The sequence below is a fragment of the Corallococcus sp. M7 genome (assembly GCF_054512695.1).
The window spans coordinates 4,209,192-4,266,862 of record NZ_CM137252.1; the positions used below are offsets into that span (position 1 = coordinate 4,209,192).

44 protein-coding genes and 1 pseudogene (2 of these 45 cut by a window edge) are annotated in these 57,671 nt (G+C 70.2%); 31 read left to right on the top strand and 14 right to left on the bottom strand.

The features are described 5' to 3' along the window. Positions 1-125 carry the 5' portion of an acetoacetyl-CoA reductase gene (phbB, locus tag ACX114_RS17190; RefSeq protein WP_459299177.1) on the bottom strand. The gene continues 601 nt to the left of window position 1, outside the view, so only the first 125 of its 726 coding nucleotides appear in the window; the start codon lies at positions 123-125; its stop codon lies off the left edge, out of view. Positions 126-347: 222 nt separating this feature from the next. On the opposite strand from phbB, the gene ACX114_RS17195 reads away from it, so the two are divergent. Both ACX114_RS17195 and ACX114_RS17200 read left to right on the top strand, forming a co-directional pair. Next, a complete protein-coding gene (locus ACX114_RS17195) occupies positions 348-1,490 on the top strand; it encodes a patatin-like phospholipase family protein (protein WP_459299178.1) in 1,143 nt (380 codons plus the stop codon). A gap of 36 nt (positions 1,491-1,526) precedes the next feature. Further along, positions 1,527-1,853, top strand: coding sequence for a hypothetical protein (locus tag ACX114_RS17200; RefSeq protein WP_459299179.1), 327 nt, complete (start codon positions 1,527-1,529; stop codon positions 1,851-1,853). A gap of 71 nt (positions 1,854-1,924) precedes the next feature. Here ACX114_RS17200 and ACX114_RS17205 read toward each other — a convergent pair whose 3' ends face one another. After that, positions 1,925-3,376 (bottom strand): hypothetical protein, encoded by a 1,452-nt coding sequence (locus ACX114_RS17205; protein ID WP_459299180.1) that lies wholly within the window; start codon positions 3,374-3,376, stop codon positions 1,925-1,927. A 179-nt stretch (positions 3,377-3,555) separates the two neighbouring features. On the opposite strand from ACX114_RS17205, the gene ACX114_RS17210 reads away from it, so the two are divergent. Continuing rightward, positions 3,556-3,861 carry a hypothetical protein gene (locus tag ACX114_RS17210; protein ID WP_171413765.1) on the top strand — a complete coding sequence of 102 codons (306 nt, stop codon included), beginning with the start codon at positions 3,556-3,558 and terminating at the stop codon, positions 3,859-3,861. A 122-nt stretch (positions 3,862-3,983) separates the two neighbouring features. Further along, positions 3,984-4,397, top strand: coding sequence for a hypothetical protein (locus ACX114_RS17215; protein WP_459299181.1), 414 nt, complete (start codon positions 3,984-3,986; stop codon positions 4,395-4,397). A gap of 67 nt (positions 4,398-4,464) precedes the next feature. Here the strand turns inward: ACX114_RS17215 and ACX114_RS17220 are convergent, their stop codons facing one another. The 3 genes from ACX114_RS17220 to ACX114_RS17230 all read right to left on the bottom strand — a co-directional run bounded on the left by ACX114_RS17220 (position 4,465) and on the right by ACX114_RS17230 (position 13,373). Next, the gene (locus ACX114_RS17220; protein ID WP_459299182.1) at positions 4,465-5,076 is read right to left on the bottom strand and encodes a glycoside hydrolase family 19 protein; all 612 of its coding nucleotides are present in this window, start codon (positions 5,074-5,076) and stop codon (positions 4,465-4,467) included. A 72-nt stretch (positions 5,077-5,148) separates the two neighbouring features. After that, the gene (locus tag ACX114_RS17225) at positions 5,149-9,885 is read right to left on the bottom strand and encodes an nSTAND1 domain-containing NTPase (RefSeq protein ID WP_459299183.1); all 4,737 of its coding nucleotides are present in this window, start codon (positions 9,883-9,885) and stop codon (positions 5,149-5,151) included. Beyond that, positions 9,882-13,373, bottom strand: coding sequence for an MFS transporter (locus tag ACX114_RS17230; protein WP_459299184.1), 3,492 nt, complete (start codon positions 13,371-13,373; stop codon positions 9,882-9,884). Before ACX114_RS17230 ends, ACX114_RS17225 begins: the two co-directional genes overlap by 4 nt. A 130-nt stretch (positions 13,374-13,503) precedes the next feature. Between ACX114_RS17230 and ACX114_RS17235 the strand changes: the two genes are divergently transcribed. Genes ACX114_RS17235 through ACX114_RS17255 form a run of 5 tightly spaced genes read left to right on the top strand, consistent with a single transcriptional unit; the run spans position 13,504 to position 19,561 of the window. Beyond that, positions 13,504-14,700, top strand: a complete 1,197-nt coding sequence (locus ACX114_RS17235; protein WP_459299185.1) for a porin — start codon at positions 13,504-13,506, stop codon at positions 14,698-14,700. Positions 14,701-14,716: 16 nt separating this feature from the next. Further along, positions 14,717-15,475, top strand: coding sequence for a hypothetical protein (locus tag ACX114_RS17240; RefSeq protein ID WP_459299186.1), 759 nt, complete (start codon positions 14,717-14,719; stop codon positions 15,473-15,475). Continuing rightward, positions 15,472-17,535: an MFS transporter gene (locus tag ACX114_RS17245; RefSeq protein ID WP_459299187.1), complete on the top strand. Its 2,064-nt coding sequence runs from the start codon at positions 15,472-15,474 to the stop codon at positions 17,533-17,535. Before ACX114_RS17240 ends, ACX114_RS17245 begins: the two co-directional genes overlap by 4 nt. Then, positions 17,532-18,584: a D-alanine--D-alanine ligase family protein gene (locus ACX114_RS17250; protein ID WP_459299188.1), complete on the top strand. Its 1,053-nt coding sequence runs from the start codon at positions 17,532-17,534 to the stop codon at positions 18,582-18,584. The genes ACX114_RS17245 and ACX114_RS17250 overlap by 4 nt, the downstream gene beginning before the upstream one ends. Further along, positions 18,581-19,561 carry an ABC transporter substrate-binding protein gene (locus tag ACX114_RS17255; RefSeq protein ID WP_459299189.1) on the top strand — a complete coding sequence of 327 codons (981 nt, stop codon included), beginning with the start codon at positions 18,581-18,583 and terminating at the stop codon, positions 19,559-19,561. The genes ACX114_RS17250 and ACX114_RS17255 overlap by 4 nt, the downstream gene beginning before the upstream one ends. Here ACX114_RS17255 and ACX114_RS17260 read toward each other — a convergent pair. Further along, entirely contained in the window at positions 19,533-20,360 is an 828-nt protein-coding gene (locus ACX114_RS17260) for a hypothetical protein (RefSeq protein ID WP_459299190.1), read from the bottom strand. The two genes, ACX114_RS17255 and ACX114_RS17260, sit on opposite strands and share 29 nt — an antisense overlap. Positions 20,361-20,490: 130 nt before the next feature. Continuing rightward, positions 20,491-21,738 (bottom strand): hypothetical protein, encoded by a 1,248-nt coding sequence (locus ACX114_RS17265; RefSeq protein ID WP_459299191.1) that lies wholly within the window; start codon positions 21,736-21,738, stop codon positions 20,491-20,493. A gap of 172 nt (positions 21,739-21,910) precedes the next feature. Between ACX114_RS17265 and ACX114_RS17270 the strand changes: the two genes are divergently transcribed. From ACX114_RS17270 to ACX114_RS17295, 6 genes and pseudogenes are all read left to right on the top strand, one after another. Next, complete coding sequence (locus ACX114_RS17270; RefSeq protein WP_459299192.1) at positions 21,911-22,810, top strand: hypothetical protein; 900 nt, start codon at positions 21,911-21,913, stop codon at positions 22,808-22,810. 218 nt (positions 22,811-23,028) lie between these two features. Next, positions 23,029-24,390, top strand: a complete 1,362-nt coding sequence (locus ACX114_RS17275; protein ID WP_459299193.1) for a diaminopimelate decarboxylase family protein — start codon at positions 23,029-23,031, stop codon at positions 24,388-24,390. After that, positions 24,387-26,345 (top strand): hypothetical protein, encoded by a 1,959-nt coding sequence (locus tag ACX114_RS17280; protein ID WP_459299194.1) that lies wholly within the window; start codon positions 24,387-24,389, stop codon positions 26,343-26,345. The genes ACX114_RS17275 and ACX114_RS17280 overlap by 4 nt, the downstream gene beginning before the upstream one ends. Positions 26,346-26,353: 8 nt before the next feature. Beyond that, positions 26,354-26,878, top strand: a complete 525-nt coding sequence (locus tag ACX114_RS17285) for a thioesterase domain-containing protein (protein ID WP_459299195.1) — start codon at positions 26,354-26,356, stop codon at positions 26,876-26,878. A 125-nt stretch (positions 26,879-27,003) separates the two neighbouring features. Next, positions 27,004-27,081 (top strand): annotated as a pseudogene (locus ACX114_RS17290) (hypothetical protein); the annotation flags it as partial. Between the two features lie 194 nt (positions 27,082-27,275). Continuing rightward, positions 27,276-27,998, top strand: coding sequence for a thioesterase domain-containing protein (locus ACX114_RS17295; protein ID WP_459299196.1), 723 nt, complete (start codon positions 27,276-27,278; stop codon positions 27,996-27,998). Between the two features lie 140 nt (positions 27,999-28,138). Here ACX114_RS17295 and ACX114_RS17300 read toward each other — a convergent pair whose 3' ends face one another. Then, positions 28,139-29,743 (bottom strand): hypothetical protein, encoded by a 1,605-nt coding sequence (locus ACX114_RS17300; protein WP_459299197.1) that lies wholly within the window; start codon positions 29,741-29,743, stop codon positions 28,139-28,141. Between the two features lie 44 nt (positions 29,744-29,787). Next, positions 29,788-30,186, bottom strand: coding sequence for a DUF488 domain-containing protein (locus ACX114_RS17305; protein WP_459299198.1), 399 nt, complete (start codon positions 30,184-30,186; stop codon positions 29,788-29,790). A gap of 243 nt (positions 30,187-30,429) precedes the next feature. Between ACX114_RS17305 and ACX114_RS17310 the strand changes: the two genes are divergently transcribed. Together ACX114_RS17310 and ACX114_RS17315 are read left to right on the top strand one after the other, a co-directional pair. Next, the gene (locus ACX114_RS17310) at positions 30,430-30,594 is read left to right on the top strand and encodes a hypothetical protein (RefSeq protein ID WP_459299199.1); all 165 of its coding nucleotides are present in this window, start codon (positions 30,430-30,432) and stop codon (positions 30,592-30,594) included. 379 nt (positions 30,595-30,973) lie between these two features. Beyond that, complete coding sequence (locus ACX114_RS17315) at positions 30,974-34,162, top strand: NEW3 domain-containing protein (protein ID WP_459299200.1); 3,189 nt, start codon at positions 30,974-30,976, stop codon at positions 34,160-34,162. A 12-nt stretch (positions 34,163-34,174) separates the two neighbouring features. Here the strand turns inward: ACX114_RS17315 and ACX114_RS17320 are convergent, their stop codons facing one another. Further along, positions 34,175-34,570 (bottom strand): winged helix-turn-helix transcriptional regulator, encoded by a 396-nt coding sequence (locus ACX114_RS17320; protein WP_459299201.1) that lies wholly within the window; start codon positions 34,568-34,570, stop codon positions 34,175-34,177. Between the two features lie 97 nt (positions 34,571-34,667). Between ACX114_RS17320 and ACX114_RS17325 the strand changes: the two genes are divergently transcribed. From ACX114_RS17325 to ACX114_RS17350, 6 genes are all read left to right on the top strand, one after another. Next, positions 34,668-35,489 carry an alpha/beta fold hydrolase gene (locus tag ACX114_RS17325; protein ID WP_459299202.1) on the top strand — a complete coding sequence of 274 codons (822 nt, stop codon included), beginning with the start codon at positions 34,668-34,670 and terminating at the stop codon, positions 35,487-35,489. Positions 35,490-35,576: 87 nt separating this feature from the next. After that, positions 35,577-37,022: a carotenoid oxygenase family protein gene (locus ACX114_RS17330; protein WP_459299203.1), complete on the top strand. Its 1,446-nt coding sequence runs from the start codon at positions 35,577-35,579 to the stop codon at positions 37,020-37,022. 20 nt (positions 37,023-37,042) lie between these two features. Further along, positions 37,043-38,881 carry a glycoside hydrolase family 15 protein gene (locus ACX114_RS17335; protein ID WP_459299204.1) on the top strand — a complete coding sequence of 613 codons (1,839 nt, stop codon included), beginning with the start codon at positions 37,043-37,045 and terminating at the stop codon, positions 38,879-38,881. Between the two features lie 170 nt (positions 38,882-39,051). Next, positions 39,052-39,849: a hypothetical protein gene (locus ACX114_RS17340; RefSeq protein WP_459299205.1), complete on the top strand. Its 798-nt coding sequence runs from the start codon at positions 39,052-39,054 to the stop codon at positions 39,847-39,849. Positions 39,850-40,001: 152 nt separating this feature from the next. Continuing rightward, positions 40,002-43,814: a XopAJ/AvrRxo1 family type III secretion system effector zeta toxin gene (gene xopAJ, locus ACX114_RS17345; protein WP_459299206.1), complete on the top strand. Its 3,813-nt coding sequence runs from the start codon at positions 40,002-40,004 to the stop codon at positions 43,812-43,814. A 92-nt stretch (positions 43,815-43,906) separates the two neighbouring features. Beyond that, positions 43,907-44,200, top strand: a complete 294-nt coding sequence (locus ACX114_RS17350) for a hypothetical protein (RefSeq protein WP_171811545.1) — start codon at positions 43,907-43,909, stop codon at positions 44,198-44,200. Between the two features lie 31 nt (positions 44,201-44,231). On the opposite strand, the gene ACX114_RS17355 is transcribed toward ACX114_RS17350, so the two are convergent. Further along, positions 44,232-44,804 (bottom strand): DUF488 domain-containing protein, encoded by a 573-nt coding sequence (locus ACX114_RS17355; RefSeq protein ID WP_459299207.1) that lies wholly within the window; start codon positions 44,802-44,804, stop codon positions 44,232-44,234. A gap of 151 nt (positions 44,805-44,955) precedes the next feature. Between ACX114_RS17355 and hemN the strand changes: the two genes are divergently transcribed. From hemN to cydC, 5 genes are all read left to right on the top strand, one after another. Continuing rightward, positions 44,956-46,326 (top strand): oxygen-independent coproporphyrinogen III oxidase, encoded by a 1,371-nt coding sequence (hemN, locus tag ACX114_RS17360; protein WP_459299208.1) that lies wholly within the window; start codon positions 44,956-44,958, stop codon positions 46,324-46,326. Between the two features lie 144 nt (positions 46,327-46,470). After that, positions 46,471-47,922 (top strand): cytochrome ubiquinol oxidase subunit I, encoded by a 1,452-nt coding sequence (locus ACX114_RS17365; protein WP_459299209.1) that lies wholly within the window; start codon positions 46,471-46,473, stop codon positions 47,920-47,922. Between the two features lie 36 nt (positions 47,923-47,958). Continuing rightward, the gene (gene cydB / locus ACX114_RS17370; RefSeq protein WP_459299210.1) at positions 47,959-48,966 is read left to right on the top strand and encodes a cytochrome d ubiquinol oxidase subunit II; all 1,008 of its coding nucleotides are present in this window, start codon (positions 47,959-47,961) and stop codon (positions 48,964-48,966) included. Positions 48,967-48,973: 7 nt separating this feature from the next. Then, positions 48,974-50,659, top strand: a complete 1,686-nt coding sequence (cydD, locus tag ACX114_RS17375) for a thiol reductant ABC exporter subunit CydD (RefSeq protein ID WP_459299211.1) — start codon at positions 48,974-48,976, stop codon at positions 50,657-50,659. 685 nt (positions 50,660-51,344) lie between these two features. Next, entirely contained in the window at positions 51,345-52,991 is a 1,647-nt protein-coding gene (cydC, locus tag ACX114_RS17380) for a thiol reductant ABC exporter subunit CydC (protein WP_459299212.1), read from the top strand. Between the two features lie 261 nt (positions 52,992-53,252). On the opposite strand, the gene ACX114_RS17385 is transcribed toward cydC, so the two are convergent. Both ACX114_RS17385 and ACX114_RS17390 read right to left on the bottom strand, forming a co-directional pair. Beyond that, positions 53,253-54,308 (bottom strand): tetratricopeptide repeat protein, encoded by a 1,056-nt coding sequence (locus ACX114_RS17385; RefSeq protein WP_459299213.1) that lies wholly within the window; start codon positions 54,306-54,308, stop codon positions 53,253-53,255. 74 nt (positions 54,309-54,382) lie between these two features. Continuing rightward, the gene (locus ACX114_RS17390) at positions 54,383-55,318 is read right to left on the bottom strand and encodes an AraC family transcriptional regulator (protein ID WP_459299214.1); all 936 of its coding nucleotides are present in this window, start codon (positions 55,316-55,318) and stop codon (positions 54,383-54,385) included. Between the two features lie 147 nt (positions 55,319-55,465). Here ACX114_RS17390 and ACX114_RS17395 point away from each other — a divergent pair, with 147 nt between their 5' ends. The 3 genes from ACX114_RS17395 (at position 55,466) to ACX114_RS17405 (ending at position 56,836) form a co-directional block, all read left to right on the top strand. After that, positions 55,466-55,882, top strand: a complete 417-nt coding sequence (locus ACX114_RS17395; protein WP_459299215.1) for a DUF4267 domain-containing protein — start codon at positions 55,466-55,468, stop codon at positions 55,880-55,882. 136 nt (positions 55,883-56,018) lie between these two features. After that, positions 56,019-56,366 (top strand): ArsR/SmtB family transcription factor, encoded by a 348-nt coding sequence (locus ACX114_RS17400; RefSeq protein ID WP_459299216.1) that lies wholly within the window; start codon positions 56,019-56,021, stop codon positions 56,364-56,366. Further along, on the top strand, positions 56,363-56,836 hold the full coding sequence (locus tag ACX114_RS17405; protein WP_459299217.1) for an SRPBCC family protein: 474 nt from the start codon (positions 56,363-56,365) through the stop codon (positions 56,834-56,836). Before ACX114_RS17400 ends, ACX114_RS17405 begins: the two co-directional genes overlap by 4 nt. Before the next feature lie 82 nt (positions 56,837-56,918). On the opposite strand, the gene ACX114_RS17410 is transcribed toward ACX114_RS17405, so the two are convergent. Further along, positions 56,919-57,671: the 3' portion of a DUF1552 domain-containing protein gene (locus ACX114_RS17410; protein ID WP_459299218.1), read on the bottom strand. Its footprint extends 645 nt past the window's final position; 753 of the gene's 1,398 nt are visible here — the last part of the coding sequence; the start codon falls outside the window, past its right edge — the gene reads right to left on this strand; its stop codon occupies positions 56,919-56,921.

Consider the following 57,671-nt stretch of genomic DNA (forward strand, 5'->3'; position numbering starts at 1 on the left):
TGCGCCGCCTGTTCATTCGCATAGTAGGTGACCGCCACGCGGTACCCCTGCTGCCGCAGGGCGTCGGCGCTCGCCGCGCCAATGCCTCGCGTTCCTCCTGTCACCACTGCCACGCGTCCACTCATGTCTGTCTCCGGGGGTTGAAAGTTGCGCCTCAATGACGCGGACGACCGCCGGGTGTGAAAGCCGTGAGCTTGAAGGCCTGAGTGGATTCACAAACGCCTGGGCGTGGACGTCCCTGGAGCGCTGCCTCGGGGAGCGGGGGACTGGGAAGGGTGGATTGGGATCCATCAGCCCTCCGCTCCTCCGGGGCGGCACTCCACCGCAGCACCCGCGAGAGGACATCCATGACACAGCCGCAAGCACCCCAGGAGCGCCCGCAGGTCATCGTCGTCTTTCAAGGCGGCGGGGCCCTGGGCGCCTACCACGTGGGGGCCTATCAGGCCCTGGAGGAGGCCGGCCTGCATCCGGACTGGGTCTCCGGCATCTCCATTGGCGCCTTCACCGCCGCGCTGGTCGCGGGCAACCGCCCGGAGCAGCGGCTCGAGCGGCTGGAGGCGTTCTGGCGCGAGGTGTCCTGGCCGGGCAGTGAGTGGGGCTCGCTCTTCAAGGGCCGCCTGCGCCAGCTCTTCAACCTGGGCAGCCACATGACGAGCCTGCTCTTCGGCCAGCCCGGCTTCTACGCGCCCCGCGCGGTGTCCCCGCTGCTCGCGCCGCCGGGCTCGCCGGAGGCGCTGAGCTTCTACTCCACCCGTCCCATGCGCTCGACGCTGCGGCGGCTGGTGGACTTCGAATACATCAACTCGCGCGCGACGCGGCTGAGCCTGGGGGCCACCCGCGTGAGCGACGGCCACCTGGTGTTCTTCGACAACACGAAAAGCGCCCTGGGGCCGGACCATGTGCTCGCCAGCGGCGCGCTGCCGCCCGCCTTCCCGCCCAGCCTCATCGACGGGGAGCTGTACTGGGACGGCGGCTGCGTCACCAACACGCCGCTCAACGCCATCCTGGACGACCCGCCCCAGCGGCACTCGCTCGTCTTCATGATTGATTTGTTCGAGGCGCGCGCGCCGCTGCCGCAGAACCTGGACGAGGCGAGCTGGCGCATGAAGTCCATCCAGTTCGCGGGCCGCACGTCGCAGCAGGTGGACCAGTTCGCGACCGTGTGGAACCTGCGCCGGACCGCGACGCAGGTGACGCGGCATGTGTCCGCGTCCTCGCCGCTCGCGTTCAGCGACGAGCCCCTGGCGAAGCCCGCGCCCCGGCTGGACATCGTCCACCTGACGTACCAGCGCGGTGAGCATCAGATCTCCAGCAGCGACGCGGAGTTCTCCCGCGCCTCCATCGCGGAGCGCCGGGCGGACGGCTACCGGGACATGAAGCGCGCCCTGGCGACCTCGCCGTGGACGCAGTCCGTGGCGAACGGGCCCCAGGCGTTCGGTGACGAGGACCTGTCGCCGGCCGAAGGGGGCGCCGTCGTCCACCGCCTCTAGCAGGGGCCACCTGTCACAACCCGAAGGAGCAATGCCATGACTGAAGCGAAGAGAGTCGATCCGTATGCCCACCTGATGGACCTGGGGCGGGGCGCCCTGCACCAGGCCATCGCCGCCCAGCGCTCCGCGCTCGAGTACTCCCGCCAGTTCGTGGAGGGGGACGCCGCCGCGCGGCCGCTGCGCTCGCAGCACGAGGCGTGGGTGCGCAAGGCGCTGGAGACCCTGGCGCCGTTCTACGCGCTGGAGCAGGTGGCGCGTGAGCAGTTGCTGAAGGCGCAGGCCAGTCTCTTCGAGCTGGCCGACGACACCCTGCGCAACCTCACCCTGCACGGGGTGGAGCGCGGCGGGCACCGCTCCGCCTGAGCATCGGGCGTCGCGGAATCCGAACCCCGGGAGGCCCATGCGCCGCCCGGGGTTCTTGTTGTTTCCAACCGTCAGCGCGGGGCCAGGGGCAGCCGCACGGCCGGGTCGCCCAGGAGCACGTAGCCGCCCAGGTCCTGACGGAGCATCCACAGGTGCGAGCGGCGCAGCGGATCCACCGTGGAGGGCTTCCCGGCGCTTCGGGCCGCCTCCTCCTGGTCATACAACGTGGTCAGCTCCAGGTTGGCCTGGTGGCCTCCGCGCAACAGCCAGCTCAGGCCCAGGCCCACGCGCCGGCCCCGTGCCAGCTGCTGGAGCGGCTCCATGAAGCGGGACACCTTGCCCTGGCGCTGGTCGCGGTCCTGGAAGCCATACGTCCACGCCAGGTCCACGTGGCCGATGACCGCCAGCGGTCCCTGGGGGTTGGCCAGCGCGGACTGCGGCAGCGCGGCGACGAAGGGACGCTCGCCGGGGCGGGGCAGCGCCGCGGTGAGCGACTCCAGCCTCCCGCTGAACTGGCCTCCCGCCTGCAACTGCTTCAGCCAGTGATGGAAGGCGCTGCGCGACGGCGTGCCCGCGCCGAAGCAGGCGAAGAGGAACCAGATGCCGCCGGGCAGGAAGGGCCGCTGGGCCAGCGCCGCGCCATCCAGGTGCTGGCCTTCGCCCAGGTTGAGCGCCCCCTGGAGCGCGAGCTTCGCGTCGGTGCTGCGCCAGCCCGCGCGAGGACTGCCCAGGCCGTGGCTCATGGAGAAGAGCAGGGTGGGCTCCTGGAGCGCGGCCTGCTCCAGGAGCGCGTTGGCGCCGGGCTCTCCCGGCACGCCCAGCTCCAGCACGTCCCGCGAGGGGAAGCGGCCCAGCTCCCGCGCCTGCCGGGCGGACGCGATGGCCGGGGCCACCAGGGACTGGTAGCCCGTCCTCGTCGCGGCGGTGCCGTCGTGCACGGTGAAGAAGAGCGAGCGGGGCTGGCGCTGCGCGGAAGGGGCGTTCTCCCAGCGCAGCACCTTGTCCACGTAGGCTGCGTAGTCCTCGTCGCGCCGGAAGGCCAGGCGCCCCACGTAGGCGTCGTGGGCCGCGGCCTGCTGAAGCTCGAAGGGCACCTGGTGGAAGTCCCCCAGGAAGAGCAGGTAGCGGGGCCGGTCCTCCACGGGCACGGCTTCGTCGTCCAGCACGACGCGCACCCAGCGGGTGAAGTCCTCCAGGTTCCGCCCCTCGGCCGCCAGCTCCGGGCTCACCCGGTAGACGCGCACCGGGTGGCCGTCCTGCTGCTCCTGCCGGTGCCGGCGCAGGGGCTCCAGCAGCGCGAGCAGCCGGTCGCCTTCGGGCCCCTCCAGCGCGACCAGCCCCCAGCGCTGCGCGGGCAGGGAGTTGGGGTCTTCGCCGTCGTCCCACAGGTGGCTCTCCTCGTGCCCCCGCGCAGCGTCGTCGCGCGGCACCTGGGTGGCGGCGTCGGCGGGCAATCCTTCCGGGGCCACTGGCTCGTGTGAATCGGCGTGGGACAACAACAGCTCGACGTTCTGCGTGCTCATCTTCGGGGGCTCCTGGCGTGCGCGCCCGGGAAGTCGTGCGCGTGACGGCAGGACGCGCCGGATGGCGGCCGTGTGAGCCAGGGATGTCTGGCGTTGGCATTCACACACAAATGGCGTGCGGCGTCCTCTGGACGCAGTGCCCGGCATGTCGCCGTCAACCCAATCCCAGGAGCACGCCCATGCAGTCCGCCGCACAGCTGTCCGCTTACATCATCGCCTTCGCGGGTGCCGCCCGCACCGCGCAGCGCCTCATGTCGTCCGGCATGGATCCGATGACGATCGCCGAGTACTACTTCGAGGTGAACCTCACGAGCGACTTCGAGATCAAGAGCGAGACGGACGTTGCCCTCAACGTCTGGCGCATGAGCATCAAGGAGAAGCTCACGCTCGACTACAAGGAGCACATGGGTCTCACCGTGAAGTGCACCATCAAGCCGGCGGCGGTGCTCGCGGCCCAGGGTGGCGGCACCGGCGGCGGCGCCTGACGCCCGCCGTCTGGCCAGGCGAAACACGCTGAAGCAAGACACACCCGTCGCCGCCGGTGCTCTGTCCTGGAGCACCGGCGGTGGCGGCCTGCCATCCACCCTTCTTTCCCCAATCCCATCCCATGGCAAAGCCCAATCCCACGCCGGACCACGCGCAAGTCCTCATCCACGACCTCATCCTGGCCGTCCAGTCCTCGCTCGACATCGCGGAGGAGACGGCCCGCAAGCACTACTCCTTCTCCGTGGCGGAGCTGGAGGTCTCCGCCAGCTTCGAGTTCGAGATGACGGAGCAGGACAGCGACATCCCCGAGGACAAGCCGCAGCCCAAGCGCTGGTTCTCCATCTTCGGCGGCGGCACCAAGAAGGAGCACACCCGCCTGCACGACCTCAACGAGAAGGACTCCAGCAAGCTCACGGTGCGCATGCTGTTCCGCCCCGGAGGCAAGCACCTGGCGGGCGGCACCACCGAGTCCTCCGACAGCGCCCCCGCGGAGGAGGAAGCGACGACCGAGCCCGCTCCGGCCAAGCGCAAGTAGATGCCCTGACGACCCAGGAGCCCGCGGCCTTCCGAAGGCCGCGGGCTCTTTGTGTTTCAGGGGTGCGTCACTTCTTGTCCAGCATGCGCAGCGCGCGCTGGTAGTAGGTGTCGCGCGAGGCCTTGCCGTTGTAGCCGCCGTTGATGCGCCGGGTGATGGCGTCGAACTCGCCCTTGTCGGCGTGCTTGTTGAGGTTGCGGCTGTTCCAGAACCAGGCGGCGGTGCGGAAGCCCACGTCCAGGTCGGCCGCGCGGGCGGGGTTCTCCTCCAGGTCCAATTCCAGCGCCTTGCCCGCGGCGCGGTAGTTGGTGCGGCCGGTGATCTGGATGGGCCCGCGGCCCTTGTAGCGCGCGCCGTCGCCCGGCTTGACGTTGCCCAGGTCCTTGCGCCGCTCGTAGGCGCGGCCGGACGACAGCTCCTCGAAGTAACGGAACTCGGCGCTCTCGTGCGCCAGTTGCGCCAGGAACGCGGCCTGGCGGCGCGGGGTGTTGATGCCCGCCTCGGACATGGCGTCGTTCAGGTGGGGCAGCACCTCTTGCGCGCGCGCCTTGGGCAGCCGGGGCAGGAACGAGCGCATCTGCTCCAGCGTCAGCGGTTGGAAGGTCTCGCCTTTCGGTTCGGCGGACGCGTCGGACTGCGAGGACTTGGGGGACTTGGAACCAAAGCCAAAGAGGGCCATCGGACGGACTCCCGGGTTGTGGGTGCCTGGAAGACGCCGGGTGTCTCGGGATTGTGAGAGCCTTTGGAGGGCTCAGGGCTCGTCCGGGAGCGGTGCGCGTCCATGCCGCTGCTCGCACGCGGCGTTGGCCTCCAGGGCCTTCGCGGGCAGGTCGCCCAACAGGCCGCGCCGCTCGCCGGGTGTCAGGCACGCGGAGCTCGTCGCCTGGAGCTTCTCCTGGAGCCGCTCGATGGGGAGCGGCTCGCGCGGACGCCACACCCGGGCGCTGCCGTCCGTGGAGCCGGTGACGAGCCGGGGCTCCTCCGCGCGGGGGCTGAACACGGCCGAGGTCACCTCGCCCTCGTGCGCGGAGAGGACGAGGTACGGCTCGCCGGGTGCGTCCGTGAGCCAGACGCGGGCACGGCCATCCGCGCACGCGGTGACGACGCGGCTTCCATCCGGGCTCCAGGCGGCCCAGGGCACCGGCGCGTCGTGGCGCAGGAGCGCGCGCACGCCTCGCACCCGGCCGTGCTCCACGGTCCACAGGCGCGCCGTGCCGTCCTGCGAGGATGTGAGCACCTGGGTGGAGTCCTTCGGGTGGAACGCCGCGGAGAGGACCCAGTCGTCGTGGCTGTAGAGCGTGGCGGTGAGGCGCCCCTCCGCGCTCCAGATGCGGGCGGTGCCGTCTTGAGACGCGGTGATGAGGCGCTGGCCGTCGGGGCTGAAGGCCACGGAGCGGACCTGGTCGCCGTGGCCCTCCAGCGCGACGGGCGGCCGCGTCCCATCCACGCTCACGATGCGGGTGGCTCGCGCGCTGGAGGCGAGCGCCACGCGCTGGCCGTCCGGGCTGAAGGCGGCTCCGAAGAAGGGCTCGCGCTGGGACGCCAGCACGCGCCGGCCCGCGGTGCTTCCGTCCGTGGGCCACAGGCGCGCGGTGCCGTCCAGCGAGGCCGTCAGCAACCACCGGCCATCCGGGCTGAAGGCCACGGAGCGCACGTCCTGGGTGTGGCCTCGGAAGATGTGCGTGGCCCGGCCGTCCTCCGACCAGAGGCGCACCGCTCCGTCCTGCGACGCGGTGGCCACCTGCGTGCCGTCCGGGCTGAAGGCCACGGACCAGAGGAACCCCGCGGACGTCTGGAGCGGGAGCGAGTCCTGGGGCGCGTCCAGGCGCCAGACGCGCGCGGTGGTGTCGACGGAGGCGGTGACGACCTGCTTGCCGTCCGGACCGAAGCCGCCCCACAGCAGGGTGGACCGGTGGCCGAGCAGCAGCCGGGGCGGGGTGTCCTCCCGCGCGGACCACAGCCGCGCCGTGGTGTCCGAGGAGACGGTGAGGATCCACTCGCCCAGCGGCCCCCCGAACGTGGCCAGGCGCACGGCGCCCTGGTGGCCGCGCAGCACGCGAGGCTCGCCCCGTCCGTCGGCCCGGAAGAGGCGCGCGGTGGTGTCCACGGACGCGGTCACGACCCAATGCCCGTCCGGGCTGAAGCTCGCGGTGGTCAGCTCGCCCTGGTGTCCCCTGAGCGCCACGGGGGCGGTGGCGCCGTTGACGGGCCAGACGCGCGCGACGCCGTCCCGGGCCACCGTCAGCACGTGGGTGCCCTCCGGATCGAACGTGGCGGAGGTGACGGGGGCGGGGTGGGGCAACTCGTGCGGGCCTTCCGTCCCCTCCACGGGAACCAGGCGCGCGGTGCCGTCCAGCGAGGCCGTCAGCAGCCATTTCCCATCTGGGCTGAAGGCCACGGTCTGCACGGCGCCCCGATGCCGCACCTCGCGCGGCTCGCCGGTGCCGTCCACCCGCCACAGCCGCGCCAGCCCGTCTCGCGAGGCCGTGGCCACGCGCTGGCCATCCGGGCTGAAGGCCCCCCACTGCACGACGCCGCGATGTCTGAACGTGTGCAGCAACGTGCCGTCCACCGTGTTCCACAGCCGCGCGGTGCCGTCATGCGAGGAGGTGAGCACGCGCTGCCCTCCCGCCGGGCTGAAGGTGGCGTGGTAGACGGGCCCCGCGTGGCCGGTGAGCACCACCGGCGCGCCCTCGCCGCTGGTCCGCCACAGCCGCGCGGTGCCGTCCTTCGACGCCGTCACCACGCGCTGTCCGTCCGAGCTGACCTCCACGTGGACCACGGCCTGGGTGTGGCCGCGCAGCACCGCTCGGCTCAGCGGCTCCTGCAGGACCCCGGACACATCCTGGGCCCAGCCCCGGAGCCGGCCGGGCTCCTGGACCTCGCGAAGCATGAGCAGGGCCAGCGTGGGATTGTCCCGCCGCAACTTCCGGGCGACGTCCAGCAGCACCAGGTCCCTGGCGCGCTGGGCGTGGTGCTGCGCCTCCTGCCGCTCCCGCTGGGCACGCGCCTCCAGTTGGCGCGCGTTCCACGCGAGCCCCGCCATCCCCACCGCCACCACCAGCGCGGCCATCAGCAGCCGCACCAGGCGCTGGCGCGCCGATGCGTCCTGGGCCTCCGCGGAGGCCACGCTGGCGTCCAGCAGTTGGAGGACGTCCTCGCCCGGCTCCTCGCTGTAGCGCCGCAGGATGTCCTGCGCGTAGCCCAGCCGGCTTCCGGACAAGAGGTAGGGCGCGCCGCCATCGGGGGCACTCCGGTGCGCGATCCAATCCCGGGCCCAGGACTCCAGCTCGCGGAAGTGCTGGATGCGCTCGCGGTCCGCGCGGGCCCACTCCTCCAGCTCCGGCCAGGTGCGCAGCAGGGACTCGTGCGACAGCTGCAACCACTCCACGCCCGACGCGTCCTCTTCCCGGGTCAGCAGCCGCGCGGTGAGCAGCACGCCCAGCACCCGGTCGAAGTCGGCGCGGGGCTCCGGCGGGGTGGGGCGCAGTTGCTGCGAGCGAACCCGCCGGCGCCTGCCATGCGAGGGCCCGCCCTGGAAGTCCACCAGCTCCACCAGCAGCCGGCGCGCCTGCTTCTGCGCGCTCGGAGGCAGCGATTCATAGAGCCGGTTCGCCGCCCGCTTCAGCGCCCCCGCGACGCCGCCCAGGGCCGCGTAGGCGCGGTGGGTGAGCTGCTGTCCCTCGCGCTCCTCCCAGAGTTGATCCAACGCGTATTGGAGCAGCGGCAGCGACCCGGGCTCCTGCCCCACCTCCTGGAGGAGCCGGTCCACCAGTCCGGCCTCGAAGCGCAGCCCCACCTTGTGCGCGGGGCCCTCGATGGCCGCTCGCAGCGCATCGCCCTGGAGCTCCGTGACGAAGAGGCGGTGGGCGTCCGAATACACGGCCGCGTCCAGGCGCGTGCCCTCCGCGTCCACGACCAGGTCGCCGCAGCGTCCCAGGTAGTCCACCTGGAGCGTGGCCAGCACCACCACGCGGCGCTCCGGATCCTTCGCGAGGCTCCACAGCGCGGTGGCCAGGTCGCGGCGCGCCGGTGACTCCATCGCGGTGAAGAGGTCCTCGAAGGGATCCACCAGCAAGAGCTGCCGGCGCTCCGGTGGCACCTGGCGCACCTCGTGGAGCGTCTCCGCCGCGCCCTGTCCGGGCTTGAGCAGCCGCACCTCCCAGTCCGCGGCCCGAAGCTCCAGGGGCAGGCCCGCGAGGGCGAGCGAGGACTTGCCGCTGCCGGAGACACCGGCCAGCACCTGGAAGCGGGGACGCTGTCCCTCCACTGCTTCATGGACGCGCTGGAGCAGCTCCTCTTGGAGCGACTCGCGGCCGAAGAAGAAGCGGCGGTCCTCCTGCTGGAAGGGCAGGAGACCTCGATAAGGCCTCAGCGCCACCGGGCGCGTGTCTCCGCCGTGCTCCGAGCGCGCGTAGAGCTGGAGCGAGACGTGATCCAACGCGGTGGTGTCCAGCGCCAGCTGGCGCCGTGCATCCCCCACCGCCTCCTCCAGCGACGCGGGCGTCACCAGCAGCGCGCGGTAGAGGGCGCGCGTCAGCACCACGGAGCCCGGCACGGAGAGCAGCAGTCGCGAGGCCACCACCGCGGGCAGTCCCGCGCGGTGGAGCGCCTGGGCCACGCTGCCCAGGTGGTTGTCCGTCGCGCCCGCGCCGCTCTGGCACGCGCACAGCACCACCAGCCGCAACGTCGCCGCGTGGGGCATGAGCAGTTGGCGCAGCGTCGCGCCGTCCACCAGCTCCGGTTCGCCGCCCTCCCATGACGCGTCCCAGAGCAGGCCATACGTCTGCCCGCGCCGGCCGCCATGGCACAGCAGGTGGAGCACGGACACCGGTTCGCCGGGGCGGTTGAGCGCCTCCGACAGTGACGCCAGCGAGACATGTGGCAAGACGTCCCGCTCCGGCTCGAACGGATACGCGCCCTGGCGACAGGCGCCGCTCACCTCCTGCTGATGCGCCCGGGCCGGCACCTGGCCTCCGGCGGCGGACCAGGCGAAGAGGACGCGGCCCTGCTGGGAGGTGCCCGGCGTGGGCAGGTCTCCGGCCGCGGGCCATTCGTAGCGGATGAGGACGCCGGGCAGCTCCGCCACGGTGCGCCCGGAGGTGCCGAGCGTGAGCAGCTCCCAGGGCAGCGCGAACAGCTCCGCCGCGGCGAAGCGGAAGGTGAGGTGCACCGGGCGCCCCACCTGGACGGCGGCGGCGATGTCGTTCGCCTGGGCATCCCAGCCCACGCCTTCCAGGAACGCGCGCAGCCGCTCTCCCAGACGCTGCACCACGTTGCGGTCCGGCTGGGGCTTCTCCAGCTCCGCGAGGTCCGACAGGAGCGCCGGCTCCCAGTCGAGCGCCGCGCGCGCGTAGCTGCCCCGGGCGCGCCGCAAGAGGTACTCCTGCGGCTCCATCCGGAAGTGGAAGGGGTCGCCCGCCTCCTGCGCGCGCACCAGCTCCAGCAGCAGCTCCAGTGGCGCGGGCCTCGCGACGCCAGCGCTCATGGCGAGGCCGCCGGAACAGACACGGCGGGCTGTCCGTCCTGCCGCACCAGCCGGCCATCCAGGTCGTAGAGGGAGCTGGCCTGCTCCAGGAAGTGGAAGGGCAGCTTGATGTCCAGCTGCCGCGCGCGTCGCAGATGGATGGCCAGGTCCGGCGGGGAGATGACCCCCATGGGCAGCCGCGACGCCGGGAGGCGCGAGCCCAGCACCTCCAGCATGTATCGCGCGCTGAGCTGCCCGGCGCTCTTGAAGGGCACGCCAATGGACATGACCGCGCTGGCATTCCCCTCCCGCACGGCCTCGCGCACGGAGCCCAGCACCGGGATGCCCTCGGAGTACCGGTCGATGCGCTCCAGCTCGTCGTACACCGCGGAGGAGGTGGTGACCCAGAAGAGGCTGTGCCTGCCGCCGGGGTCTATCTGCCGCATCGCGCGGGCCATGCGCGGAAGCTGCTCGGAGAGCGTCTCCTCCGCGCCGCGCTTGCCCTCCACCGCCAGCTCCAGCAACTGGAAGCCGTCGCGCGCGGACAGCCGCCGCATGGCCTCCGCCTCCACCTCCACCGTGCTCTGGTTGCGGCGGTCGTAGACCACCGTCAGCACCTTCAACGGACCCAGCAGCTCCTGGAGGTAGTGCAGCTGCACGTCGGGAGAGAGCGACAGCGAGACGAAGGCCATGTTGTCCGGCTTGGCCTGCTGTGAAGCGCCTTCCTCGAAGCCCAGCCACAGCTCCGGCGCCTTGCACAGCGCCACCACCGGCGTGGGCTGGTTGCCGAAGCGGTTGTAGAGAAAGCGCGTCGCGTCCGAGCCCATGGCGACGATGAGGTCGAACTGGCCGGAGTCCGCCAGCGCCAGCATCCGCTCCTGCTCCTCGCGGCCCGTGCCGAGCTTGTAGAGCGTGAGGCCCACCCGCACGTGCTGATTGCGCAGCACGGGCAGCATGCCCTCCAGGATCCAGTTGAGGCTGCTCTGCGCCACGGTGAGCAGCACCAGCACCTCGCGCACCTGGACCTGGGGCGTGGGGGGCTGCTCGGGCGTGATGAGGATCCGCTGCGCGGTCGCCTCCACCCGCCAGCCGCGAAGCGTCTCCGGAGGCAGGGCCACCCAGGTGGAGATGTCATCCGGCTGTGCCTGGCTCGGAAGCGGCACGCACAGGAGCAGCAGCAGGCCCAGCAGCCAGTCACGCATGGCGCACCTCGCGACCGGGCCGGCCCGGGTCATCCAGGAATGGGCGGCCCCCAGCAGCAGCACCCCGACGCCCAGCCCGCCGAGCACCGGGAGCGGATCCTCCGAAGGCTTCCAGAAGGCGCTGACAAGGAGAGGCCCCACGCATTGTCCGAGCACGCCGAGCAGCGGAGCGATGGAGGCCCAGGAGCGCCTGCGCACGCCCTCGACAGGCTGGCTTTCGACGTGGTGGTCGAGCGGGACGTGGACGAGCCCGAGGGACATTCCCAGCAGGCAGAGCGCCGGCGCGCGGACGGGCTCCAGCGAGCCGGAGGCCGCGAGCGCGAGCAGTGACAGCCCCATGCCCAGCACGCCCCCCTGAAGCAGCCGCCGGCTCCCATCGAGGCGCGAGGGCAGGGCATGGGGAAGCAACGCGCCCAGCGCGACGAGGGCGAGCAACTGCCCGATGCGGTCCGTGTCCTTGCCCTCGCCCACGAGCCACAGGGGCAACACGAGCCCGAGCACGCCCCCGCGCGCGAGCCAAGACGGCAGCCCGACGAACAGCAGCGCCCACCGGTGCTCGCGCGAACTCCACGCCCCTGGAGGCAGCGGCGGAAGCGCGAGGGAGACCCGGAAGGCACGAGGCGTGGCGGACCGGTCCCGCGTCTCCAGCGGGGGCAGCCAGAGCCGTGAATACGCGAGCGCCCCCAGTCCACAGAGGGCCGCGAACAGGAACACCGGGGACGGGCCCAGGTGGGCCGCCACGAGCGCGCCCAGCACCATGCCGGCGAGCAGGCCACCGCCCCGGGCCAGGGTGAGCCGCGCGAGGCGCCGGGGCGGCTGTCCCGGGGGAAGCGCGGCGAGCAGATACGCCCGCGTCCCGGCGGCCAGCGCCCCCAGCCCGAACCCGCAGAGCCCGCGCAGCACCAGCCACGCGCGCAAGTCCGAGGTGAACGCCATCAACGCGAAGGCCGCGATGGACACGCCCAGGGCCACCACGAGCCAGCGCCCGAGGTGACCCCGCCGCGCGTAACGCTCGGAGGGGACGAACGCGAGCGCGCAGGCCCCCTGGAAGGCGACGGCGAGCAGCGCGGCGCCACCGCCCGGGAAGAGGGCCTCCGCGGCGACGGGGAGGAAGGCGAAGGGGAGCCCCTCCAGGAAGCCGCCGAGGAAGGCAAGGGGTTGGAGCCGGCCCACCGTCCGCTGCTCGAAGACGCGCGAGCCCGAGCCACGCCGGGGCAGGGGCGCCAGCGCTCCGAGCACCAGCAGGCCCAACAGGCTCGAGGCGGCGAAGAGGAAGACGAAGCCCGGGACGGTGCGCCACAGCCGAGCCTGGAGCGCGCCCTTCGCGGCGCCGACCTCCAGGCGCACGGGGAGGTTCCACGGGCCCTCCGTGAGCTCCAGGTCGATGGTGTACTCGAAGCGCTCATCCCCCGTGCGCTCCGCCCCTGCGTCCACCTGGACGAGCACCCGCTCATCCGCGATGAGCGCCAGCGAGCCCAGGTCCGCGTTGGTGCGCTGATACTCCTCCAGCAGGGTGTCCAGGCCCCGCAGGTGGGAGATCGTCAGGCCCAGCCGCGCCGCCTCGTTCAGCCGCCGCGCCAGCGAATGCGCCAGGCTGCTGGTGCGCTGGTGCAGCCCGTCCGAATAGAGGTCCGCAAGCGCCAGGGACGTGGCCAGCGTCAGGCCCAGGAAGCCCGCGCCGAACGCCGCGCCCAGCCAGCGCCGGGGATGCCGCATCCACAGCCGCTGCGCGCCCCACACGAAGGTCCCCAGGAACAACAGACATCCGCCCAGCAGCGTGAAGAGGGGCTGGCAGCGCCGCAGCACCCGCTGGGACACCGCCTCCCGGGACAGCACCAGCTCCAGGCGTCCCACCTCCCCGAAGCGGTCCGACAGCGGCAGCGACACGCGGAAGGAGTTCGCGTCCTCCGTCACCGCGAAGCGCTGGTGGGGCAGGGGAGTCACGCGGCGGGCCGGGGGGGCGGGAACCTCCGGGCCGGGAGGTTCGGAGAAGAGCAGCCGGCCCTGGTCATCCAGGACGCGGACCGCCTCCAGCGTGGGGTCCGCCTGGCGCAGCGTGCGCGCCAGTTGGGTGAAGCCGGTGAACTGCTCCAGCGCCATCCCCACGCGAAGGAACATCTCCACCGGCCCCTGGAGGATCGCGCCCTGCGCCGCGAGCCGCTCGAACTGGAGGCGGGCATCCCCGCGCCACGCCTCGCCCAGCCCCAGCGCGACGACCCCTCCGAGCGAGGCGGCCAGCACCAGGAGGAGGGCGCCAAGCCGGGCCCGGCGCAACCCGCGCCCGTGCCGGAGGGAATGGACAGACATGGTTTACCAAGGACGGTCCGGCTCCACCGGTGTGAACGGTTCACAAAGACATCCATGTTGCCGTCCCAGGGGCATGCCCACACCCCAATTGCGTGCCTTTGTCTTGATGTCTGTTTTTGTATCAATACTCTTGCTGGCTCCCCAGGCCCGCGCGGAATCCGCGCCGCCCACGGGAGCCACCGTCCTCCAGAGCCGCGACGGCCGGTCCGCGCTGCGCGTGGGCATGGGCCTGCAGACGGACCTGCGGCTGACGCCCACCGACGATGGGCTCCAGAGCACCTTCCTCGTCCGCCGCGCGCGCATCAACCTGGCCGGCACGTTGGCGCCCTTCGCGGACGTGCGGCTCATCACCGACGTGGGCCTGCGTGACACGCCCCTCTACCAGGACGCATGGTTGGAGTTGCGAGCCACGCCCTGGCTGCGGCTGCGCGCGGGCCGGCTCAAGGTCCCCTTCGGCTACGAGTGGCTGGAGACCTCCTCCACCTTCCTGGACTTCGTCGAGCAGTCCCTCCTCTTCTCCCTGGTGCTGCCCCGGTACGACCAGGACCTGGCGCTCCACGGCGAATTGGCCGGCAACCACGTGGAGTACTGGCTGGGCCTCTTCAACGAGGCGAGCAGCAAGGCGCGCGACGAAGACCGCGGGAAGATGCTGGCGGGCCGCATCGCCGTGACACCCGCGGAGGGCGTCTCCGTCGCGGTGAGCGCCACCCACGCACTGGGCGACAACCTGCCGGAGGAGGCGCGCGGCAAGCTGGCCACGGGCTTCTCCTTCCTGACGGCGCCCCAGTACAAGCTGACGTACGCGACGGGCGCCACGGGCCTGTTCATCGCTCCGCCCGAATGGCGCCTGGGCGCGGACTTCGTCTCCTTCCAGGGGCCCACGTCGCTGAAGGTGGAGTACGCCCGCTTTTTCTCTCCTTCGCGCGAGGACTGGCTCACCGCCGCGGACCTGGGCAAGGAGGACCGGCGCGTGCACCTGGCGGGGCTTCGCTCCCAGGCCTTCTACGCGTCCGGCACGTGGGTGCTGACGGGCGAGAAGAAGCAGGAGCGGGGCGTGGACCCGGCGCGGCCGTTCGACCCGGGCGCGGACAGATATGGCGCGGGTGCCTGGGAGCTGGGGCTGCGCTACGGCTTCGCGCGGCTGCGCTTCGAGGGACTGCCCGGCCATGACGGGCCTTCCGAGGAGCGACTCCAGGAGGTGACCGCCGGCCTCAACTGGTACCTCAACTCCACCACCCGCTGGATGTTCAACGCCAGCCGGTACGTCTTCGCCGGAGACCGCCCCCACTACGACGAGCTCCTCATGCGCATCCAGTGGTTCTTCTAGAGGGGAGCGCGGGGCCATGAGTCTGTTCTTCAAGCTGGGGGCCGCGACCGCGGCCATCCTGTGCTTCTCCATCGCGCTGATCGTCCTGCTCAACTTCGCCAAGTTCGAGACGACGCTCGGGGAACTTCAGCAGTCACGGCTGCGCGTGCTGGCACTGGACGCGAAGGCCTCCACCGAGGCGGCCATCGACCTGGGTCTGGCGCTGCCCGCCGTCCGCGACGCGCAGCAGATCCTCACCCGCGTGTCCGGCATGGACCCGGACATCCGGGGCGTCGCCATCCTCGACCGCCGGGGCACGGTGCTGTTCCAGAGCGGGCTGCACGCCACCACCCATCTGCCCGGATCCGCCCGGGATCGGGCCGCCTGGTTCGAGGCCGCCGCCGCCGCGCACGGCGGCACCTGGAGCCATTCGGACCGCGAGGCCCTGCTGGTGGGCGCGCCCATCCTCAACCCCTTCAGCCAGCCCGTGGGCCTGGTGCTCATCGCCTATGACCGCAAGGCGCTGGATGCGCGCGCGAGCGCCTTCCTCCACACCTTCGCCCGCCAGGCGCTGTGGCCATTGGCCGTCGGCTTCGCGCTCGTCTGCGCCGTGATGTGGATGCTGCTGAGGCCGCTGGGCCAGCGCTTCCAGGCGATGGAGCAGGCCTTCCGGAACATGGACGGCCCGGCGCACGTGCCCCCGTCAGACGAAGCGCTGCGCGCCTTCGACGCGCGCTACCAGGAGGCCTCCCTGGCCCTGGCCCGCGCGGAGCGCTCGCTGGAGGGCCCGGCATGAGCCCCCCCACGAACGACGGAAGTCTGTCCCGGGGCCGCATCTGGAAGGTGAGCCTGCTGCCCACGCTGCTCATCGTGGCCACGCTGGTGGCGGCGTCCATCCAGGCCTCGCGCCTGTTCGAGCAGTCCTTGCGGCCAGACCTGCGCGCCAAGGCGGAGACGCTGGCCCAGACCGTGGCGCTCCAGTTCCACCGCGCCGCGGACCTGGGCATCCCGGTGAACCGGCTGGGCGCGGCGGATGCCTACCTGGACGACGCGGCCCTGGGCCACGAGGAGATCCGCTACATCGGCTTCGCCTCGCCGGACGGCCGCCTGCTGTACGCGTCCAAGGACCTGAAGGCGAAGCCCGCGTCCTTCTTCGACAAGGTGCTCAAGGCCCACGCGCTCGAGGAGTCGCGCGGGCTGGCGCGCCTGGACGGCGACCTGGACCTGGTCCACCCCGTGGAGTCGCGGGGGCGCATCATCGGCCAGCTGCACCTGGGCATCGACGCGACGTACGCCGAACAGCGGCTCCAGGAGATCCACACCGACATCCTCATCACCCTGTTCGTGACGGCGCTGGTCACCGTGGAGGTGCTCATGGCGCTGATGGGCCTGCTGGTCCTCCGGCCGCTGCGGCTGTTGCGGCGCCTGCTGGAGCTGGGCGGGGAGGGGGACTTCACGCGGCAGGCCCGGGTGCGGCTGCACGACGAGGCCACCCGGGCGCTGGCCGCCGCGGGCAGGCTGGTGCGCGCCCTCAACCGCCGCCACGCGGCGCTGGACGAACGCGCGGCCCGGACGCTGGACGAGCGCTTCCGCTTCGGGGACCCGAAGGCCCCCGCCGCGCTGGAGGAGCCCGGGACGAGCGACCTGCGGTTGCCGCTGTTCGTCTTCCTCTTCGGCTCGGAGCTGTCGCGCTCGTTCTGGCCGCTGTTCGTCAAGCGGCTGTATCAGCCCGGCCCGTACTTCTCCGAGAGCTTCATGGTCGCGCTGCCCATGTCGCTGTGGGTCACCGCGATGGTGGTGTGCACGCCGCTGGCGGGGCGCCTGCTCAACACCCGGAGCAGCCGCGTGGCGATGCTGGTGGGCATGGTGCCCGCCGGCCTGGGCCTGTTCATGACGGGCCTCGCGTCCAGCCTCACGGAGCTCTTCCTGTGGCGCGTCGTCACCGCGGGCGGCTACGGCATCGTGACGACCACGGCGCTGTTGCACGTGGCGCGCACGTCGAAGCAGAGCCACGGCGCGCGGAGCATGGGCGTGTTCGTGGGCGCGTCCACGGCCGCCAGCGTCTGTGGCACCGCCATTGGCGGCATCCTCGCGGACCGCATCGGCTACGCGGCGACGTTCGGGGTGGCCTCGGCGCTGGTGGCCCTGGCCATGGCGCTGGTGCTGCTGCTGGCCCCGGACCTGGGACCTGTCCGGGCTCGGGAGGAGGGTGGGGTTCGCCCGACGGCGGCCTCCGCCTACCTGGGCATCCTCAAGCGCGGGCGCGTGCTGCTCTTCATCCTGCTGGCGGCCATGCCGGCGCGCCTGGTGCTGACGGGCTTCCTCTTCTACCTGACGCCCCTGCGCCTGCATGAGATGGGCTTCACGGAAGCCGCCATCGGCCGGTTGATGATGGGCTACTTCATCGTCACGGTGTTCGCCACGCCGGTGGTGTCGCTGCTGGCGGACCGCCATGGCTGGCACCGCGGGATGATGCTCGTGGGCGGCGGGCTGTCCGGGCTGGGCGTGCTGCTGTTCGCGTCGGCTGGTGGCTCGTGGCCGCTGTTGGCCGCGGTGCTGCTGGTGGGCCTGGGACAGGCGCTGGCTGCCACGCCGCTGCTCGCCAGCATCCCGCCGCTCTTCGCCGAGGAGTGCGCCGGGTTCGGCCTGGACTCGCTCCTGTCCGTCTTCCGGATGATCGAGCGCGTGGGCAGCCTCGTCGGCCCGCTGCTCGCCGCCGCGCTGCTGGGCGCCAGCGGCTTCGTGCGCAGCACCCACGTCATCGGCGTCGGGATGCTCGCGCTCACCGCGGGCCTCGCCGCCTACCTCTTCCTGAGATCCCTTCCACCCACCACTCCCACTCCGAAAGCCCCATGACCGCCATGACCCAGAACCTGTTGAAGCTGACGCCCACGCAGCGCGAGCAGTTGGACGTGTTGTTCCTCGCCCAGTACGCGCCGGATCCCGGCGCCCCCTGGCCCGAACTGCACCCGGAGCACGGCGTGCTCCCGCGCTACAACCACGAGCTGTTCCACACGCTGACCGGACTGGGGCTGCGGTGCACGCCGTGCCGCTCGCTGGAGGACCTGGTCCACATCCGCAGCGAGCCCAACTACGTCTTCACGCTGCTCAACCGCGCGCCGGTCCGCAACTCGGAGGTCTTCACGTCGGCGTTCTGCGAGTGGTTGCAGGTCCCCTACCTGGGCGCGCCGCCCAACATCCGCGCGCTGGCGGAGGACAAGCACCTCACCAAGCTGATGGCGCGCTCGCTGGGCATCCCCACGGCGCCCTGGGTGACGAGCCCGGCGGAGGGGAAGCTGCCGTCAGCGCCGGACTTCAAGGGGCCGTGGATCATCAAGCCGCGCTTCGGCGCCGCGTCCGTGGGCATCTCCGACGACAGCATCCAGGAGACGGAGGCCGGCCTGCACGCGCGCCTGCGCCTGTTCCAGGACCTGGGCCAGGCCTGCCTCGTGGAGCAGTTGGTGCCCGGCCTGGACCTGACGGTGCCGGTGCTGGGCGGCGAGGAGCCCCTGGTGCTGGGCGTCGCGGAGGAGACCTCCTCGCTGCCGCACGGCATCGTCACCCACCGGCAGAAGCGGCTCTTGGAGGGCGGGCGCGAGCGCCGCATGGCGCAGGAGGGCCCGCTCACGGAGCGCCTGCGGATGTACGCGCTCCGGCTGTGCGCCGCGGTGCGGGACTTCGACTACCTGCGCGTCGACTTCCGCCAGCACCGCGACACCGGCGAGCTGTACCTGCTGGAGTTCAACATCGGCTGCAACCTGGGCAGCCACGCGGCGGTGATGTTCACCGCGCGCCACGCGGGCTTCCAGCAGGCGGACGTCATCGAGCACATCCTGCGGCACAGCCTGGACCGCCAGGGCCGGATGTGGCGGAGCGCGTCCGCCCGGACGGAGGCGGGGCGATGACGCTCCGGGCCTTCCTCGCCGCGCTCGTCCTGGTGTCGGCGGCCTCCGCCTCCGCGAAGCCCTACCGCGTCTTCATGGTCATCCACCGCACCGGCGCGGAGGCGGACCAGGGCTTCCGGGACTACCTGCTCAGCGCGGGGCTGGAAGTCGAGTTCACGGTCCGCAACATCGAAGGCGACGCGAACCGGCTGCCCGCGGTCATCCAGGAGATCCGCGCGCGGCGTCCGGACCTCATCTATGCCCAGAGCACGCTGGTGACGGAGGGGCTCGTGGGCCGGGTGGGGGAGGTGGACCCCGCGCGGCACATCACCGACGTCCCGGTGGTCTTCGCCATGGTGTCGGATCCCATCGCGTCGGGGCTGGTGACGCGGCTGGAGGGCTCCGGGCGCAACCTCACCGGCGCCATCCACGTGGCCTCGCTGCCCGTGCAGCTCAAGGCCATGCAGTCCTTCATGCCGCTCAAGCGGCTGGGCGTCGCCTACAACCCGTCCGAGCCGTCCCAGCGCAACATGTTCGACAAGCTCAAGCAGCTCACCGCGCAGGCGGGCATCGAACTGGTGGCGGTGCATCCGCTCGGCAAGGACGGAAAGCCGGACGCGGCGCGCCTGCCCGCGATGATGCAGTCGCTGGCGGCCCGGAGGCCGGACCTGGTGTACCTGCCTCCGGTGAACTTCTTCGCGCCGCACAGCCAGCTGCTGATGGACGAAGCGATCCGCCTGGGCCTGCCCACCTTCTGCGCCATCGAGGTGCAGCTGGAGGCAGGCGGGATGATGGGACTGGTGGCGCCCTTCTACAACGTCGGGGGCCTGGCGGGCTTCAAGGCCACGCAGATATTGCGTGAGCACCGCTCCGCGGCGGAGCTGCCCGTGGAGACGCTGTCCCGCTTCTCCTTCGAGGTGAACATGCCGGCCGCGCACGCGCTGGGGCTGTACCCGCCCATGCACATCCTCAGGTACGCGCGGATTCGCGAGCGGTAGCCCGGGCCGCCTCCACGGTCCCCAGGTGCAGCAGCTCCTGTAGCAGGTCGAGCAGGAGCTGCTGTCCCAGGTCGTGGCCCACCGCGTGCGAGAAGCAGTACGCCAGCCGCAGGATGCCCCAGCGCTGCGCGAGGGTCGCGGGCGCGAGCGCGATGTCCGTCAGCCGCTGGCACAGCGCCTCCAGCGGCGAGACCACCTGCGACCCGAAGGCGATGCGGCGCAGCAGCTGGCCGGTGAGCTCCTGGAGGAAGGGCGCGTCCTCCCGTGAAGCCTCCAGCGCCAGCGTCTCCGCCTCCGTCAGGTGTGCCTCCAGCCCCGCCGCCAGCAGCACCGTCTCCAGCACGCGGGCGTGCCGCGGGTGCGCGGGCTCCGCCGCCAGCGCGACGGGGGACATCCCGTCCTGGATGCCCAGGCGCATGTCGCGCGCCTGGGCCGGGGTCAGCCCCAGCTCGCGGCACAGCTGGGCCAGCGGCAGCTGCGCCGGACCCTGGCGTCCGCCGTGCGCGGCCCGCAGCGCCAGGCCATAGGCCAGCAGGCGGTTGGGGATGTCCGGCAGCCGCACGCGCAGCGACGCGAAGAATGCGTCGCCCTCCAGCGGGGCTCCGGTCCGGCGCGCCAGGCGATGCGCAAGCAGCTCGCGCCGGGGGTCGTTGACCTCCGGATCGCCCAGCACACCGCGCCAGGCCTCCAGTTGCTTCGCCGGGGTGAGGGGCCCCTTCGCCTGGAGGACGAAGAGCACCGCGTCCAGCAGCGCCAGGTCCCTTGCTTCGCAAGCCTCTGAGATGTGCGTTCGGATCATGCCGCCAGGACGGCACCGGCGGCGAGGCTGTGATTCCGAACGGAAATAAAACAAGCCCCACGGGGCGGCTGCCCCGTGAGGCCTGTCGGAAGTCACCGGCCTTGGACCGGGAACCGCCGCATGCGTGTGATTACTTGAGGGTCCGGTTGATGCGCTGCACCTCGTGGTCGTGGACCGTCACGGCGTCGAGGATGAGGTTGGCGTACGCCTGGGCCGCGGTGGCCGGCGTCTTGTTCACCCCGCTCGGACCGTTGAGGTAGAGGTCGAGCGCGCCCACGCTGACCTTCCACTCGTCATTCAGTTGGGCCGGGGCCTTCTTCAGGCACTGGAGCCCGGCGTCGATGATGGTCTTGCAGTACTCCTGCCACTGCGTGTTGCACGCCTGCCAGGCCTTGTGCTGCGTGGTGGTGGAGCCGGGGGGCGGGTACAGCGGGCTCCAGGACTCACCGCGGCCCAGGTGCGTGGAGGAGGCCGGGTGGCCGGTGGCCTCCATGAAGATGCTGCACGGGAAGCACGAGGCCAGCTTCGTCGTCTTGTTGCCCACGGCGATTTCGTACGGCGTGCCGGGGTTGTAGGGCGTCTTCTTGTTCGGGCTGAGGTCGTTGGCCAGCTTGTGCACGTGCACGTCGTAGATGGCCTGGATCATCCCGTGCGTGTACGCGCAGATGTCATGGCCGCGCTGGGGCGCCGGACCCTCGAAGTGCATGCCCTGCTGCTTGATGCCCTGCTTCGACGGGTCGCGGTCCTCGTGGTCCTGGATCGCCTCGGGGCCAATCATCCCCCAGACCCGGTCCGGCGGCGCCTCGGGGGGATGCCACCGCCGCCCGTAGGTGATGTCGAACGGCACGTTGTGGCGGAAGGTGCTCATCAGGCCGGTCTGCCCATCCGTCCGTCCGTCGATGAAGCCCGTGTAGGCGCCGCGGCCCTGGTAGCCCAGCTTGTCCGCGGTGTCCGCCTGGGTGGCCAACTGGAACAGCCTGTCGGCGGTGCCGGCCGGCAGCGGCGGGTCGTAGCGGTAGGGGTCGTTGGGGTTCTTGTCGCCACTGCCGCCGGTGATGCGGCCACCGGTCGTCCAGATGGGCGTCGTGCCCAGCTCCACCTTCTGGTCGGGCTTGAGCCCCGCCGCCTGCAGCAGCCGGTTGAGCTTCTGGATGGCGGAGAGGTGGGTGGGGTCCACCGGCTTCTCCCGCAACTGCTGCTCGGTCAGCTTGTGGGCGTCCTCCACCTCGAAGTCGACCCGCGCGTGCCGCTTGTTCGCATCCGCGTTCGTCAGACGGCTCCACGCCCATCCGAGCACCGCCGCCGTCATGATGACATCCGCGTCCTTGGTGTACTGCGTACCCGGGCTCAGGATGCCCTGCTGTTTCACCAGGCTCATCGAAGACCTCTCCCTCTGGAGCTTTGAGCGCCCGCTCCAATAGGCGTTGGAGCCAGGACGCGGAGCCGGAGCCCGTTGTGAAGGAGGCAGACGTCACACGACCGCCACAATCCCCGCCGAGGGCGTGTCACCGGCGTGTGTTACACGGAATTCCTCACCTGGAGACCCCCCCATGCATCTACGTGCCCTTGCATTGACCTGCTTCACCGCGCTCGCGGCCTGTGACAACGCCCCTGTCGACGAAATCTCTCCGGAGTCCACGGAGGAGATGGGTGTCAGCACCGCCGCGGAGACGGCGACCCGTCTCTACGCAGCGGTGGGCGACAACACCCTGAGCTTCGAGACGCTCGGCACCTTCGAGCAGCGCGACGGCGTGCGCGCCCTCATCCTCCACGCCACCGCGAACCGCTACCTCGCGGACGTCCTCAGCTTCGTCCCGGACGACGCCTTCGGAGAGGCGAACGTCATCAGCGAGCGCCGCTTCGAGATCGTCCTCCACGAGGGCCACGAGCTCAACACGGTGCTCTCCGGGCTGCCGCTCTTCGTCAAGGTCACCACCAACACGGGCACGCCGCGCTCGTACACCGCGCGCATCGTGGTGGCGCCGCGCTTCTATGACTTCCGCGGCGACTCGGGCATCTGGATCGACGAGGCGGTCACCCCCCGCTACGTCGTCCAGGGCAACGACAACCTCCTCTACCGTGGCCACGCCTCGGTCTCCGGGTACGTCGATTGGCTCTCCGTGACGGCGCCGGACGGCATCCCGTCCGTCTACGGCCGGCCCAACTACAAGCTCGACTGGACGTACACGAAGCTGCACCAGGCCATCGACCCGCACACGGTCCCGCTCGCCTTCAGCGCGGGTGGCGACAACGGCGCGACGATGCAGAAGACCGCCCGGCTCGTGGCGCGCGTGACGGAGTTCGCGCTCACGGACGGCGACGCCTACGACGTCTGGCCCAGCCCGCCCTGCGACCCCGTCGTCTCCGCCTGCTACCAGTCGCAGCCGGCGGGCACGACGGACTTCAGCCAGTGCGGCACCTACCGCCAGGTCCTGCGCTGCACGTACTAGCCGCTCAGTAGGTTGAAACATGCGGGTGGCGAGACGGGCAATATCGCCACCTGCATCGCTGACACGTCAACGCCACAGCCGTGACATGTCAGTGGCATGTCAGCCGGAGTGTATCGGCCGGTGCCCCCGAGGCGCCCCGGCACTCCAGGCACTGGCACGGGCCCTGCTGTCTCGCCGCATGTCTCGGCCGTTTCATGCGCGGACCCAAAGGACTCTTCGTGCCCACGTCCCACACCTCTTGCTCGAACAACGCCATTGCTCCCCAGCCCCTTCATCCAGAGACCTGGGGCCTGACGCGAGCCGAAGGCGGGCTGTGCCTGGAAGGAAGGTCGCTCGCGAGCCTGGCGCAGCGCTGGGGGAGCCCGCTCTTCGTCGTCCATGGCGCGCGGCTCGCGGAGAACGTCCGGCGCTTCCAGCAGACGCCCGAGGGCCGGCTGCGGGGGGCGGAGATCTTCTATTCGTACAAGACCAATCCGATTCCCGCCGTGCTCCAGCGGCTGGCACGACTCGGGGTGGGAGCCGAGGTCGTCTCTCCGTACGAGCTGTGGCTCGCCCAGCGGCTCGGGGTCGCGTCCGACCGGATCATCTACAACGGTCCGGGCAAGACGCCGAGCGTGGCCCGCACGGTGGTCCAGAGCGATCTCCTGCTCACCCACCTGAACCATCGCGAGGAGATCGCGCTCGTCGCGGCGGCCGCCGCGGAGCTCGGGAAGCGCCCCCGGGTGGGCATGCGCGTGGCCACTTCGGACAGCTGGTCCGGCAAGTTCGGCATCCCTATCGCCGGAGGCCAGGCGCTGGCGGCCTACGAGGAGGCGATGATGCACCCCTCGCTGCGGGTCGTCGGGCTGCACGCGCACCGGGGCGTGGCCATCGCGGATGCCGAGACGCTGGAGCGCTTCGTTCAAGAGGTGTTGGAGTTCTGCGACACGCTGCACGACCGGCTCGGGCTCGACGTGGAGATGCTCGACCTCGGTGGGAGCCTCGCGGTCCCGACGGTGCTGCCTCTTGACGACTCTCCCGTGCCGCTCGCGGAGCGGGTCCAGCGGAGGCTCTCGATTGAACGGTACCTGGCGCTGCTCATCGGCAGGGTCGAGGTCCACTTCCGCCGCGCCGGCCGTCCCGTGCCTCGCATCTTCCTGGAGCCCGGACGCGCGATGACCGGGAACACCCAGCTGCTGCTCTGCCAGGTCAGCAGCCTCAACGCGGCCGGAGCCGGGCCCGCGCACGCCATCCTGGATGCTGGCGAGAACATCGCCCACATCCTGCACCGCGAGTATCACGAGATCTTCCACGTCGAGCGTTGGGGCGAATCCCCCAGCCAGACGTACTCCCTCGACGGCCCCACCTGCAGCCCCCTGGACCGCCTTCGGACGGAGATCGAGCTCCCTCGGCTCCAGGTGGGGGACACGCTCGCGGTCATGGACGCGGGGGCCTATCTGGTCTCCTTCTCGAACTCCTTCTGCTTCCCGCAGCCCGGCATCGTGATTCTGGACGAGGGCCGCGCGACGCTCGCCCGTCGCGCGGAGACCTACGAAGACATGATCGACCGCGACCTCGCCGCGAACGACGCCTCCCGATGAGCGCCCAGCCCCTGTTGGCGCACCCGCCGCGGGACGAGCCGTCCTGCGTGCTGAAGGGTGCTGTCGTCGCGCTCTCGCACGGGCGCATCGAGGTGACGTATCTCGCGCCGGGGGAGCCGCCGCGGATCGCCGTCGCCGGTAATCCCCTGGCGATCGAGGCCACGCTGCCTGCCCGGAGCACGGCGGCGTATGCCCTCTTCGCCGGCCTGGACAGCCTCCTGATCTCGGATCGCGATGCGCGGCGGGCGATCCTCGTCCCACGCGATGGCATGTCGCTGCTGGAGGGGCAGGCCCCGCTCTATGTCACGGGCCCGGATCCCAGGCACGCGGGCCGCTTCCGCGTGGAGGCCCACCGCGCGTCGGCTCCCACGAGCGTGTTGTATGTCGCGCAATCCTTCGGGCACACGACGGGCTGGGTGCCGGCCGTGCATGGCGCCCTCGCCAGGCTCCCGGACCCCATCCCGTTCACCGCGGCGATCCGCCGGCAGGAGGACGCGGCGTACGCGCGCCGGAAGGTCGGGAACGCCGAGGGGTTCCACGTCGTTCCGCTCCACTACAGCGATGCGGAGTCGGGGACCGTCACGCCGGAGGACGTCGCCAACGTCTCGCGACCGGAGCTCATGAACCGCGAGGCCGCGCTCCTGTGGCTCGCGGTCAACCGGGAGCTGGCCCGGGCCAGCGCGGGCGCGGCCGCCATCGTGAACGACTGCCGGCCGGAGACCTGGATCCTCCACCAGCTCGCGGAGCATGCGCAGCGCAAGGAAGTCCCCCTGCACGCCGTGCGGTACGCGTTCGAGGAGTTCGACTGGCTTCGTCAGCGGATTCTCCAGACGGACGAGGCGGCGGTGGCGCCGGGAATGGCCGAGCTCGTGGCCGCGTCCGCCCCGGCGATCCACACCCGGCGCGAGCTCCGGGATGCGCTGCGGGCATCGGGCATCGATGCGCGGCGCAACCCCTCGGTCGACTTCGAAGCCTCGAGCCGGGAGCTCATGGCCGCCGTGCCGGAGAGCGGCACCCTCTGGTATCAGGCCATCAACTGGCGTGACTGGCTGTCGCTGGAGTCGGGCCGGCAGCCCTACGTGGTCATCCCGCCGCTCGGCCAGGCCAGCGCGCTCTCCCCGGAGCAGGCCGCGGAGAGGGCAGGGGCCGTCCTGGCCCGGCACTCGCCGACGCTCCAGCACCTCTTCACCCCGAGGGACTCTCGCGGCGTCGTGCTCGTGTCACAGGGCAACGGCTTCTCCACCTGCAGCCGTCGGCACTGGCGCGCGATGCTGGAGCTGGCGGCGAGGATGGAGGGGGTGCACTTCCTGTTCGCGGGAGGGAGCGCGGAGGATCGCGCGTGGCTGGCGCTCGAACTCGAGCGCTCGCGGCCCGGGAACGTGACGCTGCTCGGATGGATCGACGAGCACTGGAGCACGTTCCTCCGGGCACTGGGCGCCAAGCCCCAGGCGACCTTCGTCTGCCGCCCGGGCCTGAGCAGCATTGGCGCCGCGCTGGTGAACGGCATTCCGCCGCTCCTCATGCCGCCCGATCCCCTGGTGGGACCGGACGGCGCCGTGGACGCGATCACCGCGGAGGTGGCCATGGAGCGCGCGGTCTACGCGTTCCAGCTCGAGCGGCTGTATGCCAGCCAGTGCGCGACACACCGGGACTCGCCGCTGCCGGTGCTCATCAACACCCTCGGCGGTGAGCCGGAGCGGGCGCTGGCCACGCTGCGCCGCGCGGTGGACCCCGCCATCCAGTCGCGCCAGCGGGCGGCCATCGCCGGGTACTGCGATGGGTCGCGCGTCGCGCACCTCATCGCGAGCGTGCTCACGCGCGAAGCGGCCTCCGGCGCGCTGCCCATCCAGTGCAAGCGACGGATGCGTGACCAGGAGCTCGCCAGCCAGCGTGAGCCCTTCGTCGCACTCCCATCGACAGACACCCTCGCTTCGCGGGGGCTCGCACATCCATGAGCAACACCATGCCCGCACATCCTGGAGTACCCCGAGACTTCTACGAGCTGCGGCTGTCGCAGCTCTGGTCCAACGTCCTGCACCGTGACGACGTCGGGATGAAGGAGGACTTCTTCGCCCTCGGCGGAGACCCCACCAGGGCGGAGGCCCTCGTCGCCGAAATCTCGGCGCGGTTCGACACCCCGCTCTCGATGGAGGCGTTCCTCCAGGCGCCGACCATCGAGCGCGTCGGCTGCCACCTGCGCGCGCGGTCGACGAAGCTCAACGAGCAACCCGTCGTCCCGCTCCAGCCGAACGGCTCGAAGCGCCCCTTCTTCTTCGTGCCGAGCGGGGAGGGGAACGTCTTCAACTTCCACGCGCTCGCGCGCCGGATGGCGCCGTGCGTCACGCCCACGGGGGGATGGGAGGAGGTCTCGACGCAGCCGCCCCGTGTCCGGGAGCTCCCGGGCAACCACGTCACGCTCGTCACCGAGCCCGCCGTGGACCGCCTGGCGCGCGAGTTCCTGGCCGCGATCGCGGAGGCACAGCCGTGAGCCACCCATCCGACCTCGTGAGAACGACGATGCCCCAGCGCTACATCCCCCCTCGGGATGCCTACGAGCTGCGAGTCTCGCGGATCTGGGCGGACCACCTGCGCCGGGATGCCCTCGGCATCGGGATGAAGGATGACTTCTTCGCCCTTGGCGGAGACCGTGCCGGGGCGGAGGCCGTCGTCGCCGCAGTCTCGGCCCGGTTCGACGCCCCGCTCGCCCTGGAGGCATTCCTCGAGGCGCCGACCATCGAGCGTATCGGGGGCCTGCTGCGCGCGCGTTCCCGGAAGCTCAACGTGCAGCCCCTCATCCCGCTCCAGCCGAACGGCTCGAAGCGCCCCTTCTTCTTCCTGCCGGGCGGCGAGGGGACCCGCTCAACGCCTATGCGCTGGCGCGTGGGATGGGACCGGATCAGCCCCTCTACGGCCTCCAGACCCGGGGCCTCCATGGCGAGCGCGCGCCGTTCAAGCGCATCGAGGACATGGCGGCCGACCACATCGACACCATGCGCTGGGTGCAGCCGCGCGGGCCGTACCTCCTGGGAGGCCATTGCTCCGGCGGAATGGTCGCGCTGGAGATGGCCCTGCAGCTTCAACGCAGAGGGGAGCGGGTGGCCGTGCTCGCCGTGTGCGACGCCTGGTCGCCGGCCAATCTCAACCTCCGCATGCCGAACGAGACCTTCCTGACCGACCTGGTCGAGTTCTACTCCATCGTCGCGGCGGGCTTCCGGTACTGGTTCGACGTGGACGTCGGGCTGGAGAGCGACGAGATGCGGGCCATGGATCCGCGCCAGCGCATCACGCACTTCATGGAGCTCGCCAGGAGGCACGGGGCCTATCCACCGGACGAGCCTGACGCGCGCATCGAGCACATCCTGGCGCTCTATCGCGCCATCAGCGATTCCGCCTACGTGCCGGCCGAACGCTTCCGGGGGCCCATCACCTTCCTGCGCGCGATCGACAGCAAGTTCTGCGAAACGGTCACCGAGGGCTGGGAGGACCTCACGACCCAGCCGTTGCGCCTGCGCATGGTCCCGGGCAACCACGTCTCGCTGCTGACGGAGCCGCACGTGCAGGCGGTGGCGAACGAGCTGCGCGCCGCCATCGCGGAAGCGCAGGTGTAGTGCCGTCAGGTTCAGCCGGGTTGACCTGACAGGCGCCCTATAATGCCCCCATGAGTGAGCCTGTCAGCGTCTGGGCATCCGCTAGGTCTTCGTCACGGTCTCACGCAGAGGGCTTGCCCGCGCCGCTGCTTGAGGGACGCTCAGGTCTTCTCATAAATTTCGACCAGTTCTTTCGCGAACCCTTCAGCCGCCTCCGCAGGGATCACGTGCAGCATCGGATCGAGTGCCATGCCCGGCATTGGCCTATCAAGGACCAGTAGTGCGCCGCTCCTGTTTGCATTGAGTTTCTGGAAGCCTTCACAGCCCCGTACCCATTCAAGTTTCGCATTGACCTTGGAGTGGAAGGACTCAGCGTCGTCCGGTCCGACTTTTGAGATAACGTTCCTTATGGCGCTCTCAGTAAAGGGAAGCCCCAGTACCTTGCACTCGATCGCAAACAGATGACCCGATGGTCTATGAAGAGCCAGGACATCCAACTCGCCAGGGCATTTTGGGACGGTCAAGTTGCGGAGCAGTCGCTTCTCACCGCCAAGGTCCCACACTCCCGCCTCATTCAGTTGTCCCGCTTCAAATCCTGCTTTTCGGAAGGCCGCGCACACCCTCTCCTCCAGTGCCGAGGAGATTTTTGATTGGAATACAGATTCGGGTAGGGGAACTCCTCCCTGGTGTACATACCGCATTGCGGATGCTTCAACGAACCACGAGATTGAATCAAAAATAAGTGGCCCTGCTGTCGCGAAGAGCTCGTCAGAACGGGTGAACCGCATGATCGGCCGCTCAACCACCAGGCCACCTATGGCACCGCCTGAATTGCGCTTCTCGAACCACTTGCGCTGCCAGAACAGCGACTCAACGATTGGCTGCATTTCTTCTTGTCCGATTTTTTGCGAGACAAACTCGGCTGAGACTTGAAATTCAAATCTGCCCAGGATGGCGACTCCAATATCGGTCGACATGACCTGGTGTCTTGTGCCGACAGCTGCCATCAGCAAGAGGAAGCGAGCAAGCATCCCACGCCAGAAGTCCATCGCGCTGCCCTGAGGCACGGCTGCAAACAGGGTTCCTGAAAATAGTTGAATCCGCGCCGGGTCTTCACCGTCGAGAGCCTGCAGGATTGCGCCAAGTGTTTCGCCTGGAGACACGAACAGCCTCTTCGTGCTGGCCGTGGTTCTGTAAGGCGAATCAATGGAGTTCATAGTTGAAGAGAGGTGTCTCAACATCTGGTCCGCGCGGCTGCTGGAAGCAAGAAAGCCGCTTGGGGTGAGTATTACCCCTTCGTTCCCATCGTCGCCCGCAAGGACAATCGCCTTTCTGGCGAGTTCGATCTCGTAGAGAAGGAACGCTGCGCGAATGGCCCTGATGTGGCTCGCGATAGACGCAGAGCCCGAATCACCCGCACTCCAGACCCGGGGCCAGATGCGCTCAAGGGCGACCTTTGCGCCGATTCCGATCCATCGCTGCGATTCGACAAACTTATTGTAGTACACGCGTGCTCCGAGCTCCATGAAGCTCGGGATTGCGAGGTCGGTACGCAAAGACAGTGCGTCGATAAAGCCGGCGATGCGTTTGACTGCACTACGGCATTCTGCCTCGGAGCGGAGCACAATCTTGTCCATGCCGAGACACTCGCGCAGCGCGGTCCGCAGCGATGGAGCGCCTTGCAGATCCTTGAGGATCGCCACTGCGTGTTCTTCGGCTTGTCGATAAAGTCGTGAACGTTCAAAGTACGCGGCATCTCGACTCACGGAAACTCCTTGTCCAGGGGCGTCAGTCTCCACGAAATACGCGATCAGCATGTGCCGTAAAGGGCAGAGGCTGGGTCGCGCTTGTCGTAGCGCGTCGCAACTTGCTTACGTCGCGGCCCGTGTAGCGCCACCTCGCGCAGCGCCTCCAGTCCCTGCGCGAAGTCCTCCGTCAGCATGTAATCCGCGTAGCCCCGAAAGCTCGGGTTGCGCCAGGCCGCGTTGGGCGAGTCCTTGCGCGCACGCCGCAGCCCGCCGAGCGCTGGCAGGTGCAGGTGCTCGACCCCCACCCGTGCCAGCGTCCTTCCCAGCACGTCCACGTTGAACTGCGGGTTCGTGCGGGAGCGCGGCACCGTGCGGATGTCCACCAGCGTCCGTACGCCGTTCGCCCACAGCATCTCCACCAGCTCCTCAATGGGGCGCGTGGAGTGGCCCAGCGCGAACACCTGGACACGCCGCCCCAGCCTCGCGCCCGCCTCGGCATCTCCATCGCCGCTTCGCCCAAGCCGCGCCCCTTGAAGCTTCAGTCCCTTCAATGTTGGACCTGGGCCGACACCCGACAAGGCATCCCGCCGCCCAGGCCTCGGTCCGGAAGGGGGGCCGCGCTCAGGGGCCGGAGAGCAGGACGCTGCCCGGCCGACCGCTACCACTCGGCCCGTCAGCGCGTCCTCCTACTCGGAGGGTCGAGGATGCAGGGCGTCATCGAGTCCGTCCTGCTCAACGACACCTGGGAGTGGGACGGCACGAATTGGGAGCAGAAAGCCCCCGCCGCTGCTCCCAGCGCGCGCATGCGCCACGGGCTGGCGTACGACTCGGCGGGTCAGCGCATCGTTCTCTTCGGGGGGCAGAACTGAGAAGTGACGGCATGAACGTCGAACTCAACGACACCTGGGAGTGGGCCCCCCAAGGCGCCTCTCCCTGAGGTTGAGCAGCGGCCCACGGGGTGTCACTCACCGGACGAGTGGTTCGTCGCCACCGGGAACCGCATGCGCTTCCATGCGTGAGTGCCAGGCCAAGACCCAAGCGGAGGGTGTGGTTCAGTCTGCGGAGACTCCCTTGGGCAGTGGCTTTGGGCGACGTGTAGTTCCCCATGACAGTAGAGCGACATCGGGGACAATTCGGCGTGACGGAGCCGTCAGCGCGTGGAGCTGCTGGAGTGATGTTGAAAACGTCCAGCAGCCCGGTGCAGAAGGCGCGCGGCGGCCCGAAAGGCGCGCTCACCCGGGAGAAGGTATGTTTCGCACGTTGTTGACCGTCACGCTGGCGCTGGCCCTGGGCTGCGCCACGCAGGAGGAGCCCTCGCCGGCTCCCACCGCGCCCCCGGCCCTCGCAGGGGCCGAGTCCACGCCGTTGAAGGAGAAGGTGTCCCGGCTCAACGCCCGGCTGCGCCGGGGCCAGCAGGCGGGACTGCCGCCGCTGTTGCGCGAGCGCGCCGAGGCGCTGGGCTCCCTGATGGACCTGGACGCGGGCGCCGCGCTGGCGTTGGCGCTTCCCGAGTCCGTGCGCACAAGCCTCGCCCGGAAGCAGCCGTCCGCGGCGGCGCTGCTGGAGGCACGCGGGGAGTATGAAGGGGAGCTGGAGGTGCTCGTCGCCGACAACCCGGCGCGGACGGAGGCGCGCACGGAGCACTTCCTGCGCGTGAAGGGCGAGCGGCTCCAGGTGCGCTTCGCGAATCCACCGTCCGGGGATTTGCGCAGCGGCCTGCGCGTGCGCGTGCGGGGCCTGAAGCTGGCCGCGCGGCTGGCGGCGGAGGACACGGAGGTGGTGCGCCAGGCGCTCTCCGCCACGTCCGCGTGCGGCACCACGGGGGACCAGCGCTCCCTGGTCATCCTCGCCACCTTCCCGGGGCAGCCGCAGACGCTCACCGCGCAGCAGGTGCGCGAGGTGTTCTTCTCCACCACGCAGCGCTCGCTGACGCGCTACTGGCAGGAGGCGTCCCAGGGCCGCACCAGCGCCAGCGGCGACGTGGTGGGCTGGTACACGCTGAACCGGGGCTACTCGTGCGACGAGTCGGACGCCATGCGCGTGGCCGCCATCGCCGCGGCCGACGCGGACGTGGACTTCCGGCAGTATGACCGCATCTTCATCGTCCACCCGGAGGCGACGGGCACCAACTGCTCCTACGGCGGCCTGGGCACGCTGGCGTGCTTCACGCAGCAGACGCAGGACGGCCCCATCACCGCCTCCACCGCGTGGCTGCGCGCCGAGTACATGAGCCCCAATGACCTGGGCGTGGAGTTGGTGACGCACGAGGGGGGCCACAACCTCACGCTGCATCACGGCAGCTCGCGCGACTTCGGGGCGGAGCCCCTGGGCCCCGTGGGCACGTGGGGCACGCTCACCGAGTACGGCGACAAGTTCACCGCCATGGGCGACTGGAACCTGGGCCACTACGCGGCACCGCACAAGGTGCGCGCCGGTTGGCTGGAGCCGAGCGCCGTGGCCACGGTGGACGGCACGGACGGCACCTTCACGCTGTCCCCGCTGTCCGCGCCCATGGGCAGTGGCCTGCAGGCGCTGAAGGTGCGCCGCGGCTTCTATGGCGATGGCTGGCTGTGGCTGGAGGCCCGCCGGCAGGTGGGCGACTACGACGTCAGCTTCTTCCCCTCGCAGGTGTACGACGGCGCATTGGTGCACTACGAGGACGCGTCCACGGGCAGCTACACGCACCTGCTGGACTTCACGCCGGAGACGTCCGCGTGGTGGGACCCGGCCCTCCTGCCCGGCACGTGGACGGACCCGTACACCAACCTGCGCCTGTCGGTGGACGCCGCCACGCCCGCGGGCGTCACGGTGAGCGTCCACTACGAGCCCGTGCCGTGCGTGCGCGCGCCGCCGACCGTGACGTTCGACACCTGGTACGACTACGCCGCGCCGGGCTGGCAGGTGGACAGCGGTCTCACCCTCACCAACAACGACACGGTGGGCTGCCCCGCCTCCACCTTCGCGCTCTCCACGTCGCTGCCCGCGGGCTGGCCGACCACGAACCTTCCGGCCAGCATCACCCTGGAGCCCGGCATGCAGCGCTTCCTCTACTTCACCAAGGAGGTGCCTGCTGGCATGCCATACGCCACGTACACGGTGGATGTCTCCGTCGCGCGTGACGGCGAGAGCGTCACCGAGGATGACACGCTGGATGTCGTCGCGCCGTGCCAGCAGGCGCCCATCGAGGTGCGCTTCGACCGGGCCTCGCAGACGGTGAGCGCCGGGGACACGGCCGCCTTCGGCGTCACCCTCGTCAACCACGACTCGCGGGCGTGCGGGTGGTGGTACTTCGAGCCCGCGTCCACGCTGCCCGCGGGCTGGGCCACGGACCATGATCCGTTCGGCTTCGACATCGAGCCCGGCGGCTCGTTCGAGCTCACGATGTACAAGACGGTGCCCACGGACGCGCAGGGGACCTACGCCGTGGACCTCCAGATTCTGCGGGACGGCTATGTGGTGGAGACCACCGCCACGGCCTCCGTCACGGTGAACCCTTGCGTGCGCTCGGCGCCGACGCTCAGCGCGCTGCCGTCGACGGTGGACGTGGTGCCAGGGGGGACGGGGAGCTACACGCTGTCCGTCACCAACCACGACGCTGCGACGTGTGGAGACTCCACGTTCACACTGGCGCTGGATGCGGACCCGTGGGGCTCGGTGTTCTCCGCGCCCTCGCTTACCGTGGCGCCTGGGGCCACGGCCACCACGACGCTGACGGTCACCGCGCCTTCGAACGCGGGCGCGGGCAGCCGCTCCTTCGAGTTGGGCGTGCTGCGTGACGGGGTGCCCGTCGGTGGAGCGCAGGTGGAGGCGCGCGTGGTGTGCGTGCCCCGGGGGCCGTCGGTGGGCCTCACGCCGGCCTTGGCCACCGTGGAGGCGGGCAAGCCGCTCACCGTGACGATGACGGTGATGAACAACGACAGCACGGCGTGCGCCGCGAGCAGCTTCTCTCTGGGCACCACGGCACCGTCGGGCTGGACGTCGGTCCTGTCTCAGACGTCGCTCTCGCTGGCCCACGGCGCGGTCGGACAGGTGACGCTCACCGTGACGCCTCCGCAGACGGCGTCCGGTCGCTTCACGGTGGGCGGGACGGCTTCGCACACGGGCGCGAGCACGGCGCTGGGCCGCTTCACGGTGGACGTCACTCCGCTGCCGCTGAAGGCCACGCTGTCGGTGCCGGCGCTCGTCTACAAGCGCAACGGTCTGGTGCCCCTCACGACCTTCGTGACGCGGGGAACAGGCGCCGCGCAGGCCAGCGTACAATTCAGTGTGCTCCGTCCGGATGGCCTCATGGACGCGCTCACCGTGTCCACGGATGTCAAAGGCAAGGCGGTGTGGAGCTACGTGGCGCGCGTGCCCGGTGCGCACTCCGTCACCGCCACCGCCACCGCGGGCACGGAGACGGTCACCAGCAACACGGTGGGCTTCACCGCGCAGTGACGCTCCGGGGCATCACCGTGCTCGCGGTGCAGGCTCGCGTTCGTGGGTTGCGTCAAAGCGCTCGCGGGCCTTCTGGACGACGCCGATGTGGTCGATGGACCAGTTCCGGATGGCATCGACGATGCCATGGAGCGAGCGGCCAAGCGGCGTCACCTCGTATTCCACCGTGACGGGGACCGTCGCGAAGACGCGGCGCTCGACAAGGCCATTCCGCTCGAGGCGGCGCAGCGTCTGGCCGAGCATCTTCTGCGTGATGCCCTCCACCTTGCGCTTCAGCGCATTGAAGCGCACCGGCCCGTCGGAGAGCGCGATCAGCAGCAGCACCGCCCACTTGTCAGCGAGCTGGTCGAGCAGCTCACGCGTCGGGCACGTCGCGACGAAGGGGCCTCCCGGTTTGCGTGTGGCCATCGTGGTTTCCTCCAGGTGCCTTGGTCCCATCCAAGTGCCCTGGACGCCTCCTGGTATCCTCTTGATACCAGCAATCCCCAAGCACATGGTGGGTCCCATGAACGACTTCCAGCATGACGTCGTCGAGGCCAACGGGATCGCGATCCACGTCGCATCGGCCGGCAGGGGGCCGCCGCTCCTCTTCCTTCACGGATTTCCGCACACCTGGTTCGTGTGGAGGAACGTGATGCGAGCGCTCGCCAGCGAGCATCACGTCATCGCACCGGACCTCCGGGGGCTTGGAGCCACGACGCGGGCGGCGTCGGGCTATGACCTGGACACGCTCGCCGCCGACGCGCTCGCCGTGCTCGATGCGCACACCCAGGAGCCCGCGGTCATCATCGGCCTCGACCTCGGCGCGCCGATCGCGTTCCTCACCGCCGCGCACCATCCCACGCGTGTGAAGAAGCTCGTCGTCATGGAGTCGCTTCTCGGTGGGCTCCCTGGCGCTGAGACGTTCCGCCCGCCGTGGTGGTTCGCGTTCCACGCGATCCCCGGCATGCCGGAGGAGGTCATTTCGGGCCGAGAAGAGGCGTACCTCGACCACTTCTTCGCCATCGGAACGAAGCGCGGCCTTCCCGCCGAGGCGCGCACCGCATTCCTCGATGCATACCGTGGCCGGGACTCGCTCCGCTGCGCATTCGAGCACTACCGCGCGCTCCCCGAAAACGCACAGCGCCTCGCGAAGGTCGAGCGCCTGACCGTCCCGACGCTCGCGATCGCCGGGGGCGTCGTCGGCGACGCACTCGCGCGTCAGATCGCGCCGCTGTGCGACCACCTCGAGACCGCGCGCCTCACCGACGCCGCACACATCCTGCCCGAGGATCAACCCTCGGCGCTCGCGGCGCTCCTGCGAGGCTTCGCCCGGCCGCTGGGCTGAGATGAATCTCGCATTTTACCCGGGTGATATTGACCGGGGATTTATACCCGGGTAGAAATGGCGTCATTCCGATACAGGGGTGACGCCATGACCGCATTCGATTTGAACCGTGGCGCGGGCGCGCCGGTCGCCGACGAAGTCGACCTCGTCGAGCTGCGCGTCACAGGGGACATCCCTCGCGAGCTCGACGGAACGCTGCTGCGCAACGGCCCGAACCCCCTGCGTGGCCGCTTCGAGGGCAACGACGTGCTGTCGTGGTGGCCGGAAGCGGCCATGCTGCATGCGATCGCCTTCGAGGACGGCCGCGCGGTCAGCTACCGGAACCGCTGGGCGCGCACGCGCCGCTGGGCTGACGTGTACGCGCCCGAGCAGGCGCCAGGCCTGACCGACACCAATCCGAACGTGAACGTGTTGCTGCACGCGGGCGAATTGCTGGCGTTGGCGGAGGGTGGGGTGCCGCTCGCGATCACCGCCGAGCTCGATTCGCTCGGTGCGCCCCGACGACACGCGGAGGTTGGCGGCGGGATGACCGCGCATCCCAAGGTCGATCCGCTGACGGGCGAGCTCATTGCGTTTCGCGCGGACTGGCGCGCGCCGTGGCTGCGCTATGGCGTCATGGACGCGCAGGGAGTGCAGCGGGTCGACGTCGTTGTCGACGTGCCTGCGCCGTCAATGATGCACGACATCGCAATCACCGCGACCCGCAGCCTGCTGCTCGACCTGAACGTCGGGTACGACTTCTCGATGCTGAAGCAGGGCCACCGGATGCCGTTGCGCTGGCACGACGACCGGCCGGCGCGCATCGGTGTCCTCCCACGGCATGGCGGCGAGGTGCGCTGGTTTGGCATCGAGCCCTGCTTCATCCTGCACGTCGTCAACGCGTATGACCGCGATGAAGCATGTGTCGTGCTCGATGCGGTCCGCTACCCGTGGTACCTGCGGCTCGACGCGAGCACGGGCAGGTTCGCCGACAACCCCGTCGGAGTGCTCTGGCGCTACGTGATCGATACGGTGACCGGCCGGGTCCAGGAAGGGCCACTCTCCGATGGCGGGCTCGAACTGCCGCGCATCAACGAGAGCCGTACCGGGCGCCGCTACCGTTACCTGTATGCGACCGAGCAGCCGACCTCCGCTGAAATGCGCGGCGTGGTCCGCTTCGATCACGAGCGCGGTGAGACGACGCGCTACGCGGTGCCGGCCGGCGACCAGAACAGCGAGCCCGTGTTCGTTCCGCGCCCGGGAGGCGTCGACGAGGACGACGGCTGGCTGATGGTGATGGTGTATCGCGCGGCGACGGACTCCAGCGACCTCGTGATTCTCGACGCACGCGCGATCGACGAGGAGCCCGTCGCGACCGTTCACCTGCCGCGGCGGGTGCCCGCCGGCTTTCATGGCGCGTGGGTGCCTCGGGCGCGCCAAGAGGCCTGTTCGGCCGCCGGTGAGCCGCCCCCGGAGCACCAAGCGGTCGCTCTGCCTCCGCTGCTGCGGTTGCGCCTCCGCGCCCCGGACGCCAGCGTCAAGCATCGATCATGATGCATGAGGGAGCCACGGCCATGGCGGAACGAATCACGCAGCAACAGAAGGCCCAGGAGCCTGTCGTCCCGGCGCAGCTCGGGATCCAGGCGAACCGCAGGATCGAAGACCACGCGCTCATCGGAAACATGCGCTCGGCGGCATTGGTCGCCCGGGATGGGACCATCGACTGGCTGTGCTTGCCAGACTTCGACTCGGACGCCTGCTTCGCGAGCCTGCTCGGGACGGAGGAGAACGGCGAGTGGGCGCTCGCACCCAGGGAGTCCATCCAGAAGATCACCCGCCGCTATCGGAAGGACACCCTGATCCTCGAGACGGAGTTCACCTGCGCCTCGGGCACCGTCCGGTTGATCGACTTCATGCCCACTGGCCAGGAGTTCCCCCGGATCGTCCGGACCGTCGTGGGAGTGAAGGGGACGGTGGCGATGCACTCGAAGCTGACGCCACGCTTCGCCTTCGGCCGCTCCATCCCCAGGGTGGAGAGCGTGGGGGGCTCGCTCCGTGCGTTCGCCGGCCCGGACGCCTTGTTCATCCGGCGCACGGACAGGGATACCGCGTCTCCGCTGGTCTCGAACTTCGAAGTGACCGAGGGCCAGCGGTTCTCCTGGGTGATGAGCTGGAACTACTCGTGGTTGGATCAGCTCCCGCCGAACCTGGATGCGGATCAGGCCGAGCAGGAGACCCATCGCTACTGGACCCAGTGGGTGTCGAAGATCGTCCCGCCGCCGAGGTACCGCGACGAGGTCGTCCGCTCCCTCATCACCATCAAGGCCTGCAGCTACGAGAGGACGGGCGGAATCGTGGCCGCGCCCACCACGTCGCTCCCGGAGACGCCGGGAGGTGAACGCAACTGGGACTACCGCTTCACGTGGCTGCGCGACGCCGTGCTCGCGCACAACGCCCTGAACCGCGCGGGCCTGAGCGATGAGGCGTCCTCGTTCTGGAAGTGGGTGATGCGCGCCATCGCGGGAGACCCCGCCCAGATGCAGATCATGTATGGAATTCGAGGCGAGCGCCGCCTCACGGAGTCCGAGCTGGAGTGGCTCGAGGGCTACGGCGGCGCGAAGCCCGTGCGCATCGGCAACGGGGCCTACAACCAGTTCCAGCTCGATGTCCTCGGCGAGGTGGCCGCGGTGCTCTACGCGGGCGCGAAATACTTCGGCGAGGTCGGCCCCGTCGCGCAGCGCGCGCTGCTCAACGTCGCCGAGCACGCGATGAAGGTCTGGCGGAACCCCGACAAGGGCATCTGGGAGATGCGCGGGCCCAATCGCCACTTCACCGCCTCCAAGGTGGCCGCGTGGGCGGCGCTCGACCGGGCCATCAAGGCCTCGGATGAGACGAAGATGGCGGCCCCGATGGAGCGGCTGCTGGAAGCCCGGGAGAGCATCTTCGAGGAGGTCTGCGCGCAGGGGTTCAATCGCGAGATGAACAGCTTCGTGCAGTACTACGGCGGCAAGGAGATGGACGCGAGCCTGCTCTACATCCCGCTGACCGGCTTCCTTCCGGCAACGGACCCGCGGGTGGTGGGCACGGTGGAGCGCATCGAGCAGGAACTGCTCCAGGACGGGCTGGTGCTCCGCTTCAAGCCGGACGCCACCGGCTCCGTGGACGGGCTCAGCGGAGAGGAGGGCACCTTCCTCGCGTGCTCGTTCTGGCTCGCCGACACGTACCAGATGATGGGGCGCTTCGAGGATGCCCGGCGGCTGTTCGAACACCTGCTGTCGTTGAGCAACGACCTGGGCCTGCTCGCCGAGGAGTACATGCCGAAGCTGCACGCGCAGCTGGGCAACTTCCCGCAGGCGTTCAGCCACTTCTCGCTCGTCAACGCGGCCTACACCCTCACCGAGCCCCGCGCCTGACGCAGCGGCTCCCGGGCCTGATTCCAAGGCCCGGGAGCGCCATGGCGAGAACCTCGGTCCGGCAGGAGTGTCTTGAAAGGGAAAAGGGCTATCCTCCTGCTCCCATGAAAGTCCTCGAACGAGGCAGTGCTCCCCATGCACCGTTGCGGCTCAGCCCCCTCGTGGGGAGCGTGCAACGCATCCGCGTCCGCTCCGAGAGCCAGGGCGCCATCAAGGACGCGGGCCAGAAGACGCCGCTCCCTCCTGTTCCCGGCGTCCAGATGGTGCTCGCCGCGGAGGTGCTCAGCGTGTCCGCTTCCGGGGAGGTGCGCTTCCAGTTCACGCTCGAAGGCGCGGCGCTCCTCATCCAGCCCGGCACGCCGCCCCAGGCCGTGGAGAAGCTCCACGCGCAACTGGAACCCCTGCCCGGACTGACCGGCGAGGGCCGCGTGGGCGCGGACGGACGCTCCCAGGGCTTCACGCTGAAGCTGCCCAAGGACATGGCCGCCCCCGTGCGCGACCAGCTCCAGCAGGCGACGGCCACCCTCGCGGGCCTCGGGCGCCTGCTGCCCACCGAGGCCGTGGGGCTGGGGGCTCGCTGGTCGCCTCCCTTGCCCGGCAAGGGGCCCCTCTCCGGGGCTCGGACCACTCTGGAGCTCAAGAAGCGGGAGGCCACGGGCTTCGGCCTGCGATTGGAGCTGGACTCCACCTCCAAGCCCCAGCCCGCGCCGGCGAACCTCCGCACGAAGAAGGGCGGCGAATCCCTCACCACCTACGTGCGAGGTCAGGGCGGCTGCACGTTCAGCCTGGACCGTTTGTGGCCCACGCGCTTCGAGCTGGACGTCGAAACGCGTCTGGCGTTGCGCGCGGAGGACAAGGACGCACCCCGCCGCATGGACAGCTTCGCGACGCTCCAGATGCGCCTGCGGGAGCTGTCGTTCAGTCCCCCCAAGGCCCAGCCCGCCGCCGCCCGCGCCACCCGGCGCTGATCGGCCCAACCTCTTGTAATTCCAGGACTTCCGCCCAGTCGCGACAGGGGACGCAACCGCGAGCCCCTTTGATGGATAATCAGCGGAGGGGTTTTGTGGGCCCGATGTGAGCGGCCCTCATCATTTTTGCTGCGCCCGATTGGGGGAAGCGCATGGGTATCGACGGAACTGGCAACAATCGTCCTCGGCAGCTGGTCACGACGCAGCCTCCCGTGGTGGCGCCACCGCCGCCTCCTCCTCCACCGCCGCCCGCGAACGTCGCGACCAAACCCGCGCCCAACGCACAGTCCACGTTCGATCGGACCGCGCCCCGGGAAGGCCCGCAGATTGCCCCGCCGGCCAGCTCGCTGCTGACGGAGAACACCCAGGACGCGCAGGCCAACTGCCTGGACAAGGCCGCGGACTGGGTGGACACGGCGACCCCCGCGCTGCGGGCCCGCTCGGAGCTGGTGTTCCTCAAGGACACGCGTCCCGGCCAGGAGGGGCAGACCGGCCACGTCATCGTGCGGCAGGGTGAGCGCGTCGTCGACCCCTCCAGCGGCAAGAGCTACGACAACCTCCAGGCCTTCCTGAAGGAGCAGCCGCAGTACCGGCAGTCGGGGACGCTGCCGGCGACCTCCGCCCACAAGATCTTCTCCGCGCCCCCGGGCTCGCCGGAGCGTCAGAAGGCCATCGCGGACGCGAAGGTCACGCCCGAGCTCCAGCGCATGATGGTCGCGGACTCGCCCCCGGGCACGACGACCGCGAGCCCCGCGAAGGCGCCCGCGGCCCCCGCGTACACCGCCGAGCAGGCCAGCAAGGACGCCACCGCGCTCTACGAGGCCACGGACGGTGGCGTCACCGGGTGGGGGACCGACGAGGACAAGATCTTCCAGACGCTCGAGGGCAAGACGCCCGAGCAGATCAACCTCATCCGCCAGGCCTACAAGGACCACTACAACAAGGACCTGGACGCCAAGCTCCAGGACGAGCTGGGCGGAGACGACTGGACGCGCGCCCAGGCGATGCTGAAGGGGGACACCGCGAAGAACGACGCGGTCGTCATCCAGTCCGAGCTGGACGGCGTGTTCGGCTCCTCGGAAGAGGTCCTCAAGACGCTGGAGAAGCGCTCGCCCGAGGAGCGCAAGGCCATTGCCCAGAAGTTCGCGGAGCAGAACGGCGGCGTCCCGGCGGGCCAGTCCGCCGAGGACTTCATGCTCTCCAAGCTGGGCAAGGAGCTGGACTCGGACGAGATGTCGCGCGCCCGGAGCCTGCTGGGCGCCAGCCAGGCCCAGACGCCCCAGCAGAAGCTGGAGCTGGAGACCCAGGCCCTCAAGGACGGCCTGAAGCGGGACATGGACGGCCTGGGCACCGACGAGGACCGCATCTTCGAGCGCCTGGAGAAGGCGACGCCCGAACAGCGCGCCCTGCTGGCCAAGGACCCCGCCGTCGCCGCGCGCCTCAAGGACGAGCTGGGCAGCGAGGACTATGACCGCGCCATGGGCCTGCTCCAGGGCACCCCCGGCCAGGCGGACGCGGCGCGCATCCGCGACGCCATGAGCGGCTGGACGGGCGCGGACGAAAAGGGCGTGCGCAAGGTGCTGGAGGGCAAGACGCCCGCCCAGCTCGACGCCATCAAGAGCGAATACCAGCGGCAGACCGGCAAGTCGCTGGAGAGCGAGATCCGCGGCTGGGGCGGCGCGGACGCGGACGTGACGCTGCGGCTGCTCAACCCTCCCGCGCCTGGCGACAAGAAGGCGCAGGCCGAGGCCGCCGCCGAGAAGCTCCACCTCGCCATGGACGGCCTGGGCACCGACGAGGACGCCATCCGCCAGACGCTGGAGGGCAAGTCCAAGCCCGAGCTCGACGACATCGCCGCGGCCTACAAGGAGAAGTACGGCAAGGACCTGCGCGCGGAGCTGGACTCGGAGCTGGATGGGCGCGACGAACTGGAGCTGCTCAAGCAGAACTACGACCTGGGCGCGGTGAACCCCAACGATCCCAACGCCGCGCAGGAGCGCGTGCGCCGGCTGCGTGAACAGCAGGCGAACGAGTCGGGCTTCGGCTCTTCGGTGCTCGGTGGCATCCAGCGGACCCTCAAGGGCGAGTCCGACAACGACCGCATCAACAACAACCTGGCGCGGGCGGAGACCGCCATCCAGACCGGCGACACGCAGCGGGCCAACACGCTCACCGGCTATGCCGCGGACGACGTGAAGTCGCTCCAGACGAGCAAGGACTCGCTGGCGGACGGCGCTGCGAGCGCCGCCGTCGTCGTGGTCACCACCGCGGCCGTCATCGGCACGGGTGGCGCGGCCACGCCGCTGGCCATCGCGGGCTACGCGGCCCTGGGCGCGGCGACGCGCGTGGGGACGTACGCGGCCCTCCAGGGTGACGCGGCTGGCGGCCAGGAGCTCCTGCGCCAGGCGGGCATTGGCGCGGTGGAGGGCGGCACGGCCGTCCTGCCGGTGGGGAAGGGCGCCGGGGCCGTGACGGCCGGGGCCCGCACGGGCGCCACCACCGCGGCGAAGGAGGTCGCGGGCACCGCGGTGCGCGAGACGGTGGAGACGTCCGTCAAGGCCGCGGCCATCCAGGGCGCGAAGGAAGGCGCGGTGGGCGGCGCCGCGGGTGGTGCTTTCGACGCGGCCACGCGCAGCGAGACGTGGGAGAACGGCGTCGTCAACGGCTTCGTCGAGGTGGGCAAGCGGGCCGCCATCGACGGCACGGTGGGCGCGGCGACCGGTGGCGTGGTGGGCGCGGGCACGGCCAAGGCCGGGCAGCTCATCCGCGAGGTGCGGGCCAAGGGCGCCCTGGAGACGAACGGCCCCCACATCCGCTTCACGACCTCCGAGGGCCGCGTCTTCGAAGGCACGGTGACGCCGGAGAACGCCAAGGACGTCCTCAAGCTCGTCAAGGCCGCGGACCTGCGCACGGGCAAGACGGCCGGCAGCTACGAGGTCCGTCAGGCCATCCTGGAGCGCTCGGGCGGCAAGGTCAGCACCTTCGAGGCCTTCACCGTCGGCGAGCCCCCCAAGGACGGCACGCTGTGGAAGTGGTTGGAGGAGCCCAAGAACTGGGTCCCGGAGCGGCGGGAGCTCCAGCAGAAGCTGCTCAACACGGAGCTGGACAAGGCGCAGACGCTCTCCGACCGCCTGGAGCCCAACACCGTCTACGCGCTGCGCGGCAACACCGCCGCGGGCAAGACGACGGCCGTGAAGAACGACCCGCACCTCAAGAGCAAGGTCCTGGACGAGCACGGCGAGCTGAGCGGCGCCCTCAACCCGGACCCCATCAAGGCGAAGATCGCCGAGGCGCACGACGGGAAGATCTCCACGTCCCAGGCGCACGTGGAGGGCTCCATCATCTCGCAGCGGGTGGAGAACGAGATGCTCTCCCGGCCGAACAGCTCGGTCGTCTACGACAAGCGCTTCGCGGGCGAGAGCGACATCCCGCGCATGTTGAAGGCCGTCGAAGGCCGCAACGTGAAGATCGTCGACCTGGAGGTCCCGCTGGAGACGTCCAGCGTCCGCGTGCTCATGCGCAACCCGGGCACCGCGGATCCGCTCGTCCCGTTCGAGGCCGTGGAGGGCGGCTTCAAGGGCGTGCGCCAGAACCGCCTCGAGCTGCTCATGGGGCGCGAGGGTGAGTTCCAGGGCGTCATCAACAACCCGAAGATCACCGACTACAAGCTGATGGTGACGGACGACGCCGGCAAGCAGGTGCTGGTGGCGGAGAAGCGCAACGGCGTGTGGCACGCGCCGGACACGGCGGAGAAGCAGGCCCTCTTCGACAGGGCCGTCTACGAAAGCCCCGCCGCCGAGGCAGAGCGCGTGAAGAACACCGTCATCGACGATGCCTTCATCAACCGGCAGGTGGGCGCCATCTCCGACCCCGGGTTCGCGCAGAAGATGCGGGCCCGCCTCACCGAGTACAAAGGCAAGACGTTGGGAGAGGCCCTGGAACAACACTCGAAGAAGACAGAGTGAGCCGCCGCGGGTGCCCGCTTCATCCCCGGGTTGAAGCGGGCCGCTCGCGGCCCTAGCCTGAAAAAAGAGTGTTGGACCCTCGAGGAACGCGCATGCCGACATCCGCCGAAGACACCCTGAAGCAGCTCCGCGCCGCGCAGCAGCAGCGCAAGGCGACCGAGCGGGAGCAGGTCGCGAAGGCCCGGGCCACGTCCGGCAAGGAGCCCTTCGACATGGAGAAGCTCCGGGCCCTCTACAACCCCGCGTGGGATCGCGGTGACGCGCCCCTCACGCCCTCCGCCATCGAAGACTACGAACGGCGGTACTACCTGGAGTCGCCCCAGGTGAAGACGCTCCAGCAGTTCGCGGAGCGCCTGGCCTTCCTGCGCGACAACGACGCGACCTGACGCTCCCAGGCATGGCTGCCCTGCCGGAGGCCTACTCTTCCTCCGGCGGGTACAGCACCTGGCGTCCCCGCACCTGCGCGAAGGCGGTGAGCCGGTGCGGCTCCACGCGGGTGGGGCTCGTGATGTGCGTCACCAGGACCCCCCGCGCCCAGAGTGCGTCCGCCACCAGCGAGCGATGGCAGCGCCAACGCAGCGCCTCCGCGCACATCAGGGCCACCGGGCCGTGCAGCGCCACCTCGCGCAGCACCTCCAGTCCCTGCGCGAAGTCCTCCGTCAGCATGTAATCCGCGTAGCCCCGAAAGCTCAGGTTGCGCCAGGCCGCGTTGGGCGAGTCCTTGCGCGCACGCCGCAGCCCGCCGAGCGCTGGCAGGTGCAGGTGCTCGACCCCCACCCGTGCCAGCGTCCTTCCCAGCACGTCCACGTTGAACTGCGGGTTCGTGCGGGAGCGCGGCACCGTGCGGATGTCCACCAGCGTCCGTACGCCGTTCGCCCACAGCATCTCCACCAGCTCCTCGAGGGTGCGCGTGGAGTGGCCCAGCGCGAACACCTGGATGCCGCTCCAGCCTCGCGCCCGCCTCGGCATCTCCATCGCCGCTTCGCCCAAGTCGCCCCCTGAAGCCTCCGTCCCTTCAATGTTGGACGTGAACCCGCGCCCGACAAGGCATCCCTCCGGCCGGTGCGCAGGCGTTGCGCGCTCGCGCCGGGGCCTGCCTCGGACGCGCGCTGGCACGGGGTTTGGAACAGGGCAGGGGGTGATGGAACCCCGCTTCGACATCCCCACGCCGTCCGAGGAGCTGCTGGCCCGGTACAACGTCGCCGGCCCTCGCTACACCAGCTATCCCACCGCCCCCGAGTGGCGCGGCGACTTTGGCCCCGACGCCCTCGCGGAGCGGCTCACCCTGGCCGGTGCGCGGGAGGCCACGCAGCCGTTGTCCCTCTACGTCCACCTGCCATTCTGCCGCAGCCTCTGCTGGTACTGCGGCTGCAACGTCGTCATCCGCCAGGACCCGAGCGCGGCGGACCGGTACATCGACCACCTCTGCATGGAGATGGACCTGGTCGCGCAGCGGCTGGGCACGCGGCGGCGTCTGTCGCAGATCCACTGGGGCGGCGGTACGCCCACCTTCCTCACCGAGGCGCAGCTGGAGCGGCTGTGGACGGAGCTCACCCGCCGCTTCACGCCGCTGCCGGACGCGGAGGTGGCCATCGAAGTCCACCCCGCGCTGACCACGCCGGGACAGCTGTCACTGCTGCGCCAGCTGGGCTTCAACCGCGTGTCCATGGGGCTCCAGGACTTCGACCCCCAGGTGCAGCGGACGACGAACCGCCTCCAGACGCCGGAGCAGACGCGTGCGCTGCTGGAGCAGGCGCGCGTGCTGGGCTTCACCGGCGTGAACTTCGACCTCATCTACGGCCTGCCCCACCAGGACGCGGCGCGCTGGGTCCGCACGCTGGAGACGGTGCTGGAGATGCGGCCGGACCGGCTCGCCGTCTACTCCTTCGCCTTCATGCCGGAGGTCCTGAAGCACCAGAAGCGCATGCCCGCGGAGGCCATTCCCGGGGCCCGCACCAAGCTGGAGCTGTTCCGCGCCGCCTTGGAGGCCTTCGCGACGGCGGGCTACCGGCCCATCGGCATGGACCACTTCGCGGTGCCCGAGGACGAGCTGGCGCGCGCGCAGGCCGGGCGCCGCCTGGGCCGCAACTTCCAGGGCTACACGGTGAAGGCCGCGTCGGACGTGGTGGCGCTGGGCAGCACCGGCATCAGCGACGTGGGAGGGGCGTATGCCCAGAACGTGCGGCCGCTGTCGGCCTACTACGCACGGGTGGCCGAGGGACGCCTGGCGACCGAGCGGGGCATCGCCCTCACCGAGGATGACCGGCGCCGCCGCGCCGTCATCACCCAACTGATGTGCAACTTCTGGACGGACCTCGGCGAAGACGGCGGGACGTACTTCGCCCCGGAGCTGGAGCGGCTGCGCGCCTTCGAGGCCGACGGGCTCCTGGTCCGCGACGGCACGCAGCTGGAGCTGACCGCGCTCGGCCGTCTCTTCGTGCGCAACGTGGCGATGGTGTTCGACGCCTATCTCGCCAGGGCCGCGAAGCCCCGTTTCTCCCGGACGGTGTGAGGCTCGCCGGTTGGGCCTCGAACCGCCGCGCGGGAACGCAGAATCTGCGCGGGCCCCCATGGCGCCGCGCAGGGGTTGCGCGGGGGCAAGGAGGCATCCGAGACGGCGTGAGCGGCTGGGGGATTGCAATGACGCTTTTCCGTCATGACCAGCCTAGAGCTCGCGCGGTGGCAGTTCGGAATCACCACGGTCTATCACTTCATCTTCGTCCCTCTCACCATCGGGCTCGCCCCGCTCGTCGCGCTGCTCCAGACGCTCTGGGTGGTGACCCGGAAGCCGGCGTGGCTCCGGCTGACGCGGCTCTTCGGCAAGCTGTTCCTGATCAACTTCGCGCTCGGCGTGGTGACGGGCATCGTCCAGGAGTTCCAGTTTGGAATGAACTGGAGCGAGTACGCGCGCTTCGTGGGGGACGTGTTCGGCGCTCCGCTCGCGATGGAGGCGCTGGCAGCCTTCTTCATCGAATCCACGTTCCTGGGGCTCTGGATCTTCGGCTGGAAGCAACTGCCGCGCGCGCTGCACCTCGCCTGCATCTGGCTGGTGGCGTTCGCCGTGAACCTCTCGGCCTACTTCATCCTCGCGGCCAACTCCTTCATGCAGCACCCCGTCGGGGCGCGTTTCAATCCCGCCACCGGGCGCGCGGAGATGACGGACATCCTGGCGGTGTTGACCAACAACACGGTGCTCGTGGCCTTCCCCCACACGGTGACCTCCGCCTTCCTGGTCGCGGGCACCTTCGTGGCGGGCGTCTGCGGCTGGCTGATGGTGCGCTCGAGCCAGTCGGCTGAAGCGGTGGCGGCCCAGACGTTTCGCAGCGGGCTCCGGCTCGGCCTGGTCACCGTCATCGTGTCCGGCATTGGCGTGGCGGTGAGCGGGGATGCCCAGGCGAAGCTGATGTTCGAGCAGCAGCCCATGAAGATGGCCGCGGCCGAAGCGCTCTGCGACGGGCGCGCCGGGGCGCCCTTCTCGCTGCTCGCGGTGGGAGACCTGAACAACGACTGCCGGGGCGTGCGCCATCTGCTGGAGATTCCCGGTCTCACGTCCTACCTCGCGCGCGCGGACTTCCAGGCACCGCTCGAGGGCGTCAATGACGTCCAGAAGCGCTACGAGGAGCGCTATGGAGCGGGCCCGGACTACGCGCCCAACCTCGCCGTCACCTACTGGTCCTTCCGCCTGATGATCGGCCTGGGCGTGGGAAGCGCGGCGCTGGCGCTGTTCGGGTTCTGGCTCACGCGTGGAGGCGTGGCGAGCAACTCGGAGCGGTTCGCCCGGCTCTGCCTCGCGGCGCTGCCCACCCCGTTCCTCGCGTGTTCCTTCGGTTGGATCTTCACCGAGATGGGACGGCAGCCCTGGCTGGTGGCGCCGAACCCCACCGGCGTGGACGCGCTTCGCCTGCTGACGGCCAGCGGCGTGTCCACCGCCGTCTCCCCCGCCATGGTCTGGACGACGCTGATTGGCTTCACCTGCGTCTACGGCGCGCTGGCGGCGGTCTGGTTCTACCTGATGCGGCATTTCGTCCGGGCGAGCCTGAAACATCCGGCGACCCTCGCGAGCGAGGACCGCCATCCTGAGACCGCGCCGCTGTCGTTTGGATATTGAGTTCCCGGCCCTCTTTCCTGGCATCGATAAACAATCATGGAACTGAATACACTCTGGTTCTGTCTCATCGCGGTCCTCTGGACGGGCTACCTCGTGCTCGAAGGTTTTGATTTCGGCGTGGGGATGTGGCTCTCCGTCCTGGGCAAGACCCCGGCGGAGCGCCGCGCGGTGCTGCGCACGATTGGCCCGGTCTGGGATGGCAATGAGGTGTGGCTGCTCACCGCCGGGGGCGCGACGTTCGCGGCCTTCCCGGAGTGGTACGCGACGCTCTTCTCCGGCTTCTACCTGCCGCTCTTCCTGATCCTCATCGCGTTGATCGTCCGCGGCATCGGGCTGGAGTTCCGCTCCAAGCTGGAGAGTCCCCGGTGGCAGCGCCGCTGGGAGCAGGCGATCCAGGTGGGGTCGTGGATCCCCGCGCTGCTCTGGGGTGTCGCCTTCGCGAACATCGTGCGCGGGGTGCCTCTCGACGCGAATCATCAGTTCACCGGGACGTTCCTCGGCCTGCTCTCGCCGTTCGCGCTGCTCGGCGGCCTGGCCACCACGCTGCTCTTTCTCAGCCACGGCGCGGTCTTCATCGCGCTGAAGACCCAGGGCACGCTGCGGACGCGGGCGCTCGGCTGGGCCAGGCGGATGGCGCTGCCCACGCTCGGCGTCAGCGGTGCCTTCGGCCTGTGGACGCAGGTCCGATACTCGGTGGCCTGGACGTGGCCGGTGCTGGGGTTCGTGGCCCTGGCGCTGGGGGCGGCGGCGCTGAGCGTCTGGCGGGAGCGGGAAGGCTGGTCCTTCACCTTCAGCTGTCTGGCCATCGCGGGCGTGGTCGTGCTGCTCTTCGGCTCGCTCTTTCCGGACGTGATGCCTGCGCTGGAGCCGGCGCACTCGCTCACCGTCCAGAACGCCTCGAGTACCCCTTACACGCTGCGGATCATGACCTATGTCGCCGTCGCGCTGGTGCCGTTCGTGCTGGCCTACCAGGGATGGACCTACTGGGTCTTCCGCCAGCGCGTCACCGTCGACGAACTCAACCCGGCGCTGGGAGAGGGCTGAGCATCCGATGAAGCCGCTCGACCCGAAGCTCCTGCGGTACGCGAGCGCCGCGCGGCGCTACGTGCTGCTCACCGCGGGCCTGGGGCTCGGGATGGTCGCGCTCACGGTCCTGCAAGCGCAAGGGCTGGCGCGGCTGCTGGGGCATGCACGCGAGGTGGCTGGGGGCCATGGGCGGCTCCTGCTCTGGCTCGGCGGCGTGTGGCTCCTGCGCGCGGCCCTGGCGGGGTTCCAGGAATGGACGGGGAAGCGGAGCGCGCACCGGGTCATCGCGCAGCTGCGGGAAGGCCTGCTCACGCGGCTGGCGTCCGGCTCGGAGGGGGAGCGTGCTTCGGCGGGTGGGGTGGCGCAGGTGGAGCTCGCGACCCGTGGATTGGACGCGCTCCAGCCCTATCTCGAAGGCTACGTGCCGCAGTTGTTGCTCACGGCGCTCGCGACGCCGGCCCTGCTCGTCTGCGTGTGGCGCGCGGATCCGGTCTCCGCGGCCTTGATGGCGGGTTCGCTGCCGCTCATTCCGATCTTCATGGTCCTGGTGGGCCGCTTCACGCGCGAGGCCACGGCGCGGCAGCTCGCGAGCATGCAGCAGCTGAGCGCGCGGGTGCTGGACCTCATCACCGGGCTCGCCACGCTCCGGGCACTCGGCCGGCAGCGCGGCGTCGCGGCCGAGGTCCTGCGGTTGAGTGAGGCGCATGCGCGCACCACGCTTCAGGCGCTGCGGCGAGCCTTCCTCTCCAGCTTCGTGCTCGAGCTGATCGCCACGCTCTCCATCGCCAGCGTGGCGGTGGGGATTGGCCTGCGGCTGCTCGAAGGGGCGATGCCGCTGGAGACGGGCCTCTTCGTGCTGCTGATCGCGCCAGAGGTCTATGCGCCGCTGCGGCAGGTGGGCGCGCTCTTCCACGCGTCCGCGGAGGGAGCCGAGGCGGCGGCGCAGGCCATCGCGCGGCTCGAAGCCCCGCAGCCCGCGCGCGGCACGCTCGCCGCGCCACCGCTCACCTCCGGGACGCTGGAGCTGCGGGACGTCTCGGTCGCCACGCGCGACGTCGGGTGCCGCGCACCGGAGGGGCTCTCGTTCGTGCTGCCGTTGGGGCAGGGACGCATCCTCGGGTTGAGAGGGGAGAGCGGCGCGGGCAAGAGCACGGCCCTGGCGGTGGTGCTCGGGCTCCTGCCGCCCACGTGCGGTAGCGTCTTCCTGCGACCCGAGGGAGCGGCGGCGCTCGCGCTCGGGTCGCTCGACTTGACGACGTACTGGGCCCAGCTCGCGTGGCTGCCTCAGCGACTCCACCTGGAGCCAGGCACGGTGCGCGAGAGCGTCTGCCGAGGGCGCGTGATTCCGGCCTCTGTCCTGTCGGCCGCCGCGGAGGCCACCGGCTTCGATGCCGTCGTCGCGCGGCTGCCCGAAGGCTGGGACACGCGCTTGGGGCGGGACGGGCAGGGGCTCTCGCTGGGGCAGAGGCAGCGGCTTGCGCTCACCCGGATCCTCGCGGGCGACGAGCGGCTGCTGCTCCTCGACGAGCCCACTGCGCATCTGGATGAGACCTCCGAGCAGCGCGTCCTTGATGCGCTGAAGCAGCGCGCCCGGCAGGGAACGACCCTTCTCCTGGTCAGCCACCGCGCGAGGACGCTGGCCATCGCGGACGACGTCCTCACGCTCCACTCGCACGCAGTATCCTCGGACACCCTCGCGGAGGCCGCATGAGCCACCATCCCTTGCGCCAGGTGCTGCCTGACCTCGCGCTGCGTCCCTTCACGGTGGCGCACGCAGCATCGCTGGACACCCTCGTGGGGGCCGCATGAGCCGCCATGCCTTGCGCCAGGTGCTGCCGGAACTCGGGCGGCGTCCCCGCACAGCGGGCGCATGTGGCAACCCTGGACACCCTGGCGGAGGTCGCATGAGCCGCCATCCCTTGTTCCAGGTGCTGCCGAAACTCGGCTGCGTCCCTGCACAGCGAGCGCATGTGGCAACCCTGGACACCCTGGCGGAGGTCGCATGAGCCGCCATCCCTTGCGCCAGGTGCTGCCGGAACTCGGGGTGCGTCCTCGCACGGTGTGCGCATGCAGCCGCCCTGGACACCCTGGCGGAGGCCGCATGAGCCGATCTCCCTTGCGCCAGATGCTGCCAAAGCTTGGGCCGCGTCCCTGCACAGTGGGTGCACGAGGCCTCTCTGGACACCCTCGCGAAGGCCGCATGAGCCGCCATCCCTTGTGCCGGGTGCTGCCAGGTCTCGGATTACGTCCCCGCTTGGTGTGCTTCGCAGCATCCCTGGGCACCCGCGTGGAGGCCGCATGAGCCGCCATCCCTTATGCCGGGTGCTGCCAGGTCTCGGATTGCGTCCCCGCTTAGTGGGCTTCGCGGCATCCCTAGGCACCCTCGCGGAGGCCGCATGAGTCGCCATCCCTTGTTCCAGGCGCTGCCGAAACTCGGGCTGCGTCCCCGCACGGTGGGATTCGCGGTCGCGCTCGGGACGGCCGCGCTCTTCGCCTCGACGGCGCTGGGCGCGTTGTCCGCGTGGCTGATCGCGCGCGCGGCCGAGATGCCGCCGGTGCTCGACCTCACGCTGGCTATCGTCGGCGTGCGGGCCCTGGGGCTTTCTCGCGCGGGCCTCCGCTATGCACACCGGCTCGTCGCGCACGAGCTGGCCCTGGGGGGCGTGGCGCGGCTGAGGGCCAGGCTCGTGGACGCGCTCGCGCGGGGGCCGCTGCCCCGGGTCCTCGGTCTCAAGCGCGGAGACCTCGTCGCGAGGCTCGGCGGTGACGTGGACGCGGTGGGCGAGGCCGTCATCCGCTCGCTCGTGCCCATGGCCATCGCGGCCAGTGTCGGCGTGGGCAGCGTCGCACTGCTCGCCTTCTTCCTCCCGGCGGCGGCAGGGTCCCTGGCCGTGAGCCTGGCCGTCGCGGGAGGTGTTGCGCCCTGGATGAATGCGCGCGCGCTGGCCCTCGCGGAGAAGGCATCGTCGGCCACCCGGTCGCATCAGCTGGCCACCGCCCTGGAGCTGCTCGAAGGCGCGGCGGAGTGGAGGGTCTCGGGGCGAGCGCCGGTCTTGCTTGGAGTCCTGCGCGAGGACGACCTTCGCCTGGAGTGCCTCTCCGCGCGGGCTGCTCGCTGGACCGCCGCCGCGACCTTCCTGCTGCATGGCGCGTGGAGCGCGAGCGTAGGGGCGGCGCTCGTCCTCGGCTTCGCGGCGCTCGGACGCGGAGCGCTCTCCCAGGTGGAGCTCTGTGTCGTCGTGCTGGTGCCGCTCGGTGCGTTCGAGGCCCTCCAGTCCATGCCCGCGGCGCTGACCCAGTTGCTGCGCTCGACCGAGGCCGCCCGGCGGCTGCTTCCGTTCCTCGAGACACCCGAGGTGGAGACTCCGGCCTCCGCGCTCCCATCTCCAGCGCCGGGGGGCCACCTGCGCGCGGAGGGGCTCGCATGCGGCTGGCCGGACCGGAGCGCCGCCGTCTCGGGCATCGACCTCACCGTCCGGCGAGGCAGGTCACTCGCCCTCACCGGGCCCAGCGGGAGCGGGAAGACGACGCTGCTGCTCAGCCTCGCGGGGCACCTCCCTCCGAAGGAGGGGAGGGTGAAGCTCGGCGAGGTTTCGCTCAAGGACGTGAGCGAGCAGCGTCGAGTGGAGCTGCTGCACTGCTCGACCGAGGATGCGCACCTCTTCGACACCACCCTGAGAGAGAACCTCCGGGTCGTGCGCGCGACGCTCACCGACGACGAGGCCATCGCGGCGCTGCGCAAGGCGGGCCTGGGTGACTGGTACGCGCGGCAGCCGCGAGGGCTCGACACGCCCCTTGGCCGTGGGGGTGAAGCCATCTCGGGAGGCGAGAGGCGGCGCGTCCTCCTCGCGCGCGCCTGGCTGTCAGAGGCCCCCTGGCTCCTGCTCGATGAGCCCACCGAGCATCTCGATCCGCGCACCGCGGCACGCGTGATGCGAGACCTCGACGGGATGAAGGCGCACGGGCGCGGACTGGTGGTCGTCACGCATGACGCGGACGTGGCGCGCGTGCTGGACAGCGTCCATGCACTCGCGCCGGCCTGACGCCCGCGCGTGCCCGGTAGCGGTATCGGCAGGATTGACGGCCTCCAGGCCCTGGGCGCGCTCAGCTCTCGGCGGAGGGCGCGGACTCGGATGTCCGCGGCTCCTCGCAGATGGGCTCCGCGTCGCGGGATGCCTCCATCTGCTCGCTCACGGAGGCCTGCTGCGCGCTGGGGGCTCGGAGTAAATACGTGCTTCCGCGTAGCGCGCGCTGGAGATGCTGTTGGTGATTGAAAGCGGCCATGGGCGCGGCCGGATCCGCGGCTACAGCGGGAAGCCCATCGCCTTGAAAGAATTGATTCGCTCCAAGACCGTTCCCTGGGGCTTGCTGCCGCACATCCGATGCGTGTCGAGCAGGTCTTCGAGCACCAGCGAGACGTAGCGGTGGAAGTCCACCGGGCGGACCTGGAAGAGCGGCCAGATGACCGCGAGCGCCTCCTCCGCCAGGGTGAGCGACGCCTCGGCCTGATCAGGCCAGCTCAGTTCACGGCTGAGTTCGTTCAGGCGCAGGGTCAGGGTAGGGGCGTGCGTGTCCGGATCTTCCGCCGCGAGCTGGCGACCAATGGCCACCGCCTCGGCCCTGAATGCGAGCGCCTCTTCCCGTCCCACTCCCGCCTGGTATGAACCCAGGGCGTTCAGGCTTGAGGCCAGAGCGGGTCGGAACTCGACCGGCCGCGCCTCCGCCACCTTGCGAAGGATTGCCACCTCTTCGAGTCTGGAGGTGAGCTGGTCCTTCCACAGGTCAAGCCTGTACTGCCGCTCGGAAAGACGGTTCAGGCTCTCGGCCAGCTCTGGGAGGAACGCGTCCGGATTGACTGCCGCGAGCTGACGAAAGAGGGCCACGGCCTCGGCCGTGGAAGCAAGGCCTGCCTTCTGCTCACCGACCACGCCTTGATACCAGCCCTGATCGCGCAGGCACGCGGCCAGTTCGGGGAGGAAGCCGTCGGGATTCACCTCCGCGAGCTTCCGCAGGATGGCCACCGCCTCGACTGTGAGAGCGAGCGCCGCTTCCATGCGCCCGTGCTTGCACTGCCTCCGCTCCAGTTCGTGCAGTTCCGTCGCCAGTCTGGAGAGGAACGCGTCGGGCCTTGCCTGCGCCAGTCTCCGCAGGATGTCCACCGCCTCGGTCGCGGAGTCGAAGGCCGCGTCGATGTCGTGGAACTCCTGCTGACACCGGCTTAGCGCCTTCAAGCTGTCGACGAGCGCGGGCAGGTGCACCTCTGGATCGCGTGTCGCCTGCTCGCGGTGGTGTTCAACAGGCTGTAGAGCCGCGCTGAGTGCCTTCTTCCGCGGTTCTGCCTGGACCCGCCAATCTTCCATGGCCTGAGAGCGTGCCGACCCGGCCCCAGGCCCGTCAACAGCGGTGGGCAGGACTCAGGAGTTCCCGGTCCGGTTCAGCCCTCACGGGCCTTGCGCCGGTACTCGCCGGGAGGCACGCCCATCTCGCGCCGAAAGGCCCGATTGAAGGCGAACTCGGACTCGTAACCCACGCGGCCCGCGATGGCCGCGAGCCCGTCCTGTCCCTCACGCAGCGCGTGCGCGGCCTCCTGCATCCGAAGCCGCGTGAGGTACTCATGCGGCGCCACGCCCACCTCACTCGCGAAGCGGCGCGCGAGCGTCGCCCTCGATGTCCCCGAGCGCCGCGCCAGCTCGCTCACGGTCCAGCCGTGCCCCGGCTCCGCGTGCATCCAGCCCAGGGCGCTGGCGAGCGTCGCATCACCGAGCGCTCCCAACCAGCCCGCGCCGCCCGGCGGCTGCGCGTCGGCCCAGGCGCGAAGCACCTGCACCAGGAGGATGTCGAGCAACCGGGAGACGATGACCGAGGCGCCTCGCTCACCCCGCTCGTACTCCCGTTCGAGCAGCGACACCGTGGGCAACAGGGCACGCGCGTCCTCGGAGGCCCCCCGCAGGTGGACCCGCTCGGGAAGCAGCCGCAACACGGGATGCGCCCCCGGCTCGTCGAACGCGTAGAAGCCGCAGAGCACCCGCGACTCCACGCCGGTCCCGCCCAGCACATACGCGGAAGCCCCTTCGCCACGTGTCGCCAGCCAATCCTCCAGCCTCACCTTGGGGCTGCGGGGCGAGTCCGCCATGGCATGCCCGTCGCCGCGCGGCAGTAGCACGACATCCCCCGGCCCCAGCGCGACGCTGTCCCGGCCCTGCGTGAGGTGACAGGAGCCAGCGATGACCAGATGCAGGGACGCCGAGGCCGTGGGAGCAAAGCGCAGCCCCCAGGGGGCCCGCGCCACGGTGCGGCAGTAGAGCTGCCCGCGCAGTCGGGTTCGCTCGAGAATCTGCCCCAGCAGGTCGGAGGCGTGTGAGAGGGCCATGACATCGAGGCTAGCAGCGGGCTGTCCCCAGCGCTCGCGCCTTGAGCGTTTCAGACAAAAGGTTGAGTCGTCCGCGAATGGCCTCTCCGGGGGCCGGACGTCACATTCACGTCCATGAACGACATCCGCGCTTCAGCCGGAGGCCTCATGAACCCGAGTCCCTCACCGTTGTCCTGGAAGCTCACCTCACCCACGGCCTTGGCCACCTTGCTGCTGGGCGCCTTCATGCTGTTCCTCAGCCTCAATGCCCTGAGGGACCCGCTCAGCGCGGCCAGGGGCTTCGGTTTGCGCGACTCCGGGAGCGAGGTCATCCCCTGGCTGTACGTCAAGGCGGGCAGGGACCTGGGCGTGGCACTGGCGATGTTCGCCCTGGTGGCCATCCGGCAGCGGCAGGCCGCGGGCGTCTTCGTCCTCGCCTGCATCGTGATGCCCACCGTGGACGCGCTGACCGTGATGCATGGCGGTGCCTCGCTCGCCTTCGCGCTCACGGTTCATGGAAGCGCGGTGCTCTATGGAGTCGCGCTGGCCGCCGCGCTGCTGCGTCCCCGGAAGCTCGGCGCTTGATTCGGCCACGGTGGGGGCCACATGCGGCCCAATAGGAGTCATCTGGTTGGACGCAAGCGGCCTGGGTTCCAACCCACAGGCCCAGCTCAGGCTTGCCCTTGCGTGCCATCCATCCGCGTGCTAGACACTGAACCACATGGTTCAGTATTCAAGTGCTGGCCTCGATGCTTCGTTTGCCGCGCTCTCTGACGCCACCCGACGCGGTGTTCTGGAGCAGCTCGGGCGTGCGGAGGCCTCGATCACGGACCTCGCAGAGAAGTTCAACATGACCCTCACGGGCATGAAGAAGCACGTCGGTGTCCTGGAGCGGGCCGGGCTCGTGCGCACGGAGAAGGTCGGGCGCGTGCGGACCTGCAAGATCGGCCCGCGCCGACTGGAGGAAGAGATGGCATGGCTCGAGAGCTACCGCCAGCTCTGGGACGCACGCTTCGACGAGTTGGACAAGGTTGTCGAGGAATTGAAACGGAAGGAGCAGGACCCATGAAGAACCGCACGACCGTGGAACGGAAGTCCGAGCGTGAGACCGTCGTCACGCGAACCTTCGATGCATCGGCACGCATCGTGTTCGAGGCGTGGACAAAGCCCGAGCTGTTCAAGAAGTGGTGGGTGCCAAAGTCGCTGGGAATGACCCTGGTTTCCTGCGAGATGGATGTTCGTACCGGGGGCACGTACCGTCTGGTGTTCGGCCAGGGGATGGCGTTCTTCGGTACGTACACCGAAGTGACACCGCACTCGCGCCTCGTCTGGACCAATGAGGAAAATGGTGACGATGGGTCCGTCACCACGGTGACCTTCGAGGAGAAAGAGGGCAAGACGCTGCTGGTCGTGAGCGAGCTCTACGCCTCGAAGGAAGCGCTCGACGCTGCCGGCGGGGCGGCGGAAGCGCTGGTCGAGACGTTCCAGCAACTGGACGAGCTTCTCGTCACCCTGGGCGCGAGCGAAGGACGGGCATGAAGTCCTCGTCCTCGCGCTCGGCCGCCTGGCTCTTCACGCCTCGACGACGCGATTGACAGGTTCCGCAGCCCGCGCTCGCGGCTCAGCCATACAGCTCACTGAGCGGTCCCGGCGCGATGCGCGTGCTGCCCTCCTGCCCGAAGGTGTTGAAGTCCGCGTCTCCGAACGCGTGGCCGAGCGTGTTGAAGAGGTTGGAGACCTGCCGGTTCCGGGGCGCGTCGTACTTCGGGTACACGACCGTGCGCCCGTCGGTCTTCAGGCCCAGCGCGTTGCCGCCCACCACGAGCTTCGGCCACTCACGCGAGGTGGAGTGGTGCTGCTCGCCGTTGTCGGACATGAAGACGATCGCCGTGTGATCCAGCATCGAGCCGCTCGCGCCGACCTCGGGCGTGGCGGCCAGCGTCCTCGCCAGGTTCGCAACCAACTGCACGTGGCGGCGGGTGACCTCGGCGACCTTCTCCCAGTTCTGCCCCGCATCCAGGCCGTGCTGCAAGCTGTGTCGCGGGACGTCGCTCACGTCCGGGCCATAGGCCACGTCGAAGCCAGAGGTGCCCGTCGCCAGCACGACCGTGTTCGTCAGCCCGCCCAGGAGCGCCGCCGTGGCGATCTGGAACTGCGCCTCGAACCACTTCAGCGAGTCGGGTGGTGAGCCCGCGCCGGTGAGGAGCGGGTTGTCCTTCGGCGCCAGCGGCAGGTAGGGCCGCACGCGGTCCGCCATGCCCGCGAGTTGATCCTCCCGCGTGCGCAGCGACTCGAGCGAGGAGACGTAGCGCTCCAGCTTCAGCCGCTCGTTGGAGTTGCCCCTGAACTCCGCCAGCGCCTTGCGCGAGTCGGC

What these genes read in the sequence shown, in the direction of transcription:
- ACX114_RS17195 (WP_459299178.1), top strand. Translation starts at nt 348, where the DNA reads ATGACACAGCCGCAAGCACCCCAGGAGCGCCCGCAGGTCATCGTCGTC.
- ACX114_RS17200 (WP_459299179.1), top strand. Translation starts at nt 1,527, where the DNA reads ATGACTGAAGCGAAGAGAGTCGATCCGTATGCCCACCTGATGGACCTG.
- ACX114_RS17205 (WP_459299180.1), bottom strand. Translation starts at nt 3,376, where the DNA reads ATGAGCACGCAGAACGTCGAGCTGTTGTTGTCCCACGCCGATTCACAC.
- ACX114_RS17210 (WP_171413765.1), top strand. Translation starts at nt 3,556, where the DNA reads ATGCAGTCCGCCGCACAGCTGTCCGCTTACATCATCGCCTTCGCGGGT.
- ACX114_RS17215 (WP_459299181.1), top strand. Translation starts at nt 3,984, where the DNA reads ATGGCAAAGCCCAATCCCACGCCGGACCACGCGCAAGTCCTCATCCAC.
- ACX114_RS17220 (WP_459299182.1), bottom strand. Translation starts at nt 5,076, where the DNA reads ATGGCCCTCTTTGGCTTTGGTTCCAAGTCCCCCAAGTCCTCGCAGTCC.
- ACX114_RS17225 (WP_459299183.1), bottom strand. Translation starts at nt 9,885, where the DNA reads ATGAGCGCTGGCGTCGCGAGGCCCGCGCCACTGGAGCTGCTGCTGGAG.
- ACX114_RS17230 (WP_459299184.1), bottom strand. Translation starts at nt 13,373, where the DNA reads ATGTCTGTCCATTCCCTCCGGCACGGGCGCGGGTTGCGCCGGGCCCGG.
- ACX114_RS17240 (WP_459299186.1), top strand. Translation starts at nt 14,717, where the DNA reads ATGAGTCTGTTCTTCAAGCTGGGGGCCGCGACCGCGGCCATCCTGTGC.
- ACX114_RS17245 (WP_459299187.1), top strand. Translation starts at nt 15,472, where the DNA reads ATGAGCCCCCCCACGAACGACGGAAGTCTGTCCCGGGGCCGCATCTGG.
- ACX114_RS17250 (WP_459299188.1), top strand. Translation starts at nt 17,532, where the DNA reads ATGACCGCCATGACCCAGAACCTGTTGAAGCTGACGCCCACGCAGCGC.
- ACX114_RS17255 (WP_459299189.1), top strand. Translation starts at nt 18,581, where the DNA reads ATGACGCTCCGGGCCTTCCTCGCCGCGCTCGTCCTGGTGTCGGCGGCC.
- ACX114_RS17260 (WP_459299190.1), bottom strand. Translation starts at nt 20,360, where the DNA reads ATGATCCGAACGCACATCTCAGAGGCTTGCGAAGCAAGGGACCTGGCG.
- ACX114_RS17265 (WP_459299191.1), bottom strand. Translation starts at nt 21,738, where the DNA reads ATGAGCCTGGTGAAACAGCAGGGCATCCTGAGCCCGGGTACGCAGTAC.
- ACX114_RS17270 (WP_459299192.1), top strand. Translation starts at nt 21,911, where the DNA reads ATGCATCTACGTGCCCTTGCATTGACCTGCTTCACCGCGCTCGCGGCC.
- ACX114_RS17280 (WP_459299194.1), top strand. Translation starts at nt 24,387, where the DNA reads ATGAGCGCCCAGCCCCTGTTGGCGCACCCGCCGCGGGACGAGCCGTCC.
- ACX114_RS17285 (WP_459299195.1), top strand. Translation starts at nt 26,354, where the DNA reads ATGCCCGCACATCCTGGAGTACCCCGAGACTTCTACGAGCTGCGGCTG.
- ACX114_RS17295 (WP_459299196.1), top strand. Translation starts at nt 27,276, where the DNA reads ATGGGACCGGATCAGCCCCTCTACGGCCTCCAGACCCGGGGCCTCCAT.
- ACX114_RS17310 (WP_459299199.1), top strand. Translation starts at nt 30,430, where the DNA reads ATGCAGGGCGTCATCGAGTCCGTCCTGCTCAACGACACCTGGGAGTGG.
- ACX114_RS17315 (WP_459299200.1), top strand. Translation starts at nt 30,974, where the DNA reads ATGTTTCGCACGTTGTTGACCGTCACGCTGGCGCTGGCCCTGGGCTGC.
- ACX114_RS17320 (WP_459299201.1), bottom strand. Translation starts at nt 34,570, where the DNA reads ATGGCCACACGCAAACCGGGAGGCCCCTTCGTCGCGACGTGCCCGACG.
- ACX114_RS17325 (WP_459299202.1), top strand. Translation starts at nt 34,668, where the DNA reads ATGAACGACTTCCAGCATGACGTCGTCGAGGCCAACGGGATCGCGATC.
- ACX114_RS17330 (WP_459299203.1), top strand. Translation starts at nt 35,577, where the DNA reads ATGACCGCATTCGATTTGAACCGTGGCGCGGGCGCGCCGGTCGCCGAC.
- ACX114_RS17335 (WP_459299204.1), top strand. Translation starts at nt 37,043, where the DNA reads ATGGCGGAACGAATCACGCAGCAACAGAAGGCCCAGGAGCCTGTCGTC.
- xopAJ (WP_459299206.1), top strand. Translation starts at nt 40,002, where the DNA reads ATGGGTATCGACGGAACTGGCAACAATCGTCCTCGGCAGCTGGTCACG.
- ACX114_RS17350 (WP_171811545.1), top strand. Translation starts at nt 43,907, where the DNA reads ATGCCGACATCCGCCGAAGACACCCTGAAGCAGCTCCGCGCCGCGCAG.
- hemN (WP_459299208.1), top strand. Translation starts at nt 44,956, where the DNA reads ATGGAACCCCGCTTCGACATCCCCACGCCGTCCGAGGAGCTGCTGGCC.
- ACX114_RS17365 (WP_459299209.1), top strand. Translation starts at nt 46,471, where the DNA reads ATGACCAGCCTAGAGCTCGCGCGGTGGCAGTTCGGAATCACCACGGTC.
- cydB (WP_459299210.1), top strand. Translation starts at nt 47,959, where the DNA reads ATGGAACTGAATACACTCTGGTTCTGTCTCATCGCGGTCCTCTGGACG.
- cydD (WP_459299211.1), top strand. Translation starts at nt 48,974, where the DNA reads ATGAAGCCGCTCGACCCGAAGCTCCTGCGGTACGCGAGCGCCGCGCGG.
- cydC (WP_459299212.1), top strand. Translation starts at nt 51,345, where the DNA reads ATGAGTCGCCATCCCTTGTTCCAGGCGCTGCCGAAACTCGGGCTGCGT.
- ACX114_RS17385 (WP_459299213.1), bottom strand. Translation starts at nt 54,308, where the DNA reads ATGGAAGATTGGCGGGTCCAGGCAGAACCGCGGAAGAAGGCACTCAGC.
- ACX114_RS17390 (WP_459299214.1), bottom strand. Translation starts at nt 55,318, where the DNA reads ATGGCCCTCTCACACGCCTCCGACCTGCTGGGGCAGATTCTCGAGCGA.
- ACX114_RS17395 (WP_459299215.1), top strand. Translation starts at nt 55,466, where the DNA reads ATGAACCCGAGTCCCTCACCGTTGTCCTGGAAGCTCACCTCACCCACG.
- ACX114_RS17400 (WP_459299216.1), top strand. Translation starts at nt 56,019, where the DNA reads ATGGTTCAGTATTCAAGTGCTGGCCTCGATGCTTCGTTTGCCGCGCTC.
- ACX114_RS17405 (WP_459299217.1), top strand. Translation starts at nt 56,363, where the DNA reads ATGAAGAACCGCACGACCGTGGAACGGAAGTCCGAGCGTGAGACCGTC.